The sequence below is a fragment of the Serratia quinivorans genome, assembly GCF_052113645.1.
GTDB lineage: Bacteria > Pseudomonadota > Gammaproteobacteria > Enterobacterales > Enterobacteriaceae > Serratia > Serratia quinivorans_B.
Window position 1 is genome coordinate 1 of sequence record NZ_JBIEIU010000002.1, and the last position, 55296, is coordinate 55296.

Below are 55296 nucleotides of genomic sequence, written 5' to 3' on the forward strand. Positions count from 1 at the left end.
GGGGCCTTTCTCTTTCTATCCTTGACTAAATTAAAGCTCCGGACAGAAAGATCCAGAGCACCCACCAGCAGTCTATCCGATTATCCCCGGGGTTAAATTAGTCGTTCTGGTAACGCTGCGAACTGCTGCGCATTTTTCAGTAGAAATAAAAAAGGGGCGATGATTATCGCCCCTGGGTGCATGTGTTTATTGCGCGTTACGCGGCTTCGGTGTGCTTCTGACGCTTATCCTGCTTTAGCGACTTTTCCGGCTTACTGGCCGCCAGCGCATCCGGCTCGAAATCATCCACGTTGATGGAGCGCAGACGGCTCTCTTCGGCTTTCACCAGGATCTTCGCTTCATCGGCGTTGATTTTGCCTTCTTCCAGCGCCCGCTGCGCCAAACGATCCAGTCGGGTGAATGGCAGGTTCTTACCACTTTCCTTGCACAGACGCAGATGAATCGGCTCGGCGGCGATCACGTCCGCCAGTGCGGCTTCCAGCAGGCCGACCGGGTTATGTTCGCTGGGTGTCAAATACTGGCCACGGCCCAGACGGCTGCGGGTGGCGGACGGCTGTTGAATGATCTTGGCCAACTGGTGATCCAGGCGGTCAGACGGTGCGCTATGCACGCGGCCGAACGGGAAGATCACGAAGCGCATCGCACCGGCGATAAAGCGGTTCGGGAAGTTACGTAACAGATCATCCAGTGCTTGTTCCGCCTGGTGCAGACTGTCCTGCACGCCCCAGTGAACCAGCGGTAAATCTTCTTTCTGCCGGCCTTCATCTTCAAAACGTTTCAGCGTAGCGGAAGCCAGGTACATCTGGCTCAGGATATCCCCCAGACGGGCTGATATACGCTCGCGACGTTTCAGGCTGCCGCCCAACACGCCCATGGAAACGTCTGACAGCAGCGCCAGGTTAGCGCTCAGACGGTTCAACTGCTGATAATAGCGGCGGGTCGCGTCTTTGGTCGGTGTGCCACTGGTGCGGCCGTTAGTCAGGCCGAGCCAGAAACTGCGCACCTTGTTGCTGCCCACGTGGCCCAAATGGCCGAACAGCGATTTATCAAAGGCATTCAGATCGTTATTTTGCGCCGCGGCCATTTCATCCAGCACATAAGGATGGCAACGGATAGCGCCCTGACCGAAGATCATCATGGTGCGGGTCAGGATATTCGCACCTTCCACCGTAATGGCGATGGGCGCGCCCTGATAAGCACGGGCCAGGAAGTTGGATTTGCCCAGCATGATGCCTTTACCGCCAGCGATATCCATTGCATCAATGATTGCCTGCTGGCCACGGTGGGTACAGTGGTATTTCACGATGGCCGACAGCACCGCCGGTTTTTCGCCCAGCATCAGGCCGCTGGTGATCAGTGTTGCCGCCGCATCCATCACATAGGTGTTACCGGCGATACGTGCCAGCGGCTCTTCGATCCCTTCCATCTTGCCGATTGAGATCTTGAACTGGCGGCGGATATGGGCGTAAGCGCCAATGCCCAGCGCCATCGATTTCACGCTGCCGGTGGAGTTGGAAGGCAGAGTGATACCGCGACCTACCGACAGGCATTCAACAAGCATACGCCAGCCCTGACCGGCCATTTTTGGCCCACCGATGATGTAATCGATAGGCACGAACACGTCATTGCCGCGAGTCGGACCATTTTGGAACGGCACGTTCAGTGGGAAATGACGGTTGCCGATTTCAACACCTGGGGTGCTGGTTGGGATCAGCGCGCAGGTGATGCCCGGCGATTCGTTATTGCCCAGCAGGTGGTTCGGGTCATACAGTTTGAACGCCAGGCCCAGCACGGTCGCGACCGGTGCCAGCGTGATGTAGCGTTTGTTCCAGGTCAGGCGCATGCCCAATACCTGTTCGCCTTGCCACTCACCCATGCAAACGGTGCCGACGTCCGGAATGGCCCCGGCATCGGAGCCTGCTTCCGGGCTGGTCAGGGCGAAACAAGGAATTTCGTCGCCGCGCGCCAGGCCCGGCAGGTAATGATTTTTCTGCTCGTCAGTACCGTAATGCTGCAGCAGTTCGCCCGGGCCAAGGGAGTTTGGCACGCCGACGGTGATCGCCAGGATGCCCGAAACGCCAGCCAGTTTTTGCAACACGCGCGCCTGAGCATAAGGAGAGAAGTCCAGGCCGCCGTATTCTTTCTTGATGATCATCGCGAAGAAGCGGTGCTCTTTCAGGTACGCCCACAGCTCCGGCGGCAAATCGGCCAACTCATGGGTGATCTGGAAGTCGTTGGCCATCCGGCAGGCTTCTTCCACCGGGCCGTCGATGAACGCCTGCTCTTCAGCGGTCAGCTGCGGTTTCGGGTAGTTATGCAGCTTGTTCCAGTCCGGCGTCCCGCGGAACAGATCGCCTTCCCACCAGGTGGTACCGGCTTCGATCGCTTCCTTTTCGGTGGTGGACATGGGCGGCATCACCTTGCGGAATGCACGCAGCGCCGGTGCAGACAGCATCGAACGGCGCAGAGAAGTGATGTTCAGCGGCAGCAGGATAATCGCCAGCGGCAGCAGCATCCAGAAGGTCCACAGACCGATGACGCCCATGGCCGCGGTGAATGCCAGAAGGATAAGGCTACTGAGGGTGAGGTTCACTCGGTGATAGAACATCACACCAATGAGTGCCAGTAAAACAACAATACTAAGAACCATCATAAGAAGCTCCAAAGTGGCAAGAGGTCTGACCTGTTGTGTGTATGTAATAGGTTTTAGTACATGCCCATATTTTTATCAATGCATTTACAGTTTAATTACAACTCAAGTCACAATCTGACCGCATCAATCATCAAAAACCTCACCAGCACCTCAACCAAGGCGCTGTTTGACTCAGAGTGCTTCTCGGTTTTTCCCCGATCCGGTACACTGCGGGGCGGAAGATTGACGATAACAAGAGGTTCCTCATGTACCACGACCTTATTCGCAGTGAACTGAACGAAGCGGCCGATACCCTGGCGAAATTTATCAATGACGATGCCAATATCGACGCGATTCAACGCGCGGCAGTGCTGCTGGCCGATTCCTTCAAAGCCGGTGGGAAAGTCATTTCCTGCGGTAACGGCGGCTCCCATTGTGACGCCATGCACTTTGCCGAAGAACTGACCGGCCGCTACCGCGAAAACCGCCCAGGTTATCCGGCGATTGCCATTTCCGACGTCAGCCACCTGTCTTGCGTCAGCAACGACTTCGGTTACGAGTATGTGTTTTCACGCTATGTGGAAGCCGTAGGCCGCGAAGGCGACGTATTGCTGGGTATTTCCACTTCAGGCAACTCCGGCAACATCATCAAAGCTATCGAAGCGGCGCGCGCCAAAGGGATGAAAGTGATCACCCTGACCGGTAAAGACGGCGGCAAAATGGCCGGTTCCGCAGACGTGGAAATCCGCGTACCGCACTTCGGTTACGCCGACCGTATCCAGGAAATTCATATCAAAGCGATCCACATCTTGATTCAATTGATCGAAAAAGAGATGGTTAAGGCTTAATGGCTTTAGGGGGCGTTAAGCCCCCGCTAATATGACATTGGGGCGCAGCAGGTCGCGTCTCGATAGACGGCGTCAGGGTGGTTAAGGAGTGGCAAACGATGTGTGAACTGCTCGGGATGAGCGCAAACGTACCGACCGATATTTGCTTTAGCTTTACCGGGCTGGTTCAGCGCGGTGGCCGTACCGGGCCACATAAAGATGGTTGGGGCATTACCTTCTATGAAGGGAACGGTTGCCGTACGTTTAAAGATCCCCAGCCGAGTTTCGACTCGCCGATCGCCCGCCTGGTTCAGGAATATCCGATCAAATCCTGCGCGGTGGTATCGCATATCCGCCAGGCCAATCGCGGCGAAGTGGCGCTGGAAAATACCCACCCTTTTACCCGCGAACTGTGGGGCCGTAACTGGACCTACGCGCACAATGGCCAGTTAAAAGGCTACCGCCAGTTGGAAACAGGCAACTTTCGCCCGGTCGGCCAGACTGACAGCGAATACGCTTTCTGCTGGTTGCTGCACCAGCTTTCCCTGAAATATCCGCGTACCCCGAGCCGTTGGCCGCCGGTATTCCGCTATATCGCTTTGCTGGCCGACCAACTGCGGCAGAAAGGCGTATTCAATATGCTGCTGTCGGATGGGCGCTTTGTGATGGCCTACTGCTCCACCAATCTGTACTGGATCACGCGTCGCGCGCCATTTGGCAAAGCTACGTTGCTCGATCAGGATGTGGAGATTGATTTTCAGCAGCAGACCACACCCAACGATGTGGTCACGGTGATTGCCACCCAACCGCTGACGGCGAATGAAACCTGGCACAAGATTGCGCCAGGCGAATTCGCCCTATTTCACTTCGGTGAGCGGCTTGGTCTGAGCGAAGGGATTGGTACTGACAGCGGGAGCCGTGGTTGACGCATACTGCGTCATCTGGCTGCTGCTCATCAACGGTTGGCCCAGTACGTACTGGCCGTTGGATACCCCGACCATTGGCGGCTGGTGGTTTTTGACGAAGTAGTCATAGCCCGGCTTCAACTGACGCCAAAAGGTGATGTAGCTGGACGAGCTGTGACGCTTCAGGTTCTGATCGGTCATGCGGAACGGATAGATACTGATATCAATCCGGCTTTGACCATAAGCGAACGCGGCTTCGACATAACGGTAAATCTCATCCATATAGGTATTGGTCATCGCGTAACAACCAATCGATTTACATTCACCGTGGATCATCAGATAAGCGCCGGAATAACCCTGTGATTTATCGTAATCATTAGGGAAGCCGATATTTATTGCCCGATAATACTTACTGTCGGGTTTCAGATGGCGCGAGTCGACGCTATAAAAGCCTTCCGGACTTTTAAAGTCACCTTCACGGCGTTTCGGGCCGAGACCGCCGGAGAAATTGCAGATTGGGAAAGAGTTCACCAGGCGGAATTCGTTGCCCATTTTGGCATACAATTCCAGCGTGCGTTCCTCTTTGAAAATCTGAATATAGACCGGTGAACCCACTAATTGCTGCTTAACTACCGGTACCTCGGGAACCTGCTCGCTGGCGCTGCAGGCCGTGATCATCGGCATAGAAAAAAGCATCGCAAACAACAACGCGATTTTGCTCATTATTATTCCTGCTTATATTTATCTGTTGGCTCAATGCACATGGCCAACATGCCACTGATTATTGTTTTACAGTCTTAAAACACCGTCAGATTACCAGCGTGTTCTTTTTTAGCAATATGCGATGTGTATAAAAAAACTACAAACTTCGATAAAAGTGAATCGACAGGCAGATTTTAACGATTAGTGGTGCAAAACAGCGGAAATTTAATTGCGTTTGCTTGACTCAGGTCACTGCCCAACGCAGAAAAATGGTGTGGAAAATGTTAATATTCCGGCTCGAATTAATGTGCTGTTACGGCCGCAGAATCGAGGTGTCGAGCTTATCACCCTGATTATTGTATGGGCTCTGCGGCAACAAAATATTAACAGCGTTTTTAGCGCGAAAATGGATCCAGGAGTTAATCAACGGAATGTACGTTACCCCATTTTGTCAGTGCGAAAGATTTCATGTTGGGTGCGATACCGTCGCGCTCAACCCAGAGGCTGCTGATGCGGCCTCATCATCCAGGCATCGTCAGCACCAGCCTCTGGGGCCGGTAAGACGTGTGAAACTAACCAACATCGTATAAATCCTATGATTAAAATCAGAAAAGGGTTAGATCTGCCCATTGCCGGAGCTCCGCTTCAGGCAATTCACGACGGCCCAATAATTCAGCATGTCGCCCTGCTTGGGGAAGAATACGTCGGAATGCGCCCGTCTATGCTGGTGCAGGAAGGCGATAGCGTCAAGAAAGGCCAGGCGCTGTTCGAAGATAAAAAGACCCCCGGGGTGTTCTTTACCGCCCCTGCCAGCGGTCGCATTGTGGCCATCAACCGCGGTGAGCGGCGTGTATTGCAGTCGGTGGTGATCGCCCTCGAAAATGGCGGTGATGATCAACTCGAGTTTGCCCATTACCCGGTGGCTGAACTGGCCATGTTGCCGCGTGAGCAGGCCGAAGGCGAACTGATCGCCAGCGGTTTGTGGACCGCGCTGCGTACGCGTCCCTTCAGTAAAACCCCGGTCCCCGGGACCACTCCGCGTGCCATCTTCGTTACCGCGATGGACAGCCAGCCTTTGGCCGCCGATCCGCTGGTGATCATCACCGAGCAGCTGGCGGCATTCAACGCCGGGCTGTCGGTATTGGCGCGCCTCACCGACGGCAAGGTGCATGTCTGTCACGCCGCAGGTGCGAACCTGGGCAAACAGCCCGATGCACAGGTAACCTATAACGAATTCGCCGGTCCGCATCCTGCCGGGCTGGTGGGCACCCATATTCACTTCCTCGAGCCGGTCAGCCTGAAAAAAACCGTCTGGCATATCGGTTATCAGGACGTGATCGCCATCGGCACGCTGTTCACCACCGGTAAGCTGGATACCGATCGGGTGGTGGCGCTGGCTGGGCCGCAGGTGGAACACCCGGTGCTGTTACGCACCCGTCTGGGCGCCAGCCTTGACGAACTGACCGCCGGCCGTCTGAAAAACGGTGAGAACCGGGTGATTTCCGGCTCGGTGCTGAGTGGCACCCATGTCGCCGGTCCAAACGCTTATCTCGGTCGTTTCCATGCGCAGGTTTCCGTACTGGAAGAAGGGCGTGATAAACAGCTGTTCGGCTGGATCGCGCCGTCGCCGGATAAATTCTCCATCACCCGCACTACGCTGGGCCACTTCCTGAAGAACAAGCTGTTCGCCTTCTCGACCACCACCCACGGCGGCGAGCGTGCGATGGTGCCGATCGGTAACTATGAACGGGTCATGCCGCTGGATATTCTGCCGACTCTGCTGCTGCGTGACCTGCTGGCGGGCGACAGCGATAGCGCGCAGGCGCTGGGCTGTCTGGAGCTGGATGAAGAAGATCTGGCGCTGTGCACCTTCGTGTGCCCCGGCAAGTATGAATACGCTCCGGTGCTGCGCGACGTGCTGACCAAGATTGAGCAGGAAGGATAACCGATGGGCCTGAAGAATTTTTTTGACAAGATCGAGCATCATTTCACTGCGGGCGGCAAGCTGGAAAAGTGGTACCCGCTGTTTGAGGCGACGACTACGGTGTTTTACACCCCCGGTCTGGTGACGCGCGGCGCTTCGCACGTGCGCGACGCCATCGATTTGAAACGCATGATGATCCTGGTGTGGCTGGCGGTGTTCCCGGCGATGTTCTGGGGGATGTACAACGTTGGCCAGCAGGCCATACCGGCGCTGCACCACCTTTACAGCGGTGATCAACTGCAACAGGTGCTGGCGGGCGATTGGCACTACCGGCTGGCCCAATGGCTGGGCGCTTCGCTGGCGGCGGATGCCGGCTGGATCAGCAAAATGGTGCTGGGCGCCTGCTACTTCCTGCCGATTTACGCCGTAGTGTTTCTGGTCGGTGGTTTTTGGGAAGTGGTGTTCGCCATCATTCGCAAGCACGAGATTAACGAAGGTTTCTTCGTCACCTCGATTCTGTTTGCGCTGATTGTGCCGCCAACATTGCCGCTGTGGCAGGCTGCGCTGGGGATTACCTTCGGCGTGGTGGTGGCGAAAGAAATTTTCGGCGGCACCGGGCGTAACTTCCTTAACCCGGCATTGGCGGGGCGCGCATTCCTGTTCTTCGCTTACCCGGCGCAGATTTCCGGTGACCTGGTGTGGACCTCCGCCGACGGTTTCTCCGGCGCAACGCCGTTGGCTCAGTGGAGCGCGGGTGGGGCACACAGCCTGAGCAACGTCGCTACCGGTCAGTCAATCAGTTGGATGGACGCGTTCCTCGGCAACATTCCCGGCTCGGTCGGCGAAGTCTCCACGCTGATGATCCTGCTCGGCGGGGCGATAATCCTGTTCGGTCGTGTCGCTTCCTGGCGTATCGTCGCCGGCGTGATGCTCGGCATGATAGCCACCGCCTTCCTGTTTAACACCATCGGTTCTACCACCAACCCATTGTTCGCCATGCCTTGGTACTGGCACCTGGTGTTGGGCGGTTTTGCCTTCGGCATGATCTTTATGGCCACCGATCCGGTTTCCGCCTCGTTCACCAATAAGGGGAAATGGTGGTACGGCATTCTGATTGGCGTGATGTGCGTGCTGATCCGGGTGGTCAACCCGGCCTATCCGGAAGGCATGATGCTGGCGATCCTGTTCGCCAACCTGTTCGCGCCGCTGTTCGATTACCTGGTGGTGCAGGCCAACATCAAGCGGAGAAAAGCCCGTGGCGAATGAATCTAAAAACGACAGCATCGGTAAAACGCTGCTGGTGGTACTGCTGCTGTGTCTGGTGTGTTCTGTGGTGGTGGCGGGGTCCGCCGTCGGCCTGAAATCCAAACAGCAGGAACAGAAGCTGCTCGACAAGCAGCGCAATATCCTCGACGTGGCAGGCCTGCTGCAACCGAAGATGGAGGGCGAGCAGGTCAAAGCGCTGTTTACCCAACGCATCGAACCGCGCCTGTTGGATCTGAACAGTGGTGAGTTTGTTACCGGTAAGGCGACGGCGTTCGATCTGGCTGCGGCACTGCGTGACGACAGCAAAAGTGCGGCGTTGCCGGCGGCTGACGATCCGGCGGGCATCAAACGCCGTAGCAATCAGGCAGAGATTTACCTGGTGCGTGACGACAGCGGCGCGGTGAACAAAATCGTGCTGCCGGTTTACGGTACGGGCCTGTGGTCAATGATGTACGCCTTTGTTGCGTTGGATAACGACGGTAACACCGTGAAAGGGATCACTTACTACCAGCAAGGGGAAACTCCGGGCCTGGGGGGGGAGGTTGAGAATGCCGGCTGGCGCCAGCAGTGGATCGGTAAAAAGCTGTTTGACGATAACGGCCAACCGGCGATCCGCGTGGTGAAAGGCGGGGCGCGTCAGGGGGATGAACATGGGGTGGACGGCTTGTCCGGCGCCACGCTGACCTCTAACGGCGTCCAGCATACTTTTGATTTCTGGTTGGGCGAGCACGGCTTTGGCCCGTTCCTGAAAAAAGTTCATGAAGGAGCGCTGAAAAATGGCTGATTCCAATGAGATTAAACGGGTCCTTTTGGGGCCGCTGTTCGACAACAACCCGATCGCCCTGCAGGTGTTGGGCGTCTGTTCCGCGCTGGCGGTGACCACCAAGCTGGAAACGGCGGTGGTGATGACCATTGCGGTGACACTGGTGACGGCGTTCTCCAGCTTCTTTATTTCGTTGATCCGTCACCATATTCCGAACAGCGTACGCATCATCGTGCAGATGGCGATTATCGCCTCGCTGGTGATCGTGGTCGATCAGCTGCTGCGTGCCTATGCGTTCGAAATTTCCAAGCAGCTGTCGGTGTTTGTCGGCCTGATCATCACTAACTGTATCGTGATGGGGCGTGCCGAAGCTTATGCCATGAAGTCACCGCCGATAGAGAGCTTTATGGACGGCATCGGTAACGGTCTGGGCTATGGGGTGATCCTGGTGCTGGTTGGCTTCCTGCGTGAGCTGTTCGGTTCCGGCAAGCTGTTTGGCATTCCCGTGCTGGAAACGGTACAGAACGGCGGTTGGTATCAGCCGAACGGCCTGTTCCTGCTGGCGCCGAGCGCGTTCTTTATCATCGGCCTGCTGATTTGGGCGCTACGCACCCTGAAACCAGCGCAGATCGAAAAGGAGTAATGGCCGATGGAACATTATATCAGCCTGTTTGTACGTGCAGTGTTCGTTGAGAACATGGCGTTGGCGTTCTTCCTGGGGATGTGTACCTTCCTGGCGGTATCGAAGAAGGTCTCGACCGCCTTTGGGTTGGGCATCGCGGTGACTCTGGTGCTCGGCATCTCCGTACCGGTGAACAACCTGGTCTACAACCTGATCCTGCGTGATGGCGCGTTGGTGGAAGGTGTTGATCTGAGCTTCCTCAACTTCATTACCTTTATCGGCGTGATTGCTGCGCTGGTGCAGATTCTGGAGATGATCCTCGACCGCTTCTTCCCGTCGCTTTACAACGCACTCGGCATTTTCCTGCCGCTGATCACCGTGAACTGCGCCATCTTCGGCGGGGTGTCCTTCATGGTGCAACGTGACTACAACTTCGTCGAATCGGTGGTGTACGGCTTCGGCTCCGGCACTGGCTGGATGTTGGCGATTGTCGCGATGGCGGGGATCCGCGAAAAACTCAAGTATGCCAATGTCCCCGCAGGGTTGCGCGGCCTGGGCATTACCTTTATCACCACCGGGCTGATGGCGTTGGGCTTTATGTCCTTCTCCGGTGTTCAGTTGTAAAGGCGGGAAGAATTTATGGAAATTATTTTAGGCGTCGCGATGTTTACCGGCATCGTAATGGTGCTGGTGCTGTTAATCCTGTTCGCCAAATCGAAGCTGGTGAACACCGGCGACATTGCGGTGGAAGTGAACGGCGATCTGGACAAAAGCTTTACCGCTCCGGCGGGTGACAAACTGCTGAATATGCTCTCCAGCCAGGGGATCTTCGTTTCCTCCGCCTGTGGCGGCGGCGGTTCCTGCGGCCAGTGCCGGGTGGTGATCAAAGAGGGCGGCGGCGATATCCTGCCGACCGAACTGTCACACATCAACAAGCGCGAAGCGAAAGAGGGCTGCCGCCTGGCCTGTCAGGTGAACGTGAAGCAGAACCTGAAAATCGAGCTGCCGGAAGAAATCTTCGGCGTGAAGAAGTGGGAGTGCGAGGTTATCTCCAATGATAACAAAGCCACCTTTATCAAAGAGCTCAAGCTGAAAATTCCTGACGGTGAAGACGTGCCGTTCCGTGCCGGTGGGTTTATCCAGATTGAAGCGCCGGCGCACGACATCAGCTATGCCGATTTTGACGTGCCGGAGGATTACCGCGGTGACTGGGACAAATTCAACCTGTTCCGCTACCGTTCAGTGGTAAATGACACCACGGTGCGCGCCTATTCGATGGCGAACTACCCGGACGAAAAGGGCATAATCATGCTCAACGTGCGTATCGCCACGCCGCCGCCGCGCGACCCGGACGTGCCACCGGGCATCATGTCCTCTTATATCTGGTCGTTGAAGGCCGGTGACAAGGTGACCATTTCCGGGCCGTTCGGCGAGTTCTTCGCCAAGGACACCGATGCCGAAATGATCTTTATCGGCGGTGGTGCCGGTATGGCGCCGATGCGTTCGCACATTTTTGACCAGCTCAATCGCCTGAAGTCGAAGCGTAAAATCACCTTCTGGTACGGCGCGCGTTCATTGCGTGAGATGTTCTACGAGGATGACTTCAACCAGCTGCAGGAAGAGAACGAGAACTTTACCTGGCACGTGGCGCTTTCCGATCCACAGCCTGAGGATAACTGGACGGGTTACACCGGCTTTATCCATAATGTTCTGTTGGAAAACTATCTGCGGAACCACCCGGCACCGGAAGACTGCGAATTCTACATGTGTGGTCCGCCAATGATGAACGCCGCGGTGATCAAGATGCTGAAAGATCTGGGCGTCGAAGACGAAAATATCATGCTGGATGACTTTGGTGGCTAAATGCGCGTAGGGGCAATGAAGGGCTGGATGACGACGGTGGCGCTGAGCGCCACCCTGTTATTGACCGGCTGCGGGCCGGAGCAGGTGGATCTCGAGGGTAAAACCATGGGGACCTCTTATTCGATCCGCTACGTCACCGGGGACGACACGCCGTCCGCCGCCAAAATACAGGCGGAGATCGACAAGCGGCTGGAATTGGTGAATGACCAAATGTCCACCTACCGTCCGGACTCGGAACTGAGCCGCTTCAACGCCAGTCGCGCAGTGGATAAGCCCTTCCCGGTGTCGGCAGCCACGACAGAAGTTGTGCTGGAGGCGCTGCGTATCAACCGCGTTACCGACGGCGCATTGGACGTGACCGTCGGGCCGTTGGTTAACCTGTGGGGCTTTGGCCCGGAAGGGCGTCCGGACAAGGTGCCGAGCGCGGCCGTACTGGAACAGCGCCGCGCCTGGACCGGCATCGACAAGCTCTCGGTGCAGGGCAATGCGTTGGTCAAACACATTCCGGAGCTGTATGTCGATCTCTCCTCGATCGCCAAGGGCTACGGAGTGGATGTGATCGCCCAGTATCTGCAATCGCAGCAGGTTAAAAACTACATGGTGGATATTGGCGGTGAGGTTCGCACCCGCGGCCACAATGGCGAGAAAAAACCGTGGCGCATCGCCATTGAGCGGCCGACTGCCGGTATGGAGCAGAAAGCGCAATTGGTGATCCAACCCGGTGAGATGTCGATCGCCACCTCGGGGGATTACCGCAACTATTTCGAACAGGACGGCGTGCGTTATTCGCATACCATAGATCCGATCACCGGCCGCCCAATCCACCACCATCTGGTGTCGGTCACGGTGCTGAGCCCAACCTGCATGGCGGCAGATGGCCTGTCGACCGGATTAAACGTGCTGGGGCCGGAGCGCGGTATGGCATTGGCGAACCTGATGGGGATCCCGGTGTTCATGATTGTGAAAACCGCTGCCGGTTTTGAAGAGCGCTATTCTGAGGCGTTTAAACCCTATTTGAACAAGAGCTCGTGAGGTCGCTATGTTGACGGTATTTGTCGCCAGCTTCGTGTTGTTTCTGCTGATTGTCGGCGGGATGTCGTTGGGTTACGTGTTCAAACGTAAAAGCCTGCAGGGCAGCTGCGGCGGTATTACGGCGCTGGGAATGGATAAGGTTTGCGATTGTCCGGAACCTTGCGATGCGCGTAAAAAACGTCTGGAAAAAGAGGCGTTGCGCCAGCAACAGCTGGAAAAGCACCGGATTATCTGACTTGGAAAAGCATCGGATTATCTGACTACAAGGGGCGCAGGCAGCGCCCCTTTTTCTATTGGTTATTTTGCCTGACGAAACTTCTTCGCATCGGCCGGTGAATTGACCATTACCCCATCCACACCGAGCGCCAGCGCCTGCTGGTATTCTGCCGGTGAGTTGATGCCGAACAAGATGATGTGCGCCGGGCCCTGCGAACGGAAGCAGTCGATCGATTCTTTATCCCAGGTCAGATACGCCTTGGAGCGCCCTTCGCCCAAGGTAAATTTCTCCACCACCTCCACTTCACGCTTCAGTTCCAGCCCGTACCAACGCGGTTGCTGATTGTCCGGTTTCAGCTCGCACAGGTGCGACAGGCTGATATTCGCCAGCAGGTCACGGGTTTCATCGCGAGTTTCGAAACGTTTGATGGCGGGCGGTAGCGCCTGCAGATATTTGGCATCGGTGGAGTAAACGCGGGTGCGATCCAGACTGTGGGTTTTTTCCAGCGTCGCCAGCAGGGCTTTGCCGAACTGGGTCGGATCGGCGTCCGGTGACTTGATATCCAGGTAGAAATAGACTTGAGGGAAGTCGTTCAGTATTTCATCCAGCCGAGGAATGCCAATGCCTTTCCCCCGGAACGGATGCGTTTCCCCTTTGGAGAATGACCAACCGGCGTCAACTTTCGCCAGTTGCTCGGCGGTGTAAGCGGAGACCAACCCTTGCTGATTAGTCAGCGCCTTCAGATCCGAAGGGCGGTACAGCACGATCGCGCCGTCTTTGGATTCCTGCAGGGTGATCCAAATGGCGTCGGCGCCGTTTTTCAGCGCGGTTTCAATCGCCACGCGGGTGTTTTCCGGTGCGTCGGCAGTGCCACCGCGATGCGCAATAATGGCGGGAGCGGCGGTCGCGGCAAGGGATATCAGGGATAACGCTGAAGCTAATAAATAGACCGATAATGTTTTCATGTAGGGCACCTTCCTGTGCATAGGGTTTATTGTTATCTGTTACGGAGGCGATTAATTTGCCACAGCGTACTATTCAAAAATTACGCTTTTTTAACAAGTCGAAGATAATTGGGTGAAACCCTGCTTTCTCCGAGCTGAACCGAGGCTTGAGCTTTCCACTTGTGCCTGTATACTTATACAGTATTATTGGAGGGGCGATGCGTAAAATCATTCATGTCGATATGGACTGCTTCTTCGCGGCGGTAGAAATGCGCGATGATCCCAGCCTGCGCGATATTCCGTTGGCGATTGGCGGCAGCGCTGACCGACGCGGGGTGATCAGCACCGCCAACTATCCAGCGCGCCGCTATGGTGTACACAGTGCAATGTCGACGGCAATGGCGCTCAAGCTCTGCCCGCACCTTAAGCTGCTGCCTGGTCGTATGGCGGCGTACAAGGAAGCCTCGCTGCATATCCGCGAAATCTTTGCCCGCTACACCCCGTTGATTGAACCGCTGTCACTGGATGAAGCCTATTTGGACGTGACCGACTGCAGCCAGTGTAACGGTTCGGCGACGCTGATTGCCGAAAAAATTCGCCAGACGATAGCCGACGAATTGAACCTCACCGCGTCTGCCGGTATCGCGCCCATCAAGTTCCTCGCCAAGATTGCTTCAGAGTTGAATAAACCGAACGGCCAATATGTCATCACACCGGCGCAGGTTCCGGCATTTTTGCAGCAGCTGCCGCTGAGTAAAATCCCGGGCGTGGGGAAAGTGACCGCCAAACGGCTGGAAGAGGTGGGGCTGATCACCTGTGCCGACGTGCAGCAGTACGACCTGGCGGCGCTGTTAAAGCGCTTTGGCAAGTTTGGCCGCGTACTGTGGGAGCGTTGCCAGGGGATCGATCTGCGCGAGGTCTCGCCAGAGCGGCTGCGTAAGTCGGTCGGGGTGGAGCGCACGCTGGCGGAGGATATTCATCGCTGGGAAGATTGTGAAGCGCTGATTGTCGACAAACTCTATCCCGAACTGGAAATGCGCTTGCGAAAGGTGAAGCCGGATCTGCATATCGCCCGGCAAGGCGTGAAGCTGAAGTTTCAGGATTTCCAGCAAACGACGCAGGAACACGTTTGGCCGGTGCTGAATAAAGAAGATCTGATCAACGTAGCGCGGCAGGCGTGGAGCGAACGACGTGAAGGGCGTGGAGTGCGGTTGGTCGGGTTGCACGTGACGCTGCTGGATCCGCAGCTTGAGCGGCAACTGTTGTTGCCGTGGGAATAACAAGGGCGCAATGCAATATTGCGCCCTTGCTTAAATCGCTCGGTAATTTTGGGGGCTCAGCATGCCGACCCCAGCAGATTACGCGCGCTCTGGGATAGCTTTCAGCAGTGCCGTCAGCAGTTTCCAGTACAGACCCACGCTTTCGATATGCACCTGCTCATCCGGGGAGTGTGGCCCGGTAATGGTTGGCCCAATCGACACCATATCCATATTCGGGTACGGCTTTTTGAACAGGCCGCATTCCAGCCCGGCGTGGATCACCATGATGTTCGGCGTCTTGTCGAACAGATCCTGGTAGATCTCGCGTACCAAATGCATGACCGGTGAGTCAGCGTCTGGCTGCCAGCCCGGGTAGCCGCCTTTTGGCGCCACTTTGGCGTTGGCCAACTGGCCCAGAGCGGTCAGCATGCCGACCACGTAATCTTTACCGCTGTCGATCAACGAACGGATCAGGCAGATGATTTCCGCTTCGCTGTCGCTGGTGGTGACCACACCGACGTTCAATGAGGTTTCTACCACGCCTTTCACCGCGTCGCTCATGCGGATCACACCGTTTGGCGTGCCGTTGAGCAGCGCCAGGAAACGCCCCTGGCTGTCGGCCGTCATCGCCTGAGTCGCGCTGGTGACTGGCTCCAGCAGAACGGTGATGTTCTTCTCTTTCGCGGACAGCTCGTTTTGCAGGGTTGCCAGGAACTCTTGGCTCAGCGCTTTCAGTGCATCGGCTTTATCAGCCGGTACCGCAACCACGGCAGAGGCTTCGCGTGGGATAGCGTTGCGCAGGGTGCCGCCGTTCAGATCCAGCACGCGCAGGTTCAACGCGGTGGCATTATCGAACAGGAAGCGCGCCAGCAATTTGTTGGCGTTGCCCAGACCGACGTGAATATCCGCGCCGGAGTGGCCGCCTTTCAGGCCCTTGATCGTCAGTTTCAGAGTCTGGTAACCGGCAGGCACCGCTTCGCGTTGCAGTGGCAGGGTAGTGATGAAATCAATCCCGCCGGCGCAACCCATGTAGATCTCGCCTTCTTCTTCGGAGTCGGTATTGATCAGGATATCCGCCTGCAGCCAGTTAGCCTGCAGCCCGAACGCGCCATCCATACCGGCTTCTTCGGTCATGGTCAGCAGCACTTCCAGCGGGCCGTGCTCGACGCTGTCGTCAGCCAGCACTGCCAGCGCAGAAGCCATACCGATGCCGTTGTCTGCGCCCAGTGTGGTGCCGCGCGCTTTGATCCACTCGCCGTCGATGTACGGCTGAATCGGATCCTTGGTGAAGTCGTGCACGGTGTCGTTATTCTTCTGCGGCACCATGTCCAGGTGCGCCTGCAGGGCGACCGGCTTGCGGTTTTCCATGCCTTTGGTGGCGGGTTTACGCAGCAGAATATTGCCTGCCTGATCGCGCTCGGCGTGCAGGTTTTTCTCTTTGGCCCATTCGAGGATGTGCTGTGCCAGCGCTTCTTCATGATAAGAAGGGTGTGGAATAGAGCAGATTTTGGCAAAAATATCCCACAGCGGCTGTGGCGAAAGTTGAGACAATTCAGACACAATAAGTCTCCTGTAACAGCATTCTCGGCATAGCGGGAATGCCGCTCGGTTAGGGTTAGGGGCATCTGTGCGGCTTTGGCACGATCTCCAGAGAATATCACTTTATACCAGGCGTTGCCCGTCCCGAATTGTGCTGTTTAAGCGCTTGATCACACGAGTTTGACGCGCCATTGCTCACTTATTCAGCATCAATCACCAGACGAAATACTGATGATTTCCACGGTACAACTGGTATTCGGCGCCTCCAGTCTCTATAATCTCGCGCAACCTTTTTTCCCCTGATTACTGAATAAGCCACACCACTGCTGGCTGGGACACCATTCTATGAGCGAAAAATACGTTGTTACCTGGGACATGCTGCAAATGCAAGCGCGCAAACTGGCTCACCGCCTGCTGCCCGTAGACCAATGGACGGGCATTATTGCCGTAAGCCGTGGCGGCCTGGTGCCGGCAGCCTTACTGGCGCGCGAGCTGGGTATCCGCCACGTGGATACCGTGTGCATTTCCAGCTATGACCATGACAACCAACGCGAAATGAAAGTGCTCAAGCGCGCTGAAGGCGACGGTGAAGGCTTTATCGTCATCGACGATCTGGTGGATACCGGCGGCACCGCGAAAGCGATCCGCGAGATGTACCCGAAAGCGCATTTCGTCACCATCTTCGCCAAGCCGGCAGGTCGCCCGCTGGTGGACGATTATGTGGTTGATATCCCACAAGATACCTGGATCGAGCAGCCATGGGACATGGCGGTGACCTTCGTGCCACCGATCGGCGGTCGTTAAGTTCGCCACGCTGATTCGCTAAGACGCCCGGTTCCGCCGGGCGTTTGCATTTCTGATCCCCGCCCCACAGATACACCTTCAAGTATGACGGGTTTATCGTCCCAGAGTTAGGTACACTACCTCCAGTTGATTAGGCTGTTTGCGGCCTATAGCCAGATTTACGGAGGCTGTTGTTACCATGGCACAAGCCAACCTTTCTGAAATCCTGTTCAAACCCTCATTTAAACACCCTGAGACCTCGACGCTGGTGATGCGCGCGCGCAACAAAGTCAGCGCCGATCTGCATTCCACGCTGGAAGGCAACACGGTCAGCAACTGGTATCGCATGCTCAACCCGCTGTTGTGGGCCTGGCGCGGCGTTGATCCGATCGAAATCAACGAAGTGCTGGCGCGCATTGCGGTCGCCGATGTGGAACACACCAACGACAAATGGCTGGATACCGTGGTCGGTTACCGCAACGGCAACTGGATCTACGAGTGGGTACATCAGGGGATGCGCTGGCAGCAGAGCGCGCTGGAGCAGCAAGATCCTCTGATCGGTGGCCAGCACTGGCTCAACGCCGCCAATTTTTACAGTATTGCCGGTTACCCGCACCTGAAAGGGGACGAACTGGCCGAGCAGGCCGAGGCGCTCTCCTGTCGGGCTTACGAAGAGGCCGCGCTGTTGCTGCCTTATCAGTTGAAAGAGCTGGAGTTCCGCATTGAGGGCGGCAGCAGCATTAACGGCTTCCTGCACCTGCCGGAAAAGGGCGAGGCCCCGTTCCCGACGGTGCTGATGTGCGGCAGCCTGGATACGCTGCAAACTGACTATCACCGTCTGTTCCGCGATTATCTGGCACCGCACGGCATCGCCATGCTGACCATTGATATGCCGTCGATCGGTTCTTCTTACAAGTGGAAGCTGACGCAGGATTCCAGTTTCCTGCATCAGCAGGTATTGATCCAGCTAGCTTCGGTGCCTTGGGTCGACCATCAGCGCGTCACCGCGTTTGGCTTCCGCTTTGGCGCCAACGTGGCGGTGCGTCTGGCCTATCTGGAGCCACAGCGGTTGCGTGGCGTGGCTTGTCTGGGGCCGGTAGTGCATCGCCTGCTGTGCGATAGCAAAACTCAGCAGCACGTGCCGGACATGTATATGGACGTGCTGGCCAGCCGGATGGGCATGGCCAATGCTTCGGATAACGTGTTGAAGATCGAACTGAACAGTTATTCGTTGAAAACCCAGGGGCTGTTGGGCCGACGTTGCCCGACGCCGATGCTGGCCGGTTATTGGGATCAGGATCCGCTCAGCCCGAAAGAAGAGGCCCAGTTAATCGCTTCGTCCTCATTGGACGGCAAACTGATCGCCATACCCCGCGCCCCTGTATACAGCAGTTTCCACAAGGCGTTGCTGCAAATGTCACATTGGATGAAAGATAAAATGCGTTAATTAGTTGCTAATTTTTAACAATTTGTTAAAAAGAGTGGTCTACATTGAGGAGGTTAAAGAATGACGTTACCGAGTGGTCACCCTAAAAGCCGACTAATGAAACGTTTCGCCAGCTTGGGGCCGTACCTGCGTGAAGGGCAGTGTGAGAACGACCGTTTTTTCTTTGATTGCTTAGCCGTGTGCGTCAATGTTAAGCCCGCTCCAGAGAAGCGCGAGTTCTGGGGTTGGTGGATCGAACTGCATGCCGAAGATACGCGTTTCACCTACGCCTATCAGTTTGGCCTGTTTGATAAAGATGGGCACTGGACGCCGGAAAAGATTAAGGATGCTGAAGTGAAAACCAAGTTGGAAACCACCCTGCGTGATTTCCACCGTCGTCTGGGCGAGTTGCTGACCACCATGGAACTGACGCTTGAACCGGCCGAGAATTTCAAAGAAAAACTGATTAAACTTTCCGCCTGACCCCGTTAGACCACAAGTATTCTGCTGATTTCGCGTTGTGCCTGTTGGCATAACGCGTCTCTCCTGTTACAAAGTCCTTTGCATTATTCTTCTCATCTTACACGGCAGAAACACTATGAACGGCAGCCAGACACTGGTTGTGAAATTGGGCACCAGCGTGTTGACCGGCGGATCGCTGCGTCTTAACCGTGCTCATATTGTCGAACTGGTACGCCAGTGCGCACAACAGCATGCAGCGGGTCACCGCATCGTTATCGTCACCTCCGGCGCGATTGCCGCCGGGCGCGAGCATTTGGGCTACCCCGAACTCCCCGCCACCATCGCCTCCAAGCAGCTGCTGGCGGCGGTCGGGCAGAGCCGGCTGATCCAACTGTGGGAGCAACTGTTCTCTATTTACGGCATCCACGTCGGGCAGATGCTGCTGACGCGCGCCGATCTGGAAGACCGTGAACGCTTCCTCAATGCGCGTGACACCATGACGGCGCTGCTGGACAACCGTATCGTGCCGGTAATCAATGAGAACGACGCGGTAGCGACCGCAGAAATCAAGGTGGGCGACAACGACAACCTGTCGGCGCTGGCGGCGATCCTGGCCGGGGCCGATAAATTGCTGTTGCTGACCGATCAGCAGGGTTTGTACACCGCCGACCCGCGTAATAACCCGCAGGCGGAACTGATCCGCGAAGTGCACGGCATCGACGATGCGCTGCGTGCCATTGCCGGCGACAGCGTTTCCGGCCTGGGCACCGGCGGCATGGGCACCAAGCTGCAAGCCGCCGACGTGGCCTGTCGCGCCGGCATCGACGTGATCATTGCCGCCGGCAGCAAGCCGGGCGTGGTGGGTGACGTGATTGAAGGCAAACCGGTAGGTACCCGTTTCCACGCGCTGGAAACCCCGTTAGAAAACCGCAAACGCTGGATCTTTGGCGCACCGCCAGCTGGTGAGATCACCGTCGACGACGGCGCGGTCGATGCGATTATGGCGCGCGGCAGTTCGCTGTTGCCGAAGGGCATCCGCGAAGTGAAAGGCGATTTCTCCCGTGGTGAAGTGATCCGCATCCGCAATCTGGCGGGGCGCGATTTGGCGCACGGTGTGAGCCGCTATAACAGCGACGCGATGCGCATGATCGCAGGCCACCACTCGCAGGAAATCAGCGAAATTCTCGGTTATGAATACGGCCCGGTGGCAGTGCACCGCGACGATATGATTGTCAGTTAAGGAGTGAGCATGCTAGAGCAAATGGGAAAGGCCGCCAAGCAGGCCTCCTGGCAGCTGGCGGTGCTGAGTACGGCGAAAAAGAACCAGGTGTTGTCGGTGATTGCCGACAGGCTGGAAGCCGACAGCGAAGCGATTTTACAGGCTAACGAACAGGACATGGCGCAGGCGCGTGCCAGCGGAATGACCGAAGCGCTGCTCGATCGCCTGCTACTGACCCCGGCTCGGCTGGCGGCGATCGCCAACGACGTGCGCCAGGTGTGCCGTTTGAACGACCCGGTCGGCCATGTTCTGGACGGCAGCCTGCTGGACAGCGGGCTGAAGCTGGAGCGTCGTCGCGTGCCGCTCGGCGTGATTGGAGTAATTTATGAAGCACGGCCAAACGTCACCATCGACGTTGCCAGCCTGTGCCTGAAGACCGGCAACGCGGTGATCCTGCGTGGCGGTAAAGAAACTCACCATACCAATCAGGCGACGGTGAAAGTGATCCAGCAGGCGCTGGAACAGTGTGGCCTGCCGGCAGCGGCGGTGCAGGCGATTGACAGCCCGGATCGCGCGTTGGTGAATGAGCTGCTGCGTCTGGATCGCTACGTCGACATGCTGATCCCACGCGGCGGCGCTGGCCTGCATAAACTGTGTCGCGAACAGTCGACCATTCCGGTGATCACCGGCGGCATCGGCGTTTGCCACACCTATGTGGATGACAGCGTTGACTTCGACAAGGCGCTGACGGTGATCGAAAACGCCAAAATTCAGCGCCCGAGCGCCTGTAACTCGCTGGAGACGCTGCTGGTGAACCGCAACATCGCCGCAGAGTTCCTGCCGGTGCTGAGTGCCAGAATGGCGGCGGTGGGGGTTACCCTGCATGCGGCGGAGAATGCTATGCCGCTGCTGCAAGACGGCCCGGCCACGGTGGTGGCGGTCGCGGCGGAAGATTACGACGACGAATGGCTGTCGCTGGATCTGAACGTGGCGCTGGTGGACGATATCGATCAGGCCATCGATCATATCCGCACCCACGGCACCAGCCACTCGGACGCGATCCTCACCCGCTCATTGAGCAGTGCCGAGCACTTCGTTCGCGCGGTAGATTCAAGCGCGGTGTACGTCAATGCCAGCACCCGCTTCACCGACGGCGGCCAGTTCGGCCTGGGCGCAGAAGTGGCGGTCAGCACCCAGAAACTGCATGCCCGCGGCCCCATGGGCCTGGACGCACTGACCACCTATAAGTGGATCGGTTATGGTGATGATTTGGTTCGCAGTTAACTTTTAGTTCGGCGTTGAGATTTAGTGTAGGGGCGCAGTTCAATTGGACTGCGCCCTTGTTGTATAGTTGAGGTGATTTTTCCAATACACTTTTGATATGATTGAAAACTAATCCAGAGTGCTGCTCCTGATTTCGCACTAATTTTGTTGTTGATCCAATAAAGTTCAATGGACATATTAAATTTTCGACTCCACTGACTTGTTGTGCGAGGATTACCTCGGAGATATCTCCCGCGCGTTCGAGAACAAAGAACTCAAAGAGTTTTGCGATTATTTTGTATGCTAGCGGAGTGGACTCAATTAGAAAAAGGAGAACTACGCTGATGCTGACACATTTGCGTATCAAAAACTTTAAGGCATGGAAAGACACTGGGGCCATTCGTTTAGCTCCGTTGACTGTGATCTTTGGTGCAAACAGCGCAGGTAAAAGCAGCTTGGGACATTTGCTGCTAACGCTCAAACAGACCGCGTTATCAGCTGATCGTAAGCGCCCGCTTCATTTAGGGGATGACAATTCCCTTATCGACTTGGGCACTTTTGCTGAGTGTCTGCACAATCATGACTTACAGAATGCACTGGCTTTTGAACTAGGCTGGAAAATTCCTAACAAAGAGCTAGTTGTACGCGATCCAGTTACACAAAAGAAATTTTCTGGAGATGAATTGCGCTTGGACGTAACAATCTCAGCTGACGCGAAAGAACAACCAAGAGTCGATAAACTGACTTATCAAATGTTGCACGAAAAGGTGAATAAACTTACCGTTAACTATTTCCGTGATATCAAAAATAAGCTAGAAATTTCATCGGAAGAGTATAAATTCGTACGTAATACTGGGCGTATTTGGCCGTTGGATGATCCCGATAAATTTTACCGAATTTCCGATCAAAGTCGCGCACGCTTTCAGAATTCAGAGTTCTTGTTGGACTTTGCTTTGAACGTTGAGGCAGCACTCAATAGTGTGTATTACCTAGGACCCCTTCGTGACCACCCCAAACGCATCTACTCTTGGTCAGGAGAAACCCCTGAGAGTGTGGGCCAGAAGGGAGAATTGGCTATTGCCGCTATTTTGGCAGCCAGTGCAGAAGATCGTAAACTGAATAGGGGGCAGAAACAGCGACTTGTTCGCTTCGATGAGTTTATTGCTCGCTGGTTAAAAGATTTGGGGATCATTGATAGTTTTACTGTTAAACCAGTGGCAGAAGGTCGTAAAGAATATGAGGTTTTAGTCAAGACACATGCAACTGCCAGCGAAGTTAAAATTACTGATGTTGGTTTCGGAGTGTCTCAAGTTTTGCCTGCCTTAGTACAAGCATTCTATTGTCAGCCTAATTCTACTATTTGGATGGAACAGCCTGAAATTCATTTGCATCCGCAAGTACAGGCTGAGTTAGCAGATGTTTTCATCTCGGCCACCCAAGCTCGCGAAAACGGTAAGGATCGAAACATACAATTGATTGTGGAAAGCCACTCTGAGCATTTTCTGAATCGCCTTCAACGTCGTGTGGCCGAAGGTGTGGTCAAGCCTGAAGATGTGGCCGTTTATTTCTGTCATCGCGTAGGCTCAGCAACAGAATTAGAACCATTGAGGTTGAATTTGTTCGGCGAGATAGAGAATTGGCCGGATAATTTTTTCGGCGATGAGATGGCAGATATTGCGGGACGCGCATTGGCAGCTTTAAAGCGTAAGAAGGCATTGGCATCTGAAGGTAAAACAGAATGAACAAAGTGGTAATCGATACTAATGTGTTATTGGTAGCCAACTTCCAACATCCGGACGTATCCGACAAATGCATTAAAGAATGTATTTGTCGATTAAAAGGTATGCAAGCTCGTGGTGTGACAGTGATTGATGACGGTTATCGGATTCTCGGTGAATATCAGCATAAGACACATCTTACTCCTCCTAAAGGAGTGGGTGATGTTTTCCTTAAGTGGTTGTTGCGCAATTTAGGTAACCAGCGACGAGTGGAAGCGGTGAGTTTAAACGAGTTAGAGACGGATTGTTTTGTGGAATTTCCTGATCCACAATTAGAGCCATTGTTTGATGCACCAGATCGCAAATTTGTTGCTGTGGCGAATGCTCATCCTGATAAACCACCTATTTGGCAGGCTGCAGATTGTAAATGGCTCGACTGGTGGCCGAATCTAGAGGTTCATGGTATCCATGTTGATTTTTTGTGCTCGGACGATGTATGCAGTTTCTACAACAGGAAATTTCCTAACAGGCCTTTACCTGAATTACCAGGGTGATTAATGACTGATTTTTTTCGTTTTCCGCATACTCCGCACTTAATGTGGCTAGGTGAGGGCTCTCCACGAAGTGACAAGATGTTGTCTCCGAACAAGGTGACAACATTACTTTCAGGCAATGTCGTGGTGGAAGAAAAGCTGGATGGAGCGAATTTAGGTTTTTCTCTTGCTTCAGGCGGCAGTTTACGTGTGCAAAATCGGGGTCAATACCTGACTGAACCCTATTTGGGACAGTTCACTCGTTTACCTGCATGGTTGGCACAACATGGAGCATCGCTTCAATCTGTCCTCAAACCTGAATTGATCTTGTTTGGCGAGTGGTGCGCAGCTCGTCATTCGCTGGACTATGTCTGGCTACCAGATTGGTTCCTACTGTTCGATGTATATGATCGAGCTGCTGGCCGATTTTGGAGTACGACTCGGCGTAATGCATTGGCTACGATTGCTAAGTTGGCTACGGTACCGGAGGTGATGCATGGAAATATTTCCGTGACTGCGTTGAAGCAGTTAGTGATAACTGTGCCTAGTCGCTACCGCGAAGGCCAGCTAGAGGGGGTGGTGATTCGCCGCGAATCAACCAAGTGGTGCGAGGCTCGAGCAAAACTGGTTCGTCCAGATTTTACTCAAGCAATCGATATGCATTGGCGCAAGCGGACGATTGAGTGGAACTGCATTGATATTTTGCAGAGAACCCAGAATGAACTTCTGTGAGGTGGTTTCGTCATGAGGGTTGGAAAAGTAATAGTATCTAGTGAGTGCTGCTGTTTTACCAGATGCGGTGCCCTTTGATTCGGTATATTACTTAAGGGTAGTACTTAGGTAAGATTTTAACTGATATGCAGTCATTCAATTTCATGGAGGTTTTTTCGATGGAATATCACGGTCCTACTTCTTAATTAGATGCAAAGGTTAGTCAGTAATATCTATTAACTACTGGGGGAATAACTGTCTGTTATTTACAACTATTATATATAAGCTCTTGAATGTATGTTGTTTATCTGTAAGCCTCCCCGATAGGAAATTGGCATCTTCCTATTTTATAATCCTTACTCTTAATAAAGATATTTTTTATTCCAGCCTCGCCCGCCAATCCGCTCAATAACCGCTCCAGCATCAACCCCAAGCAATCGGGCAATCACAGCAAATTCCACCACATCCAGCTTGCGTTCGCCGTTTTCAACCTTGGCGATAAACGACTGCGGGCGGCCCAGCGCTTCGGCCAGTTTGGTCTGAGTGATGCCTTTTTCTATACGAGCATCTCGAAGCGTTTTTATAACTAATTGATACTCGGTTGAATAAACTGAAGTCATGGCATTTTCCGCGAGTGATATCCCAAAATCGAATATCTGCCATTGCTGCGACTATCCCAAAACGGGATAATTAAGTCATCAGATAACCAGGAGGATTAAGCATGATGGATAAAGGTGATTGGCACCCGGCGGATGTGATTGCTGCTTTAAAGAAGAAAGGCACCACGTTAGCGGCGGTATCCAGAGAGGCAGGGTTGGCTTCTTCTACCTTGGGCAATGCGCTGGCGCGGCATTGGCCGAAGGGCGAGCGATTGATTGGTGAGGCTTTGAATCTGCCTCCTGCGGATATATGGCCCTCAAGATACCCAAGTCCAGCGCGAAAGAAGTGAGCGGCGGGGCGATGCATAACAGGGCAGCGAACCTAACGCCGATTCAACCAAGGCAGCATACGCACCAGCGCATTGTCCTTAACGATATAGTGGTGGAACAGCGCTGCGGCGGCATGCAGCCCGATCAGCCAATAACCGAAAGCCGCCAGCGTCTTGTGCCAGCCGATGATGGTCCGCGCCTGCGGTCGGTCGGCAATCTCGGCAAAGGGCATCGGCAAGCCGAATAAAAACCACTCTTTGCCACCCAAATAACGGGAATAGACGCCGAGAACCGGCAACGTCAGCAGCAACAGATAAATCAGGCTGTGCACCAGATGTGCCGCGCCGGTTTGCCATTTTGCCGGTTTCGGGTCGATAGCGGGGCTGGTGTGGCGCCAGCGCAGGAACAGGCGGGCAATCATCAGAACAAATACCGTCACTCCGCAACTGAAGTGGGTCACCACCAGTACGTACCACACCGGGGTGCCCGGTACGGCAAGCCCTCTCAGTTCAATGGTCGTGCAGGTCACGACCAGCAGCATCGCCACCAGCCAGTGCAGGCGATGCTGCATCGGCATATAAGAGTTCTGCACCGGGTTACCTTTTGATGTTAAATCACAGTGCTGACGAGAGTAACCAAATGTTACAGGGGAGGAAAGCGCCGGATGAGATTTTCATCCGGCGTGTTGCTGGTGCGGCGCTTAAAGCGGGGGCCGCAGGTCACTCAGTCGATCTTGGCTTTGGCGAAGTCACTGCCGTTAACGTCAACCACATAGCCGCTGACGTTGCTGCGGGTGGCATAGAACACCTTGCCGTTCGCCAGTGGCAGCAGTGGGGCCTGCTGGGCGAAAATCACCTGCGCCTGCTGATAAAGCTTGGCGCGTTCGGCAGGGACGCTGACCTGAATCGCTTGCTGGATCAGTTTGTCATAGCTGCTGTCGCACCAGCGGGCCGCGTTGGCTCCGGTTTGTACACCGGCGCAGCTGAGCAAGGTGGCGAAGTTGTCCGGGTCGCCGTTATCCGACATCCAGCCGTACAGCGCGCTCTGCTGTTCCCCTTTGCGCAGCCCTGCCAGGTACTGACCCCATTCCCAGGTGACGATTTTGGCTTTCACGCCCACTTTCGCCCAGTCGCTTTGGATCATCTGAGCGATGCGCCGTGAGTTAGGGTTGTAAGGGCGGGCTACCGGCATCGACCAGATGTCGGTCTCAAACCCTTTCTCCAGCCCGGCCTGCTTGAGCAGTTCACGCGCCTTCTCCGGGTTGTAAGCGTATTCCGGCAATTTGTCGTTGTAGCCCAACATGCCTGGCGGCAGTATCGAGTTGGCCGTGGTGCCGCTGTCTTTGAATACCGCTGAAACGATGGCTTTTTTGTCCACCGCATAGCTCAGTGCTTGGCGTACCAGCACGTTATCGAACGGCTTCTTCTGGGTATTGAACGCCAGATAGCCGACGTTCAGGCCGTCGATATTGTGCAGTTGCAGGTTCTTGTCGCCCTTGATGGCGTCAAACTGCTCCGCCAGCGGGGCAGGGATGATCTGGCACTCGTTGGTTTTCAGCTTGGCCAGCCGGGTTTCCGGGTTTGGCGTGATGGAGAAAATCAGGTGCTTGCTGGCCACTTCGCCCTGCCAGTAATGCGGGTTGGCGATGTAGCGGATCAGCGAGTCCTGCTTGTACTGCTGCAACGCAAACGGCCCGGTGCCGATAGGCCAGTTATCGACATACTCCGGGGTGCCTTTTTTCAGCATGGCATCGGCATATTCGGCGGAAAGGATCGAGGCGAAGTCCATGGTCCAGTCAGCCAGGAATGCGGCGTTAGGCTGGCTCAGCGTAAAGCGCACGTGGTCGTTATCCACCGCCTCCACTTTGGTGATCAGTTTGTCCAGCCCGGTGTCGGTAAAGTACTCGTAGTTGCCGCCGGACACCTTGTGATACGGATTATTGGCATCTTTTTGACGCATCACGGTGAACACCACGTCCTCGGCGTTGAAGTCGCGCGTCGGGGTGAAGTATTTGTTGCTGTTGAATTTCACGCCCTTGCGCAGCGTAAAGGTGTAGGTTTTGCCATCCGGGCTGATGGTCCACTCGGTTGCCAGTGAGGGGGCCGGGGTTTTATCGCTTTCACGCAGCGTCAGCAGGCGGTTGTACAGCACCTGCGAGGTGGCGATAAAGGTGGTGCCGGAGCTGGAAAGCTGCGGGTTGAAAGATTCGGGCGAGGCCACGGTGCAGTAGACCAGGGTATCCGTGGCGGCCAGTGCGCTGCCCGCCGTCAACAGGCCGGTACCTGCCAATAACAGACCTGCCGTGCTTTGTTTTAAACGCATAAAATGGGTGGCTCCCTCAGGTTGATTGAGGACACTGCCGCCGCTGTGGCATTCAGGCAGCCCTCAGTTTAAATATAAGTGATTGATCGCGAATATGGGAGCCAGTGAATGACGATTGATCGACGGCTACGGGCTAGCTGGCCTATTTTTTGTCGGTTCTCAGTTTCGGCCCCGGTATTAATGGCGGTTGGCGGGAAGGTTCTCTGGCGCCCGCTTTTCTGGCACTTTTTTGTGTGGTTGCTCAAGCCGCCTTTTGTTGTGGTGCGGTTTGGGCTGCACTTTATTATTATGCGGCTTTTTATTATTTTGATGAATAATTGGGCGCTCAGGCTCTTTATTGATCGGTGGCGCAGCGAAGACCGAGGTGCAATTTAACGCCATGACGGCGGTGATAATAAATATCAGCTTTTTCATTATTATTTCCTGAGTATGGAAAACGGTATTCTTGGTCAGTGCCAGGGATAGGGCTGACGGTTTAACGTGGGCCGTTAAAGTGATAACCCGGCCCACCGTGGCGGCCGCCACCGCCGCCGCCAGGAGGGGGGAATATACAGCCGGAAAGCATTGCGCTAATAGTCAGCGCACTGATGAACATCAGAATACGACGCATAATATAACCTTTAACCTCTACATTGAGGGGGCCAGTATCATCTTGCGCCATAGTTGTTAGCAATATGGAAAGGGTAGGCAAATCGAAAAGGTTCTGTAAGTAAGAATATTCTAATCTGAGAGGCGGGAGTTAATATCCCGCCTTAAGCATTTCAGCGCGTAATAAGTCGACTATCGCCGGTTCAATATCAGGAAATTGCCGCGTAATATCCTCAATCGCCTCTGCGACGGAAGGGGCGGCAAAGGTACCGGAAAACGGCACCAGCGGCAGATTGGCGTCGCTGTCCGGGAATTCACCGCTGATGGTACCGGTGATCATCCCCGCGTTCTTTTGCGCAGTGAAGTCATACTCACCAATATTCTTATTAATCAGTGTCATATTTACCTCGGTACAGCGTCTCCTGGCGCAGTGGTTCACTTATTAAGGCCTTCTTCAAGCATAGCGCCTGAGCAGGAGAATGCCACTCACGGCCGGTGCATCCCCTTGATGTGGCTCAAATCCACATAAACATAAGGTAATAAAAACTGGCCTTGAAACGATAATTTGATTATAAACACCGCCGTTAGGGACAATGTTCTCATCTGAATTGGAGTTGTTATGTTGGCTAAAGTTAATCGGCTGTTCGCCGGGGCGCTACTGGCGCTATTGCTTCCCGCTGTCGCTGCGGCGGCGGATTACCGTGCGGGCGAACAATATTCTCGCCTGGATAAGCCGGTGGCATCGGCCCCTGCGGTGGTAGAGTTTTTCTCCTTTTATTGCGGCCCCTGTTATCAGTTTGCCGAAACCTACCATGTGGGCAGCACCGTCAGCCAGGCCTTGCCTGAGGGCACTAAACTGACCAAATATCACGTTGGCCTGATGGGCAAATTGGGCAATGAGCTGACCGAAGCCTGGTCGGTAGCGATGGTGATGGGCATTGAGGATAAAATCGAAGGTCTGCTGTTCGACGAGCTGCAAAAGAAGCGCGCTATTAACAGTGAAGAGGATATTCAGCGGGTGTTTGCCGCCGCCGGTGTTGATGCCGCGGCCTATGAAAATGCGCGCCACAGCCTGCTGGTGAAGGGCATGACGGCCAAGCAGAATGAAGCGGTGAAAGCGCTGGACGTACGCGCAACGCCATCATTTTATGTTTCCGGCAAGTACAAAATCGACAATACCGGCATGGCGAGTCAAAGCGTCGACGGTTATGCGAAGGAGTATGCCGCCGTGGTCCGTTATCTGCTGGATAGCCAGCCTTAATCCGCAAAACTTACAGGCGCAGGGTGTTTATCCTGCGTTTTCCCTCAGTCTGTTCTGTCAGCCATCAGCAGACGCGTTGCGGTATCTCCCCATTTCTGTGGTCGATATATTGAGACTCCTCGGCAGGCGTTAGTAGACCCCTGCTACAAACACTTAGGAGACCTCTATGCCATTACCTTCATCAAGCACCATTTACTATGTTGCAACGCTGAATGATGTCGCGTTAAACACCACCAGTACCGAAGAGATTGTCGTAACGGACAGCTATACCGGCGGCCGGTTTATCAAGCAAGCCGCTAGTCCGTCAGTCGATCGCTGGGATGTTGATGGTGTAATGCTGATTAAAGACGCCAACAATATTATCTGGGAAAGGGTTTTTGAAGACTGTGTCGATCCGGAGTGGTGGGGAGCCAGACCATTCTATCGCAATAAATCCGGAAGCTTTGTAAATGATGGCTATGACAACGCGCCGGCATTTAGCCGCATGCTGGCCTGGTTGGTTGGCACCGTGATTGTTTCGGGCACACCTCCTGGCGGTACTTATATTAACTGGACCCCAAAACCGGCAGGCGTGCGCTTTAAAGGTAATCGTCAATATGGTTTCACCTCAACCGTCATCTGGAATACGCGTATTAATCTGTATGCCAATGGTGGTGCTATTTTCGCCAATGAAGGTTTTAATCTGGATGCGGGCAATCCGAAGGCGTTGCTACGGTTGTATAACGAAAAGAATCGACCGACCATTGAGTGCACGTTGGAAAAACTGGAAATGTATTCTTGCAGCCCAAACCGTATCGACAGCGGCACCATTAACCAAGGTGTGACGGCAATGCTGTTTGAGGGCGAGGGTGTTGCGGGAGATTTTCGTTTCTGTCGATGCGTTGTACGCGAGGCAAAATTCTACCATTTCCGCACCGCTCCAGCGGTCAGATATGGGGCACGTGCTTATTTGATCCGTTTCTATGATAGTTATTTCTCGCAAAATTCAGGGGGGGACGTTTATTACCCTGCCGGTATTGCCGATGCGGGGGAGAACTTCAGTTATACCAACTGCACCTTTGGCAATGGAGGCGTTCTGAATCTGGAGGGTGGGGCGCATAACTTCGTCAATTGTTCCATTGATTACCAAAAGTTTGGTTTTGTGATTAAAAATGCGCGGGTATGTATGCTCGGTGGCCATATGGAGATCAACAGTGATATCACCGACAGCCGCGTGGTGATCACGGGCACCGGCAGCTTTAGCGCTGTGGGAACCAAATTTTACGGCACCACCAATGTACCCATTACTGCGCCTTCCTATTTTGACGCTCAACAGCCCCACAGTAAGGTGATCCTGCAAGATTGCGAGTTTGAGAATACCTTTGGGCACGGCACGTTATTATCAGGGGAAGGTCAATTAAAAACGCAGGGATGCTTTATGGTTAACCAGAACCAATGCCCGGTGTTACAACCGTTAACTTCGAAAAACAATAGAATGCTGAATCTGCAAACGGCGGAGCAAGTGAGTTCTTATTTGGCGACTCTGTACGGTTATGCATTTACAGCAGCTAATTATCTGGTGCAAACCGTTTATCCTCCGGCCGGGGCTGCTTTCACCGGCAAGGTGATTGAGATCAGGAAAACAGCCAATACTACCGGCAGCCAACGGATTGCTATCCCAATGGCGATGGGGGAGGGCAGAGTGCCTTACTGCCGAGTGCAGGTAATGGGATCTGTGGGGTTCTCTACCGCAGCCGGATATGCGTTTTCCGGTGAAGGGATCCGCAGTTTGACCGGATCTGCAGGCTATTATTTTTCCAACGTTAAGGACACCTGGAATTTCGGTGCAGTTAATGTGACCACCAGCCCGACAACGGCAATCAACATGTTTGGCAACGCCAGCGATTTCAACGTGGGTAGCGGGCAAACGCCGCGCAATATTGCCGATGGTGGTCAGCAATGGCTGTTGTTCTATATCGATCTGACCAATTTGCCGACCGGTGAATCACTGTATATTGGCAATATCAATTTTAACGTTTTGTGATCTCCGCTTGTATGTACAACCCGGCTGCGGCCGGGTTTTGCATGTCTGGAGGCGCAAGGCCCAATCTGTGATCCCTGCGCCAGATCCCGCTGACGGCATTGCTTGTATGTTACTGGATTGTTATGTTGATTTTCTGTTCACACCGCTTGCGGTTCGATCGCGTCCATCGCTGATGTTTGAAGGAGGATCCATGGCAATTTCCGTACCGGTCAGGGAGGTTGGCTTCGAGGAGTGGTTAGCGAAAATCAACTCCGCCTGCGGCCGGTTTTGCGCCAGGACGCTGGGGCCAGGATTTAGCGGCGCGATGCAGGAGTTCCGCGCCCATGCGTTACGCCTGAGCGTGGTTGATGCCGCACAAACCCGTTTGTATCGGACTCAAAAAGAGATTGCCCGCAGCGACGGGGCACACTTTTTCACGGTTTTTCAGCTGCGCGGCAGCTCATTGATGGAGCAGGGCGACCGACAGGCGGTATTGTCCGCCGGTGACGTCACGCTGATCGATGCTTCACGCACCAGCAGCTTTACCTTTCAGCAGGACTCCCGCCAAATTTCATTACTGATGCCGCGAAGCTATTTCGAACAGTCCGCAAGCCTGAACGATCGGTCATTTGCTCGACGGCTCGACGGGCAAAGCAGCATGGCGCGCCTCAGTCGGCAACTGGTTTTGGGGTGTATGCAGGAGGCGCAGATGAGCGCTTCCGAGAGCGAGGCGATATTGAGTGCCGTGGCGACGTTGTTACGCCCGGCGCTGGTCGAACGTGACCTGGGATCTGACGTTCATCCGGAGACGTTCACCCGGACGCTGGCGTTTATCGATACGCATATCCAGTCGGCGGCGTTACGGCCGGAGTGGATTGCCGCTGAGCTGGGTGTTTCGGTACGCAGCCTGTACCGGATGTTTGCCCGTCAGGGGCTGGTGGTGGCGCAATATATCAAGCACCGTCGCCTGGATTTGTGCGCTCAGGCGCTACGCAGCGCGCCGGCGCGGGAAAAGTTGGCCACTGTCGGCTATGACTGGGGCTTTGCCGATCACAGCCATTTTTCCACTGCCTTCAAAAGCCGTTTCGGCGTCTCGCCAAGCGAATACCGCAAGCAGTATCAGTAGCGCCGCGGTCGGCGCTACTGGGGATCAAGACGTTTTTCAGTAACGAATGCATACCGATTTGGATTCGGTATAAGCATCCAGCCAGTCCGGGCCGAAATCACGGCCGCTGCCCGATTGTTTGAAGCCGCCGAAAGGCATGTTGGCGTCGATCAGGGTATGGGTATTGACCCACACCGTGCCGGCCTGAATGCGTGGCGTAAAGGCCATCGCCGCTTGCAGGCTGGTGGTCCACAGGCTGGCGGTCAGGCCGTAATCGGTATCGTTGGCTTTGCTCAACGCTTCTTCGGCGTCCGCCACGCGGATCAGGTTGACCACCGGGCCGAACACTTCTTCGCGCGCCAGATTCAGCTTGTCATCCGGGTTAATCACCAGGGTCGGCGGGATATAGAACCCTTGCGAGTCCGGCCCCGTCGCGCCGCTGATCAACTCAGCGTGCTTGGATCTGGCGTCGTCCAGATAGGCCGCCACTTTATTACGATGATCGCTGGAAACCAGCGGGTTGATCTGCGCACTGGCATCCATACCCGGTCCGACGGACAGGGATTTCACCGCCTGCTCGAATCCGGCCACCAGGGTATCGTAGAGTGGTGCTTCAATATAAATCCGCGAACTGGCGGCGCACACCTGCCCCTGATTAAGGAAACTGCCCGCCATCAGGCCTTCGATGACCTGCTGCGGATCGGCGTCTTTCAGCACGATGGCCGGGTTTTTGCCGCCCAATTCCAGCGTGACGCGTGTCAGGCGATCCGCCGCCGCGCGCGCAATGCCTTTGCCGACCGGCGTGGAGCCGGTAAAGCTGACTTTGGCGATCAGCGGATGTTCGGTCAGCGCTTTGCCGCAGCCGGTGCCTTTGCCCGTCACCACGTTGAATACGCCCGGTGGAATACCGGCCTCGGTCGCCAGTTCGGCCATGCGCAGCAGGGTGAGCGGCGTGGTTTCAGAAGGTTTGATGACGATAGAGCAACCTGCCGCCAGCGCCGGCATCACTTTCCACATGCCGATCATCAGCGGGAAGTTCCACGGCACAATGCCGGCCACCACGCCAATCGGCTCTTTGCGGGTATACACCTGGTATTTGGCGCCCGGCGGCATGGGGATCGACACGTCCAGGGTTTGGCCGGTGATCTTGGTGGTTAGCCCGGCGGTGTAGCGCATCCAGTTTAGCGTGCAGCCGACTTCGAACATGCGGGCGATGTTGATCGACTTGCCCTGTTCCAGCGTTTCCAACTGGGCCAGCTCTTCGGTGTGTTGTTCAACCAAATCGGCATAGCGCAGTAAAATACGCTCGCGCTCGGCAGGTAAACGCTGCGCCCAGACCCCGGAGGTAAAAGCCTGATGGGCCGATTGCACGGCCCGCGCGACGTCCTGTGCGTTGGCGTCGGCGGTGGAGGAAATTTGTTGCCCGTCGGCGGGGTTATACACCGCCAGTCGGCCTTCGGCGGTGGACTCACGCCATTGGCCGTCGATATACAGCCCATGGTGACGATCGAGAAAACGCGAAACGCTGTCCATCACTGCTACGTTATTGTCAGGCATACGCCCTCCTGTCAGACAAAAAAGGTCGCTATCGTTAACCTTAAAAGTCTACAGCAGGCCGAGAAGAGGGGCTTTTGTCTGCCTGACATTCGGTTTGTTGTGCGTGACAGGGCAGGGGGAAACGGCTGAACGGGTCAGCCGTCAATGCAGCGGACTAGGAACTGAGGGTTGCCAGGCGGGTCGCGAAGCCGAGGAACAGCAGGCCAATCAGGCCATTGCCCAGTTTTGCCAGGCCTTTCTTGTGGTTAAAGAAGTGCGCCAGCATCGCACCGGAGAAGATCAGCGTGGTCATGTAGATAAAACTGACCGATTCGAGGATCAGCGCCAGAAGGGTGAACGACAGGCCGGTATGCGCATAGTTGAAGTCGATGAACTGCACGAAGAACGACACATAGAACAGGATCGCCTTCGGGTTGGTCAGGCTGAGCGTCAGCGATTTACGCAGAATACTGTGGCCGCCTTCAATCTGTTGTTGTTGCGCTGTGTTTTTCTGGATGAAGGTGGCGTAGAGAATTTTTGCGCCCAGGAACAGCAGGTAAATTGCACCGAGAAAGCGTACCAGGGTAAACAGGAACGGCGTGGTGCGGATCAGCGAGGCCACGCCGATATAGGCGCAGAAGATCAGGATAGCATCGCCGATAAACACGCCCAGCGCGGCGGTATAGCCGGCCCGTACGCCGCGTGTTACTCCGGTTTTCAGGACGTACAGCGTATTCGGGCCTGGCAGGATGATGATAAATACCACCCCGGCCAGATAGGTCCAAAGATTCAGGACGCCAAAACTTTCTAACACAATAACCTCTCCATGCGCGGAACTGACAGCCAATAACACTGGCTACACCCGTAGCCGGGCGCGATCCTAACGCCGCAGCGGCGGGTTGGCAACGTATTAAACTTCATGTTGTTTGCCGTATTTTGCTGCGGGCTGGCACCGGACAATGAGGTGTCGACCGGTGCCAATCCAGAGGGGATTTATGGCTTGCGTGCCAGCAGCGTGGCGAAGCGCAGTGAAATGCGATTGCCGGCGGCGTCGGTTTTGTGCAGTTGGCCGACATCTTCGTTGTACTTCAGAATTTCCCAGTCGGCGTAATAGTCTTTCAGCTCACCCGGTTTAAAGGTGAACGGGAAAGGCAGACTGCAAGGGTAATCCGGGGTATCCATCGCCGCGACAATCAGGTTGTAACCGCCGTTCAGGGTGCTGTCCTGCATGTTTTTCACCAGCGCCGGGATCCGCTCGCGGCTGAGGAACATAAACACCACGGTGGAAAGAATAAAGTCGTATTCGCCGCTGAAGCTGTGGGCATTGAGATCCTGCACGCTGGCGCGAATGTGCGACAAACCTTCGCTATCGATCAGGCTATTGAGGTTGTCGATCGACGGGCCGTGTTTGTCCCAGGCGGTGACGTCAAAGCCTTTCAGGTTGAGATAGAGCGAGTTGCGCCCGCCGCCGCAGCCCAGATCCAGTGCCTTGCCGGGCTTTATGTGTTGTACGGCTTCGATCACTTCGGAGTGGGTGCGCGTCAGTTGGTGCTTTTTGTGGTAGTAATCTTCCGGCGAACAATAGAAAGCCAGTTGGCAGGTCATATCATCGGAAAATGAAACGATACGGTGCCATTGTTGGGGGGCGATAAACGGCGGCTGGCTCTCGGGGCTGAACTGCCAGGTTTCGGTGGTTTCGCCTTCCTCGGTCATCAACGCAAAGGTCAGGGTGCCGCTCAGCAGCGTGAGTTTGGCCCAGGTACCGCTCTGGGTGTTGTGCTTTTGCTGGAAACTCTCCGGCAGCGTGGCACTGTTCCATACCGGCAGGGTTTTATAACAAAGCCGCTCATTCATGCCTCTCTCCTTAAATTTTGCGTTGCCCTGGTGCGGGCGAATAAAATGATTTTATAAGTTGCATATAAAATACATGTTTATTGGTCCGTTGAAAATGCCCGCGATCAAAAAATGCCGGGTTTAGAGTTTTCGATGCATGATGTTTAACCACGCGGTCATTCCTTTAAGGTTTATTTCCTGGCGTGCGCGGGCTCTTACCGCCGGATCGACACATTTAAACTGGATCACGGCCCCCGGCTGGGCTAACGTCACTGCAGTTTATGCCAAAACGATCAGGGAAAAGATGCTAATTCGCCGATTTATCAACCCGATGACCTTACGTCCGTTGAGCCTGGCCGCACTGCTGGTGCTGGCCGGTTGTACCACGAAAACCACCACGACTTCACCGGTGCATCGTCCGACTGACGTCAAAGCCCAACTGGTGCGCTTGATGCCGGCTAACACCGCCGATCGTCAGGGGTGGGCTACCGATATCACCGCCGCATTTGCTGCACAAGGCATTGAACCCAGTGACCAAAACCTGTGTTCGGTACTGGCGGTCACCGAACAGGAATCGACCTTCCAGGCCAATCCGACGGTGCCGGGGTTGCCTAAAATCGCCTGGAAAGAGATCGACCGCCGCGCTGACCAACTGCATATCCCCAACTTCCTGGTGCATACCGCTTTGCTGATCAAATCATCGAACGGCAAGAGCTACAGTGAGCGGTTGGATAAGGTGCGCACCGAGAAAGACCTCAGCGATATCTTTGACGACATGATCGATTCGGTGCCGATGGGGCAAAAGTTGTTTGGCAGCCTGAACCCGGTGCACACTGCCGGGCCGATGCAGGTGAGCATTGCCTTCGCCGAAGCCCATGCCAAAGGTTATCCGTACCCGATTGACGGCTCGATCCGCCGTGAAGTATTCAGCCGCCGCGGCGGCATGTATTTCGGCATTGCCCATCTGTTGGGATACCCGGCCAACTACAGCCAGCCGATTTACCGCTTCGCCGACTTCAATGCCGGTTGGTACGCCAGCCGCAACGCCGCTTTCCAAAGCGCGGTCAGCCGCACCACGGGCATCCCGTTGGCGCTGGATGGCGATTTGATTAACTACGGCACCAGTAAACCCGGCACCACCGAACTGGCGGTACGCACCCTCGGCAAGCGGCTGAACATGAGCGACTCGTCGATTCGCCGGGCGCTGGAGAAAGGGGATTTGCTCGAGTTTGCCGACACCGATCTGTATGAGCGGGTTTATGCATTGGCGGAGAAAACCACCGGCAAGAAACTGCCGCGGGAAATGCTGCCGGGCATTCAACTGGAAAGCCCGAAAATTACCCGTAAGCTGACCACCGCCTGGTTTGCCAAGCGGGTCGACGAGCGACGTCAACGTTGTATGTCGCGCGCTTCGGCGGGTTAAACCTGCGGGGTGCTGATAAACGCCGGGTGTTGTTCGGCCTGAGCGGCAAATGCCGCCAGTGCAGGATGTCGCTCGGCGCTAATCTGCCCGGGCAGCATCAGTTGGGTGAAGCTCCAGGCCACCGCCACGCTGACTTCTGCACTGCCCATAAATTGCGGCGCGGCGGCCTGTGACAGTTGCTTTTCCAGTTCGGCGTAGGCCGCCAGCAGTTGGCCCTGAACGCGATCCAGCCAGGGCTGATGCTGTTTCTCTTGCGGGCGCAACTGCTGTTCATAAACGATTTGCACCGTTTTTTCGCAGGCGGCCAATGCCAACCCGTTCAACTGCAGGGCGTGCAGTCTCGCTGCCCCCTGACTTGGCAGCAGGGCCTTGTCTGTCGGGGCGATCCCGGCGGCGTATTCCAGAATCAGCGAAGAATCCATCAGGATTTGATCGCCGGGCAGTACCAGCGTTGGCGCTTTTACCAACGGATTAATGGCTTTAAACCGGTCGAAATCGCTGAACACCGAAATGGCGTGATGCTCAAACTCGATCCCCAATAATTTTAAGCAAATAGCGACCCGGCGCACATAGGGTGAATCCAGCATGCCAATCAGTTGCATTATGTTCTCCTGAGCGCATTTGCCCGGTTTAAAGTGAATGAATAAACGCTACCAGCTGTTGTGCTACGACCTCTGGTGCATCTTCCATTAAAAAATGCCCCGCCTGCGGGATCACCTGCAGCCTGGCACCGGGAATGTCACCTTGCAAACGGTAGGCGTAACTGACCGGCTGCCATTCATCGTTCTCGCCCCACAGGATTTGCACCGGTAGACGCAGTTCCGGCAGACGCTGCGCGAAATCATCAGTATAGCGGGCATCATAATGCGCGATCTGCTGCTGATAAAAGGCCGGTTGGCCGAGTACGCCGACGATGGGAGCCAGATAGCTCTGCAACAGTTCTCCCGTCATCCGCGATTTGTTGAACACGGCCATTCCCAACTGACGCGTTAGGGTTTGTTCGTGCTGTAAGGCGTCCATGACGGCGTACTGACGGTAGTTATCGCGGATGCTGCGCCAGGTGGGGGAAGGCCAGGAATCGTAGCTGCAAATATCCGCAATGGTCAGTGAGCGAAAGCGTTTGGCGTGCCTGAAAGCCGCGCGCAGTGATAACGCGCCACCAATATCGTGGCCAAACACGTGGGCGGAGTCCAGTTGCCAGTGATCCAGCAGGGCGATCAGTAAATCCGCCTGCGCAGCAATTGAGGTCTCTGCCGACAAGGGGCGTTCCGACGCGCCGTAGCCCAGCAGATCATAGTAATAAACCCGGAAGCCAGCCGCCGTCAGGCGGGGCAGTAAATTCCGCCAGATGATCGAATGGGCAGGGGTGCCGTGCACCAATACCAGTGGTTTACCTTCTCCCTGTATGCCGGTGGCAATGCGATGCCCCTGAATAATAACCTGCTGATTAACCTGAGAAGTGAAGCCGTTCATGATGATTGCTCCCCATTATCGCGTTGAATATCCAGCCTACCTCTCGCCTTTTCATGACGCCAATGACAAGTTATGGTGATGAAAACCAACTTTTGTCATGAGGCGTTTATGAACCAGCGTTTATCCATTGATGCATTGCGGGCGCTGCAGAGCGTCACCGACACCGGCAGCATGACGCGTGCAGCGCAACAGCTAAACCTCAGTCAGTCGGCAGTGAGTTGGAAAATCAAACGGTTGGAAGAACAATTGGGCCGCACTCTGGTCGATCGTCAGGGAGCTGCGTTGACCGCCACAGTAGACGGTGAGGCGCTGCTGCTGCATGGTCGGCAGATTTTGCAGGCCCACGACCGGGCATTGGCGCATTTTTCCCCCTCTTTACTGCAGGGGACGGTGCGTTTTGGTGCCACAGAGCAGATGTCGCTGCCCCAGTTGGCCGCCTTGCTGGCGTCTTTTACCCATCAACATCCGCAGGTTGACGTGCAGTTGGTCATCGATCAAAGCCAGATATTGCGTCACGCCTTGGCTCAGGGCGAGTTGGATCTGGTGCTGCATCAGCAGTTCTGCGATGCGTTAAGCGCAGAAGATGTGGTGCTGGCAACGGAGCAGATTCACTGGTGCGTGCCGCCCGGCTGGCGCTATCAGTCGGGAGACTGCGTGAGATTGGTCAGCTACGGGCCGGACTGTTTTTACCGCCGGTTGGCTGAAGAGCGTCTGAACGCCGCGGGTATTGCTCATAAGGTCTCGGTGGAATGCCCTTCGGTGTCCGGTATGTTGGCAGCGATTTCCGCCGGTATGGGAATGGGTCTGCTCAATCAGCAATCTGTCGATCGGCGGGTGCAGATCGAGACGGTATTTGAGCGTAGGTTACCCTTGCCGAGAGTGGCGCATGCGTTGCGTTTGGGGGGCAAACGACAACACCCGCTACTGCAAAGGTTGCAGCAACAGGTGGTGCAAGCTCTGGGGCAATCCGCCGAGCTCTGAGCTACGGCGGATCTCGCCAAGGCTAAGCGCGACGCGGATTAGTCAGGCCGAAGTTAAAGTTATTGCAGCGGTTGCAGAACTCCTTCATCACCGGCGGGGTGTCCATCATCGGCACTTTAACTTCGATAAAGGCCAGCCGATCCTGACGCGAGGCGTGCTCCAGCGCCAATTCCAACTGTTGGGTGGTTTCAACCGCCACGCTGAATGGCGTCGCCTGGGTATTGAGCACCGCCGGCAGTTTGGCGTAGTCCCATGGCCCGATATCGTTGTACGACGAGTTTTCCCCCAGAATATAACGTTCGATGGTGTAACCGTCGTTATTGATCAAGAAGATAATCGGCTTCTGATCATAACGCAGCAGGGTAGATACTTCCTGAGCGGTCAGTTGGAAGGAACCGTCGCCGATAAACAGCAGATGCCGGCGATCGGGGGCGGCCATCATGGTGCCCAGCAGCGCCGGCAGGGTATAGCCAATCGAGCCCCAGATTGGCTGATTGACCACCTGAACGCCATCCGGCATGCGCATGCCGCCGATTGCGGCGCCCGAGGTGCCGTTCTCCACCACCACCACATCATCGGCCCGAATAAAGCGCTGTAGGCGTTGCCATAAATAGGCCTGATCGATCGGCGTATCGCCTGGCGTCGCCAGCCGGTGACGTGTTTCAGGCAGAGGGGCCGGGTGGTGATCGGCTACGCCTTCACCCAGTGCCAGCAAAGCCTGCAGCAGATCGGCGGTCGCCACCGCCGGGTAGGAAGTGTTGCCCAGCTTCACCGAGAACGGCTGAACATCAATGTGTGCCTCGGAGGGGATGTTATGCGAGAAATAACCGGTAGTGGAATCGACCAGCCGTACACCGAAGCTCAACACGCAGTCGGCGTGCGCCATATGTTCATAGAGTTCGGGACGCGAAAGGTTGCCACTGTAACCGCCCATCCAACCCGGCGTGGTTTCCGCAATGATGCATTTGGCCGTCGGCATGTTGGTAAGGGGGATCGCGAATTTATGTGCGACCTCGATCACTAATTGCTGCAGTTGAAAGCGATCCACCATTTGGTCGACCAAAATAATCGGTTTCTTCGCCTGTTTAATCCGGGTCAGTAATGCCGTGGCCGCCAGCTGGACATTATATTTGTCGCTGGGTGGTAATTGCGGTGCGGTTGCCGCCTGAGTGATTTCAATTTCCACATCACAAATATCAGAAGGCAGTTGCAAATAAACCGGTTTCTTTTCAGTCCAGGCCCGGGAAATAACGCGGGGAATTTCGACCGCCGCATTTTCCGGCGTGATTAACGCTTGGGCGACGGTGAATTGCTTAAAGCAGTTCATGACGTTATCAAAATTGCCGTCGGCCAGCGAGTGGTGCAGCAACTCATGGTTTTTCATCGCGTGCAGCGGCGGGGTACCGGACAGACAGATCACCGGCGCGGATTCGGCGTAGGCACCGGCAATGCCGGACAAGGCTGCCAGGTCGCCAACGCCGTAGGTAGTGATCAGCGCTCCGGCACCTTTTAATCGCGCATAGCCGTCGGCCGCGTAGGAGGCATTCAGCTCGTTGCAGTTGCCGATAAATTCAATATTGCCGTCGTGTTCGATCAATTCCAGCAGCGCCAGATTATAGTCGCCGGGTACACCATAAATACGATCGATGTTCAGGGTGCGGAGCTGTTGCAGGATGAAGGCCCCGATAGTGATTTTCATATCATTCTCCGGATTTTTTATCTTTCTTGTATCAGGCACAGAGCAGCAAAATAAATTGCCGGTGATGTTGTGTTGCGAACAATGAAATAAACGCTCGTCCCGTGCTGGCAGGGCTGCGCTCGTTAGCATTAACAATTATTTAAACTATCGGCTTGTTCAAGTTAGGGCGGATGTATGGGGAGCTAGCCTGTTGTATTTGCGGGTTTACGTTGGGGTTGGCCGAGATTAACCCCAGCGATGTTACGGGTGGTATTTTTCACCGAATGTAATAGATATGTAAAATCTGGCCGACGTCGGCAGAACATGACGCGCTTGATGAGCACCCGGTACTTTTGCCGGGCGGTAAAAATGACGGCGGGTATTTGCCCGTTCTCGTCGGTGCGGCTCGATATGGCGGCGTTGTAACCGCATATTTACAGCTGCGTGCGGGGGTAGATGCCTGAGCTTAGTGGGATAGTCGATAAAACGGCTTTTCAAGACCGAAAAAAACGTGACAGCGATTACATTTGCTTGTCAGGCGGCAGTAAAGATTTCGCTACGTCAAAGCCGAAAAGAAGTTCTGTCGCCGACTGGCGAATTGCCAATCTTCTTCGCCGGGAAGAATGATTGCGGAGTATTCCGACAGACGGTGCATGAGGGGCGCAGTAGCCTGAGCGCCCCGGTTCGCCCCGCCGGACGCGTTTCTCTCTATCCACGGCTAAACTTAACCAAGTGACAACGAGGTAGGGGAAAACGGTTGGATAAATAAGATACAGCTTGATCTTGATGGGACGATAGGTAAGAATCCCCGGCCTTATTTTTTACAGGAGTTTGATGATGTTTTTTAAACGGACAATTTTGGCTTGCTCAGTGGCGCTGCTATTTCCTGCACTACCTTCTTACGCTGAGGTTGGTGCAGAAAGTGGCAGCGCGGCGCAGGCCGAAAAACCGGGGTTGTGGCAGCGTTTCACCGATAACGTAGCGGAAACCTGGAACAACTCGCCGAATAAAGACATCTATCTGCCGGCCATTACCTGGCACAACCGTTGGACTTACGACGACGAGCATATCGATAAGTACAACGAGCGCCCTTGGGGCGCCGGTTATGGCATCTCGCGCTACGATAGCGACGGTGACTGGCACGGTATTTATCTGATGGCATTCAAGGACTCGTTCAATAAGTGGGAACCGATTGGCGGTTACGCTTATGAGAAGATCTGGCGTCCGTTGGATGACAAGGATTTCCGTCTGGGTCTGGGCTTTACCGCCAGCGTCACTGCGCGAGACAACTGGAATTACATTCCTATTCCGGCCCCGTTGCCGTTGGCTTCCATCGGTTACAAGCGTCTGACTTTCCAGGCCACCTACATTCCCGGCACCTATAATAACGGCAACGTATTCTTTGCCTGGCTGCGTTGGCAGTTCTGATCCCTGGCAGGGCGCCGAGTCTGGCGTCCCGTAGCCGCAAAACTGCTCAATCCTCGACCAAAAAATTACCTGAATTCTGAAAAAACGCAGGATTGTCCCCTAAAAGGAACTTGTCGCGGCTGGTGGCGTCCGAAGAGGTGACCCGGCGCATTGCGCTTATTGCACACGATATGCCCATCCGCTTTGCTCTGCCGCCAAAGGCCAGGGGCAAGCGGAAGGGATGGCGAGATAAACAGGAGTTTTACCCTCATGAACACCAAACATCGTTTACTGCTGGCACTGACATTGACCTCCGCTATGACCTGCGGCGCGGCTCAGGCTGCCGGACTGATGGATTCTCTCAGCAGCGCGGCCGGTGAACTGAGTCAATCGGGTGGCAGCACCGGCGGCACCTCGCTGTCTTCCCTGACCGGTTTGTTGAACGGTGGCGATAAAGCGCTGAGCTCCAGCAGCATGACCAACGCCGCCGGTATTCTGCAGTACTGCGTAAAAAACAACGTACTGTCGGGTAACAGCACCGAAGCGGTGAAGGACCAGCTGCTGAGCAAGCTGGGTATCAGCAGCACTGAGAACGCCAAAAGCCAGGACTACCAGCAAGGGCTGGGTGGTCTGCTGCAAACCGGCGAAGGCAAGAGCCTGGATCTGAACAGCCTGGGCACGTCGCAAATTACCGAAAAAGTGAAGCAAAAAGCCTGTGATTTGGTTCTGAAACAGGGCGCGTCCTTTATTTCCTGATAGCTTAAACGGCGGCATGCTACGGCGGCCGCCGTTTTTAATTTCCCCGTCGCATTACAAGCTGGGCAGCGGCTGCCACTTGAAATGGGAAGGGAGCGATAAGAGAAAAAATGAAAAAAATTCTGATGGTCTCCCTGTTGGCAGGGATGGCGATGCTGCAGGGCTGTACGATGAAATCTAACGACGCACCACCACCGCCGCAGGTGAAATCTATTGGTATGGCGAACCCGGCGGACGTTTATTGCACCGAGATCGGCGGTAAGCTGAATGCCAAACAAAATGCCGATGGCCAGTATTCCACCTGTACCTTGCCTAACGGCCAGGAAATTGAAAGCTGGGAACTGTTCCGCCGCGATCATCCGGTGAAGAAATAAGCCCGGTGATTAAAACTCGCGATCGCTGATCGGTTGGTATTGCACGCCGCCGTCCGTTTGCAGTTTCAGCGACAGTCGCCAGTCCTGATGATTGCTCAGGGTGAAGGGTTTGGAGCGGAAGTTACAGCCGGTCCTGATATTTTTGATTTTCATCACGTATTCCCCGGCCGGATTGGTTTTGATATTAAAACTGCCGGCGGCGGGAATAAACACTTCGGCTAAACGCTGTGGCGCGCCCGGTGTTTCCAGTTTGACCAGCACCGCAAAATCGTTATTTTGATTATCCAGCGTCAGTTGTTGCGGCTGGTCGGCGGCTTTGCGTTCCGGCTGGTGCAGATAGCCTGCCGACAGTGGCCAGGGTTGCCCGGCATTGTCATGCAGCGGGCCGCCGCATTGTTCGCGTGCTTCGCGCATCGGCATTTCACGCTGGATAGCCCGGTTGTAATCGGTGGTGGTGGCCGTGACAAACTCATCGTCATTTTGATGGGCCCGCAGATAGCGTTTGGCGCTGAAGACGCCCACGGCAATCAGCATAAAGAAGATAAAAATCGTCAGGCGACTCCTGAAAATGCCCCCAAACAGCCTGCCCGGCAATTGAAATAGCCACTTCGCAATTTTTGACAGCATCTTTTTCCCTTAGCGTCCAAGCCGTTACGTTCTTCGGTAACCTTGCTTGCCTCAGTATAGCCAAATCGTTTGGGGTGAGGTAATAGCCCCGTAAAATTCCTGCGTGTTACTCTATCCCTTTTTCGATCATTGGCTCACCTGTCGTCCCTTGCCTTCCGTGTTGTGGCATAAATCATTTGTACGATGTTGAACGTTTATGTACATTCGTGATCACTTGTTCGCCATCGAGAAGCCGAATGTCCAAACTGTTGCCCAATCAGCGCCACGACGCGATCCTCGCCACCTTGCAGCAGCAGGGGCGGGTGCTGGCGGTTGAAATGGCGGAACGCCTGAAAACCACCGAGGCCACCATTCGGCGCGATCTGCGCCAGTTGGCGGCACAAAACCTGTGTAAACGCATTTATGGCGGTGCGCTGGCACCCACGCCGGCAACCGGCCCTATCAGTGCACGGTTGCAATTGAGCGGTGACGAGAAGCAGGCGCTGGCGCTGGCTGCACTGGCATTGGTCAAGCAAGGGCAGGTTATTTTCCTCGATGCCGGCAGTACCCACCTTTATTTGGCCGAGCTGTTGCCGCGCGATTTGCGGCTGACGGTGGTGACTAACGCATTGACTATTGCCGGCAAAATGCTGGAACAGCCGGGGATCCGCACGATTTTAATCGGCGGTGAGCTGGATGCCGACATTGGCGGCTGTGTGGATGCCAAAGCGGTGCAGGAAATTGACGGCTTTCATTTCGACCTCGCTTTTATCGGCATCTGCGCTTATGACCCCCGCAGCGGCTTTTCGGCGCTGAATTATCAGGATGCCCAATTCAAGAAACGCCTGCTGGCACGCTCCGGCAACCTGGCGGTGCTGTGCACCGGCGACAAACTTGACACCTATGCCCCCTACAGCTTTTTGCCTGCCAACCGCGTCGATTATTTGGTCACGCCGCCCGACAGCCATCCGCAGCTCGAACAGCAGGTCATTCACAGCGGCGGCAAGGTGTTGTACAGCGATTCACCGATTGGAGATTGAGATGAAAATAGCCCATGTTGCACTCTGGACCCGCGATATCGATGCCCAGGTGACGTTCTGGCAGCGGTATTTTGACGGCGTTGCCGGGGAACAATACGTTAGCCGCAACCGTCCGGGGTTTGTGTCCCGCTTTGTCAGCCTGGCTGCCGGCCCGACGCTGGAGATCATGAGTTTGCCGGAACTGCTGTCGGCGGAGCAGGCCCATGAACGTGTGGGGTGGGCGCATATTGCTTTGTCGGTGGGGGAGGAGAGCCGTGTCGATCAGTTGGCGCAGCGCGCGCAGCAGGAGGGGATCCTGCAGGCGGCGCCACGCTGGACAGGGGACGGTTTTTATGAGGCGATCATCCGTGATCCGGACGGTAACGCCATCGAAATTACCGCCTGATCACTCTTCTTCGATGCTGGCGAACTGCTGCCCCAGATAGTCGAGCAGCAGTCGCACCGCCGGCAGCAAGCCACGGCGTGATGGGTAAACCGCGTGCACCACGCCGCCCTGCGGTTGCCAGCCGGGCAGCAGCTGCACCAACTCGCCGCGCAGCATGTCGTCACGCATCATCATCGATGGCAACTGCACCATCCCGGCACCGGCAATTGCCGCGGTACGCAGCATTAGCATATCGTCAGTCACCAGCCGTGGCCGATGTTCCCACTCCATTTTTTCCCCCGCGGGTCCGGTCAACTGCCACAGGTGCTGCGCACGAGCGGGACCGAGATCGAGGCTGGGGTATTTATACAGTTCCTCTGGCCGTTCCACCGGGCCGAGGGTTCGCACCAGCGCCGGGCTAGCGGCGATGCACCAGGTCCGTTGCGCCAAAATCTTCAGCACCAGATCGCTGTCTTCCAGCGGTGGCGGCCGTACGCGGATGGCCAGATCCAGGCCTTCACCCACGACGTCGACCCGGCGGTTAGTGGCTTCCAGATGTACGGTGACTTTCGGGTAATCGGCCATAAAGGCCGCCACCATGCTGCCGACTCGGGTATGCAGGATGGCCACCGGGCAAGACATGCGTACCGTGCCGCACGGCTCGGCGCGGGTTTGTTCGATAGCCTGCTGCGCCGCATCGGCTTCCACCAGCATTGCCTTGCAGTGCGCATAGTAATTCAGGCCGACATCGGTGACGGAAAAACGCCGTGTCGAGCGCTGGATCAGGCGTACACCCAGGCGTTCTTCCAGCAGTGCCACGCGCCGACTCAGTTTGGACTTGGGAATACCCAGCGCACGGCCTGCGGGGGCGAACCCCTGATGGTCGACTACGCTGGCGAAATAAAACAGATCATTCAAATCGGTGAACATCGCCCGTCCTTAACATCGTTCCATATCTAGAACGCTGAGTGTACATCTTGCCTACTACTGCAGCAAAGGATGCAGGATTAAACTTCTGGCATCAACTTAAGGTCGTGAGACCTGAAACAGGAGTTCAAGATGAAAAAGATCCTCGGTATTTACAACAGCCCTGAAGCCCATTGGGTCGGTAACGGTTTCCTGGTGAATTCGCTGTTCTCCTATAACGATTTGGGAGCGGAAATGAGCCCGTTCCTGCTGTTGGATCATGCCGCGCCAACCAAGTTCCGCTCGGCTTCCGGCACCCGGGGCGTGGGCCAGCACCCGCATCGTGGGTTCGAAACAGTGACTATCGTGTACCAGGGGGAAGTGGAGCACCGCGATTCCACCGGTAGCGGTGGGGTGATTGGCCCCGGTGACGTGCAATGGATGACCGCCGCCTCGGGTATTTTGCACGAAGAGTTCCATTCACGGGATTTCTCGCGCAACGGCGGCACCATGGAAATGGTCCAGCTGTGGGTGAACCTGCCGGCCAAAGACAAAATGGCTGAGCCGGGTTACCAGACGCTGCTGAATGCGGATATCCCGGTGGTTACGCTGGCGGATGGCGCAGGCCAGGTTCGGGTGATTGCCGGTAACTTCGGCGGTCACGCCGGTCCGGCACGCACCTTCAGCCCGCTCAATGTCTGGGACATGAAGCTGAATGCCGGCCACACCACTACATTGACGGTGGAAGAAGGCCATACGCTGGCGCTGGTCATGTTGCATGGCGCCATTCAGGTTAACGGTGAGGAAGTGGTGCGCGAAACTCAAATGGTCAGGTTTGACCGTGCGGGGGATTCGATCACTATCGAAGCCAATAACGATGTCAGCTTGCTGGTACTGAGCGGCGAGCCTATCGATGAGCCTATCGTCGGTTATGGCCCGTTCGTGATGAACAGCGACGCGGAAATCCAGCAGGCTTTCCGTGACTTCAACGGCGGCAAGTTCGGCAGCATGGCGGCAGAGCACGACGCCGTTTAAGTCCTCGACACACCTCAGAACCGATCCGGAAAACACCTCCGGATCCGGTTCTACACTTAGGTAACCTCTGCGCTTTGGCCGATCGGCCAAAGGCAATCTTTAGTAGCAACAATCAACCCCAAAGGAGTAAACCATGACTGCAAATTACAAACGCCTCGATAAGGATCAGGCCGCCGTTTTGCTGGTGGATCATCAGGCAGGGCTGCTTTCACTGGTACGTGATATCGATCCCGATCGTTTTAAAAACAACGTACTGGCGCTGGGTGATTTAGCGAAGTATTTTAATTTGCCGACCATTCTGACCACCAGTTTCGAAGACGGCCCCAACGGCCCACTGGTGCCTGAGCTGAAAGCGCAGTTCCCCGATGCCCCCTTTATTCCACGCCCTGGACAGATTAATGCCTGGGACAACGACGACTTCGTCAAAGCCGTAAAAGCCACCGGTCGCAAGCAGCTGATCATCGCCGGGGTCGTTACCGAGGTGTGTGTGGCCTTCCCGGCCTTGTCGGCTCTCAGCGAAGGTTTTGAGGTGTTTGTGGTTACCGACGCCTCCGGCACCTTCAACGAACTGACGCGCCAATCGGCCTGGAGCCGTATGGAAGCCGAAGGCGCGCAACTGATGACCTGGTTCGGCGTAGCCTGTGAACTGCACCGCGACTGGCGCAACGATGTCGAAGGCTTGGGCGCGCTGTTCTCCAACCACATTCCCGATTACCGCAACCTGATGACCAGCTACAGTACGCTGACCAAAGGCAAGTAATTCCTCCGGAGCGCAGTCTGCCGCTGCGCTCCGTTTAAATCAGATTGTGTGATGTTGCGGATTTGAAGTTTTTTAGTAGATAAATCCATTCGTTAGCCCTCCCTCCTGCAGTTCGCCAACCCCAGCAGCCGATCAGGTTTGAAAAAGAAGCAGCGCAAACAGTAAAATTTAATTGTGATTGAATATCATTTCATTTCTATAAGTTTTTTTAGAGTTAAAAACGCCTGACTGATTATTTTTGAACTGTGTATTAATATTGTTTTAATCCCTTTGATTAAATCTGGTTTTTTCTGCTATATATTTAATGTTTAAAGTTATTTAATTCAATAAATAAAACAGTCAGCAGCCTATAAGGCCGTGCTGTGGAAAAGAGTAAATTTTTCTGTAGATATGATTTTAAGAAATGACGAATTTCTAACACAGCAAGAGGGATGGTTGATGAATGCATTCAGAGATAAGCTTAAAGCGCATGTGCATCATGTGTCTGCGGTTGGCCAGCATTGCAACACGGAAGAAACGACAAAGCAGGCATTAATTTTACCATTATTGGAGATCCTTGGTTTCCATCCTTACGATCCTACCAAGGTAAAAGCAGAGTATGGGGCTGATTTTCCAGGGGTTAAAGTTGGCGAGCGGGTTGATTACTCCCTTTTTTGTCATGCCGTGCCTGTCATGTTTATTGAGGCGAAATCCTTCAATCAAAACTTAACAAATCACAGCCCGCAGTTATCGCGTTACTTTAATGCTACACCCGAAGTCACGGTTTCTGCGATCACCAACGGAAAAGAATGGCGTTTCTTTACCGACTTGAAAGATAAAAATATCATGGATGACACGCCCTTTCTAAAAATAGATTTTAATGATTTAAACGACTCCGATATTGAGCAACTTTATAGGTTCAGACATGACCAATTTCAGCCGGAAGCTCTGAGAACACTGGCTGAAGAGAGCATTTACCTGACATCATTCACTAAAACGATCAGTGCCAGCCTGAGAGACGTAGACATGGATTTTGTCAGGTATGTGGCAAATCGCTCCAATGTTCAACGTCAACTTAATCAACGTTTTCTAGAAACTATCACTCCTTTGGTTCGTTTGGCCGTTGAGAAGGCAGTCAGTGCAATGGTCGTTTCCGGGTTGTCTGTAACGTCTGAAAATAAAGCGGTATCCGAAGAGTACAGTGAAGGGGCGGAAAACAACAAGGCTGACCCGTTAGCGCCGATCATTGATCCGGAAAACAGTAAGATAGTGACCACTTATGCCGAAAGAGCTTTATTCGATAATGTGGCGATGATTCTGGGTGAGAGCGCGGATTTAACAGCAAAGGACACTGAAAGCTATTACAGCATTCTGGTGCAGGGAAAAACTACCCGCTGGGTCCTCCGCTATTTTGACAATAAGCAAAGACCTACCGTACTGCTTCCGTTAGAAATTAATGAGGAGAGGCACGCCGAAATTGTCCGTGCGGGCTTGGAGCTTGCTGCGGGAGGGCATATCATTATCGATCGCCCTGAGAACATCTTGCGACTCACGGGGTTGATCATCGATTCCTACCATTATTGTATTGATGATGAAAACTTCAGGCAGAAGAAAAAAACGCAGTCGTAAAAATAGGCTGGGGCAAGTTTTTTTCATAAAGCACTGCCCCGGATTATTAATAAAGATTTTCCCTAAGCTCTTTACACAATCCTTAAACTTTCATCACGTTAGCGGTGGGATGTAAGCAAAGATCATCGGGGTGCAAAGGTCGTGAAAAGCGACTTTCTCATCGGCCGGGGGCGGGGTAGGTTAGGCTCAATCCCGGCAAATGAGAACGATGATATGAAAAATGCAATCAAACTCCTGACACTGCCAGTTCTGGCTGCCGTGACGCTGTTCAGCGTCAATGCGCTTTCCGCTCCGGCTCCGGCAGATAAACATGCGCCGCCTGCAGAGCAAGGCTTCCGCTTACCGCCATTCCCTGGCGGGCATATGCCCAAACCGGGCTTCTGCCACGGTGGCGAACTGTTCTGCGCGACTTCCGCCAGTGATAATCCAACCGAAACCATCAATAAGCTGACTTCAGTGATCCCCGCCGGCAACGCCAAGCATTATGAGGTGCGTCTCTCGGTAGTGGCATTGCCGGATACACCGCCCGCACCACCGGTTCCTTAACCCGGCTCACTGGCCCTGAGGGGGAATGCGCGTTAGTCTGGAGTGAATCACCCCAGGAGGCAGGATGAATCCGTCAACGCTCCCCCCTTATCTCCAGCCCGGCGACCGGGTGCTGTTATTCGATGGCGAATGTAATTTGTGTCACGGGCTGGTGAGATTTTTGATCCGTGCCGATCGGCAGGGCAAGATCCTGCTGGCCACGGTGCAATCCGTGGAGGGGCAGGCGATCCTGAATTGGCTGGCGTTGCCCACCGACCGTTTTGACTCCATCGTTTACCTTGAATCGGGGCGACATTGGCTGCGTTCGGCAGCATTTTTTCAGGCGCTGCGTCAGCTTGGTTGGCCGTTTCGCCTGTTGGCGCTGGCGCGTTTTCTGCCGCAGCGGTTGGCGGATGCGTTTTACAATGCGGTGGCGCGCAACCGTTACAAGCTGTTTGGCCGCAATGCAGGTACTGCGTTGCCTGGGGAGGATTTACCGGGGCGTTACCTGCATCATCATCGTGGGCAGTCTGGCTGAGCTTTACGCTTCTTTACCCTTTAATCGATTGAAATATCATCATTCTGGCCCCATATAATGGAACGTTCAGCTAAAAAGGAGCGCGTATGGGGATTAGCGAAGAAGAGTACATCCGCCGTTTGAGTCAGGAAAAGAATGCGGTGGGAAATACGGCAAAATGGGTCGCGATTGTTTCTGCCATTTACTTCGCCATGATGGTGTTTTACGGCCATCCGATTGGCGTGTTGACCATGTCCGGTCTTATTTTTATCGTCTCAACCACCACCTGGCTGAAGAAGCGCCAAAAGGTAAAATCCTACCGTCGGGCGCTGGCGAGGATCAACGATGAACCGCCGGTTCAGCAGCCCTGATACTCGCTGTGCATGATGCTGTAAACCAGGCTTGGCGTATCGTCGGGCACGTCATCCAGGGTATCTACCACACGTAAACCCGCTTTTTCCAGCACGCGGCATGAGGCCAGATTTTTTTCGCGCACAAGGGCGGAAATCTCTGCCAACTGCAGGTGTGTGAAACCATATTCCAGCGAGGCCAGCGCCAGCTCCGTGGCCAATCCACTGCCCCAAACCTGCGTATCAAAGCGATAGCCCAGATTCACCGTGCGTTGTGCCCCCAGCGGCCGCCAGGACAGCCCGCCAAAGCCGATGATCCACTCCGGCCGTTCACGTAGCGCAATCGCCCAGGAACCATAGCCGTGTTGCCCCCAACTTTCGATCCGCTCCGTCAGCGCCAGCCGTGCCCGTTGTTTCGTGGCGATGGGTCCGGCGGGATTAAAGCGTTGCGTGTCAGGATCGCCAAAAATGGCGTAAAAACGAGTCAGATCGTCAGCCACCGGCGGACGCATCAGCAGGCGAGCGCTGACATAGGGATCGGTAGGATTCATCTTCGGCATGGCTTTGCGTAACCTGCTGTGATTGGACAGGGTTAACTGTAGACCAGCGGTGGGGGAGAAGAAACAGAAAACCCCTCTCCGGGCAGAGAGGGGGGCAGGATCAGATAAACGAATCGTCGTCGCTGTAGTCGTCATCGGAGAAATCGGCATTATCGTCGTTTTGATAATCCGCGTTCTGGAAGCCGTTATCCTGGTTGAGGAAGCGGTTATCGCCCCCGTTGTTAAAGGTGTCGAGATTATTGGAGGCGTCGAAATTATTCATCGCGCTGTCATCCACCGGCGTTGCCGGTGTCTCATCGATAATATTCACAATTTCCTGCGGTTGCGAATGACGGAACATGCCGGTCAGCATATCGGCCAGGACGACACCGCCCGCCACACCGGCGGCAGTCTGCAATGCCCCACCGAGGAATCCACCGGCACGTGAAGGTGCTGCCTGCTGCTGTGGATTGTAGGCCGGTTGTTGCTGCTGTTGGGCATAGCCCGGCTGCGGCTGATTGTTCCATGCGGCGTTATTTTGCTGTTGCGCCTGATACTGCTCACGCGGGCTTGGCGCGTTACGGTTACCGCCGCCGAACAGGCCGGCCAGGAAGCCACCGCTGCTTTGCTGATTGGCGTTGTTTTGCTGTTGCTGGGCAATCTGGCTCTCCAGATCTTTCACCCGCTGGTCCAGCTGCTTTAACGCTGCTTCCTGAATGATCATCGCCTGCGCCATGTAATACGGCGCGGAAGGCTGTTCGCGGATGTGCTGGTTGATTTGCTGTTCTGCCTGGAGATCCCTCTGGCCCGTCTTGGTCTCGGCTTCTTTCAAGCGGCCAAACAGACCATCGATAAGACGTTGTTCTTCGGATTGCATAGGATTACCTCTAGGAGATGAATAACGCTACTGGATGATAGATATCATCGGTAGCTATCACCCTAGCGTGTTTAGTTGAACCAATAAATAAATGGCAGGTAAACCTGTTTATGAATTTGTTACCAATTACGGCAAAGGGAGCAGCATCACCAGTTTCAGCCCGCTATTTTCTGCCGGGTTAAACGTCAGTTGCCGATAGCGCAATGCCCCCAGTTGCCCATGAGTGAAGGCCCGTTCGCCTCCTTCACGCGCCAGTACGTCATGCTGTTGCCACCAGTGGTGGAAGGCTTCGCTGTTGTGCGTCATGTTGCGCACAAAAGCGCGCATCTCTTCGGTATTTTGGTGGTGACTGGTTTCGGCCCGAAACTCGGCGACGACACGCCGTGCTCGCTCCTCCCAGTTACAGACCAGCGTTTTGGCTAACGGGTGGAAAAACATAAAGTGCAGCAGATTGGGCGTGGCGGCTTGACCCAACCAGCCACAGAACAGGCTTTCCGCCGCCGGGTTCCAGGCGACGACATTCCAGGTGATATCCAGCAGGTAGCAGGGCACTGTCACCTGGTTCACGCTTTGCAACACCGCACTGTTGTCGGCCTCCTGATGCTGTTCCTGTTCAGGATCGGCGACGCGTGCCAGGGTAAACAGGTAGTGGCGTTCGGCATGCCCCAACCGCAGTGCTTTGGCGATGCGTGCCAGCGTATGCGGCGAGATGGATACCTCGCGACCTTGTTCGATCCAGGTATACCAGGTGGCGCTGATGCCACTGATTTGCGCCAGCTCTTCGCGGCGCAGGCCACTGGTGCGACGACGCGGTGCGGTGGGTAACCCGAGCATGTCCGGCGTAATACGTTCGCGGTGCGCGCGCAGAAAGGCGCCAAGGGCTTTGGGGCCGGATAAGGCTTCAGATTGCATAGGCTGGTACCTGCTGATACTAGGATAACTGCTCATATTGTACCCGTATATTAAGCTGATTATAGTAATAAAAAAGCCATCCGGCACCGGCGCAAGCCAGACAAAAATGGGAGCACCTATGAGCAACAACAACAGCCATAAAAATGCAGTCGACCGTCAGTTTGGTGAGCAGGCCAGCGCCTATCTGACCAGCGCAGTTCATGCTCAGGGGAAGGATCTGCAGCGATTGGCGCAACTGCTGGCGCCGCATCCTGATGCCAGGCTGTTGGATTTGGGGTGTGGGGCCGGGCATGCCAGCTTTACCGCCGCAGCGAAAGTGGCGCAGGTGGTGGCTTATGATTTGTCGGCGCAAATGCTGGCGGTCGTGAGCCAGGCGGCGGTGGACAAAGGTTTCAGCAATATTCAGGTGCAGCAGGGCATGGCGGAGTCGCTGCCGTTTGAAGCCGCCAGCTTTGATCTGGTGATTAGCCGTTACTCGGCGCATCACTGGCATGACGTCGGCCAGGCGCTGCGTGAAGTGCGTCGCGTGCTGAAACCGGGTGGCAGAGCGATCTTTATGGATGTGGTTTCACCGGGGCATCCGCTGTTGGACATCTATCTGCAAACCGTCGAGGTTCTGCGCGACACTTCGCATGTGCGCAATTATGCACCGGGTGAATGGCTGGGGTTGCTGACCGAGTCAGGGCTGCTGGTAAAGGAAGTGACGTCGGATCGGTTATACTTGGAATTCAGCAGTTGGGTGGCGCGTATGCGTACGCCGGAGCATTTCGTTACCGCTATTCGCGCATTTCAACAGGGGGTTTCTGAAGAGGTGCTGCAACATTTTGCCATTCAGCCGGAGGGGTCATTCACCAGCGACATCATGATGTTTGAGGTAGTCAGAGGATAAATAACTTCAGGGCAGCTAATATACCCTTCTTCATTGCGATTACCGCGTGATGAGCTGTAATCGGAAATCCATGGGATATAGCGGCTGCCC

58 protein-coding genes are annotated in these 55296 nt (G+C 54.9%); 37 read left to right on the forward strand and 21 right to left on the reverse strand.

Features of this window, described 5'->3' with window-relative positions; genetic code table 11:
* Positions 1-196 precede the first annotated feature (196 nt).
* Positions 197-2653, reverse strand: a complete 2457-nt coding sequence (gene fadE, locus ACGS9J_RS05230) for an acyl-CoA dehydrogenase FadE (RefSeq protein WP_442229980.1) — start codon at positions 2651-2653, stop codon at positions 197-199.
* A gap of 245 nt (positions 2654-2898) precedes the next feature.
* Here fadE and lpcA point away from each other — a divergent pair, with 245 nt between their 5' ends.
* Positions 2899-3480 (forward strand): D-sedoheptulose 7-phosphate isomerase, encoded by a 582-nt coding sequence (gene lpcA / locus ACGS9J_RS05235; protein ID WP_004949058.1) that lies wholly within the window; start codon positions 2899-2901, stop codon positions 3478-3480.
* Between the two features lie 98 nt (positions 3481-3578).
* Positions 3579-4385 carry a class II glutamine amidotransferase gene (locus ACGS9J_RS05240; RefSeq protein ID WP_442229981.1) on the forward strand — a complete coding sequence of 269 codons (807 nt, stop codon included), beginning with the start codon at positions 3579-3581 and terminating at the stop codon, positions 4383-4385.
* On the opposite strand, the gene dpaA is transcribed toward ACGS9J_RS05240, so the two are convergent.
* Complete coding sequence (dpaA, locus tag ACGS9J_RS05245) at positions 4317-5087, reverse strand: peptidoglycan meso-diaminopimelic acid protein amidase (protein ID WP_442229982.1); 771 nt, start codon at positions 5085-5087, stop codon at positions 4317-4319. The two genes, ACGS9J_RS05240 and dpaA, sit on opposite strands and share 69 nt — an antisense overlap.
* Positions 5088-5661: 574 nt before the next feature.
* On the opposite strand from dpaA, the gene ACGS9J_RS05250 reads away from it, so the two are divergent.
* The 8 genes from ACGS9J_RS05250 to nqrM are packed head-to-tail and all read left to right on the forward strand — an operon-like array spanning position 5662 to position 12771.
* Entirely contained in the window at positions 5662-7011 is a 1350-nt protein-coding gene (locus ACGS9J_RS05250; protein ID WP_442229983.1) for a Na(+)-translocating NADH-quinone reductase subunit A, read from the forward strand.
* A gap of 3 nt (positions 7012-7014) precedes the next feature.
* Positions 7015-8256 (forward strand): NADH:ubiquinone reductase (Na(+)-transporting) subunit B, encoded by a 1242-nt coding sequence (locus ACGS9J_RS05255; RefSeq protein WP_442229984.1) that lies wholly within the window; start codon positions 7015-7017, stop codon positions 8254-8256.
* Positions 8246-9040, forward strand: coding sequence for a Na(+)-translocating NADH-quinone reductase subunit C (locus tag ACGS9J_RS05260; protein ID WP_442229985.1), 795 nt, complete (start codon positions 8246-8248; stop codon positions 9038-9040). The genes ACGS9J_RS05255 and ACGS9J_RS05260 overlap by 11 nt, the downstream gene beginning before the upstream one ends.
* Positions 9033-9662: an NADH:ubiquinone reductase (Na(+)-transporting) subunit D gene (locus tag ACGS9J_RS05265; RefSeq protein WP_442229986.1), complete on the forward strand. Its 630-nt coding sequence runs from the start codon at positions 9033-9035 to the stop codon at positions 9660-9662. The genes ACGS9J_RS05260 and ACGS9J_RS05265 overlap by 8 nt, the downstream gene beginning before the upstream one ends.
* Positions 9663-9668: 6 nt before the next feature.
* Positions 9669-10265, forward strand: a complete 597-nt coding sequence (gene nqrE / locus ACGS9J_RS05270; protein ID WP_085115343.1) for an NADH:ubiquinone reductase (Na(+)-transporting) subunit E — start codon at positions 9669-9671, stop codon at positions 10263-10265.
* A 15-nt stretch (positions 10266-10280) separates the two neighbouring features.
* Positions 10281-11504: an NADH:ubiquinone reductase (Na(+)-transporting) subunit F gene (nqrF, locus tag ACGS9J_RS05275; RefSeq protein WP_442229987.1), complete on the forward strand. Its 1224-nt coding sequence runs from the start codon at positions 10281-10283 to the stop codon at positions 11502-11504.
* Positions 11505-12536, forward strand: a complete 1032-nt coding sequence (locus tag ACGS9J_RS05280) for an FAD:protein FMN transferase (protein WP_442229988.1) — start codon at positions 11505-11507, stop codon at positions 12534-12536.
* Positions 12537-12543: 7 nt separating this feature from the next.
* Positions 12544-12771 (forward strand): (Na+)-NQR maturation NqrM, encoded by a 228-nt coding sequence (gene nqrM, locus ACGS9J_RS05285; protein ID WP_012005403.1) that lies wholly within the window; start codon positions 12544-12546, stop codon positions 12769-12771.
* Positions 12772-12833: 62 nt separating this feature from the next.
* On the opposite strand, the gene ACGS9J_RS05290 is transcribed toward nqrM, so the two are convergent.
* Complete coding sequence (locus tag ACGS9J_RS05290) at positions 12834-13718, reverse strand: glycerophosphodiester phosphodiesterase family protein (RefSeq protein ID WP_442229989.1); 885 nt, start codon at positions 13716-13718, stop codon at positions 12834-12836.
* A 197-nt stretch (positions 13719-13915) separates the two neighbouring features.
* On the opposite strand from ACGS9J_RS05290, the gene dinB reads away from it, so the two are divergent.
* Positions 13916-14977 carry a DNA polymerase IV gene (dinB, locus tag ACGS9J_RS05295; RefSeq protein WP_442229990.1) on the forward strand — a complete coding sequence of 354 codons (1062 nt, stop codon included), beginning with the start codon at positions 13916-13918 and terminating at the stop codon, positions 14975-14977.
* Between the two features lie 78 nt (positions 14978-15055).
* Here dinB and pepD read toward each other — a convergent pair whose 3' ends face one another.
* Complete coding sequence (gene pepD / locus ACGS9J_RS05300) at positions 15056-16516, reverse strand: beta-Ala-His dipeptidase (protein ID WP_442229991.1); 1461 nt, start codon at positions 16514-16516, stop codon at positions 15056-15058.
* A 324-nt stretch (positions 16517-16840) separates the two neighbouring features.
* Here pepD and gpt point away from each other — a divergent pair, with 324 nt between their 5' ends.
* The 8 genes from gpt to ACGS9J_RS05340 all read left to right on the forward strand — a co-directional run bounded on the left by gpt (position 16841) and on the right by ACGS9J_RS05340 (position 24631).
* The gene (gpt, locus tag ACGS9J_RS05305) at positions 16841-17299 is read left to right on the forward strand and encodes a xanthine phosphoribosyltransferase (RefSeq protein ID WP_044548512.1); all 459 of its coding nucleotides are present in this window, start codon (positions 16841-16843) and stop codon (positions 17297-17299) included.
* A gap of 178 nt (positions 17300-17477) precedes the next feature.
* Positions 17478-18725 (forward strand): esterase FrsA, encoded by a 1248-nt coding sequence (frsA, locus tag ACGS9J_RS05310; RefSeq protein WP_442229992.1) that lies wholly within the window; start codon positions 17478-17480, stop codon positions 18723-18725.
* 60 nt (positions 18726-18785) lie between these two features.
* Complete coding sequence (crl, locus tag ACGS9J_RS05315) at positions 18786-19187, forward strand: sigma factor-binding protein Crl (RefSeq protein WP_041414255.1); 402 nt, start codon at positions 18786-18788, stop codon at positions 19185-19187.
* 115 nt (positions 19188-19302) lie between these two features.
* A complete protein-coding gene (proB, locus tag ACGS9J_RS05320; RefSeq protein WP_182824943.1) occupies positions 19303-20406 on the forward strand; it encodes a glutamate 5-kinase in 1104 nt (367 codons plus the stop codon).
* Positions 20407-20415: 9 nt separating this feature from the next.
* Positions 20416-21669 carry a glutamate-5-semialdehyde dehydrogenase gene (proA, locus tag ACGS9J_RS05325; RefSeq protein WP_442229993.1) on the forward strand — a complete coding sequence of 418 codons (1254 nt, stop codon included), beginning with the start codon at positions 20416-20418 and terminating at the stop codon, positions 21667-21669.
* 323 nt (positions 21670-21992) lie between these two features.
* Positions 21993-23390 carry a DUF3696 domain-containing protein gene (locus tag ACGS9J_RS05330; protein ID WP_442229994.1) on the forward strand — a complete coding sequence of 466 codons (1398 nt, stop codon included), beginning with the start codon at positions 21993-21995 and terminating at the stop codon, positions 23388-23390.
* The gene (locus ACGS9J_RS05335) at positions 23387-23920 is read left to right on the forward strand and encodes a hypothetical protein (protein ID WP_442229995.1); all 534 of its coding nucleotides are present in this window, start codon (positions 23387-23389) and stop codon (positions 23918-23920) included. The genes ACGS9J_RS05330 and ACGS9J_RS05335 overlap by 4 nt, the downstream gene beginning before the upstream one ends.
* Before the next feature lie 3 nt (positions 23921-23923).
* A complete protein-coding gene (locus tag ACGS9J_RS05340; protein ID WP_442229996.1) occupies positions 23924-24631 on the forward strand; it encodes an RNA ligase family protein in 708 nt (235 codons plus the stop codon).
* Between the two features lie 341 nt (positions 24632-24972).
* Here ACGS9J_RS05340 and ACGS9J_RS05345 read toward each other — a convergent pair whose 3' ends face one another.
* Positions 24973-25230, reverse strand: coding sequence for a helix-turn-helix domain-containing protein (locus ACGS9J_RS05345; RefSeq protein ID WP_442229997.1), 258 nt, complete (start codon positions 25228-25230; stop codon positions 24973-24975).
* 104 nt (positions 25231-25334) lie between these two features.
* Here ACGS9J_RS05345 and ACGS9J_RS05350 point away from each other — a divergent pair, with 104 nt between their 5' ends.
* Positions 25335-25559 carry a helix-turn-helix domain-containing protein gene (locus ACGS9J_RS05350; protein WP_442230306.1) on the forward strand — a complete coding sequence of 75 codons (225 nt, stop codon included), beginning with the start codon at positions 25335-25337 and terminating at the stop codon, positions 25557-25559.
* Positions 25560-25591: 32 nt separating this feature from the next.
* On the opposite strand, the gene cybB is transcribed toward ACGS9J_RS05350, so the two are convergent.
* The 5 genes from cybB to ACGS9J_RS05375 all read right to left on the reverse strand — a co-directional run bounded on the left by cybB (position 25592) and on the right by ACGS9J_RS05375 (position 28849).
* Positions 25592-26116, reverse strand: a complete 525-nt coding sequence (gene cybB / locus ACGS9J_RS05355; RefSeq protein ID WP_442230307.1) for a cytochrome b561 — start codon at positions 26114-26116, stop codon at positions 25592-25594.
* Positions 26117-26262: 146 nt separating this feature from the next.
* Positions 26263-27861: an ABC transporter substrate-binding protein gene (locus ACGS9J_RS05360; protein ID WP_442229998.1), complete on the reverse strand. Its 1599-nt coding sequence runs from the start codon at positions 27859-27861 to the stop codon at positions 26263-26265.
* A gap of 177 nt (positions 27862-28038) precedes the next feature.
* Positions 28039-28275, reverse strand: coding sequence for a hypothetical protein (locus ACGS9J_RS05365; protein WP_442229999.1), 237 nt, complete (start codon positions 28273-28275; stop codon positions 28039-28041).
* A 61-nt stretch (positions 28276-28336) separates the two neighbouring features.
* On the reverse strand, positions 28337-28471 hold the full coding sequence (locus tag ACGS9J_RS05370; RefSeq protein ID WP_442230000.1) for a hypothetical protein: 135 nt from the start codon (positions 28469-28471) through the stop codon (positions 28337-28339).
* A 129-nt stretch (positions 28472-28600) separates the two neighbouring features.
* On the reverse strand, positions 28601-28849 hold the full coding sequence (locus tag ACGS9J_RS05375; protein ID WP_442230001.1) for a hypothetical protein: 249 nt from the start codon (positions 28847-28849) through the stop codon (positions 28601-28603).
* Between the two features lie 219 nt (positions 28850-29068).
* On the opposite strand from ACGS9J_RS05375, the gene ACGS9J_RS05380 reads away from it, so the two are divergent.
* The 3 genes from ACGS9J_RS05380 to feaR all read left to right on the forward strand — a co-directional run bounded on the left by ACGS9J_RS05380 (position 29069) and on the right by feaR (position 32838).
* Complete coding sequence (locus tag ACGS9J_RS05380; protein WP_442230002.1) at positions 29069-29710, forward strand: DsbA family protein; 642 nt, start codon at positions 29069-29071, stop codon at positions 29708-29710.
* 166 nt (positions 29711-29876) lie between these two features.
* Positions 29877-31733: a hypothetical protein gene (locus ACGS9J_RS05385; RefSeq protein ID WP_442230003.1), complete on the forward strand. Its 1857-nt coding sequence runs from the start codon at positions 29877-29879 to the stop codon at positions 31731-31733.
* Positions 31734-31923: 190 nt separating this feature from the next.
* Positions 31924-32838, forward strand: coding sequence for a transcriptional regulator FeaR (gene feaR, locus ACGS9J_RS05390; protein ID WP_442230004.1), 915 nt, complete (start codon positions 31924-31926; stop codon positions 32836-32838).
* Positions 32839-32874: 36 nt separating this feature from the next.
* Here the strand turns inward: feaR and ACGS9J_RS05395 are convergent, their stop codons facing one another.
* The 3 genes from ACGS9J_RS05395 to tehB all read right to left on the reverse strand — a co-directional run bounded on the left by ACGS9J_RS05395 (position 32875) and on the right by tehB (position 36207).
* Positions 32875-34374: an aldehyde dehydrogenase family protein gene (locus ACGS9J_RS05395; protein WP_442230005.1), complete on the reverse strand. Its 1500-nt coding sequence runs from the start codon at positions 34372-34374 to the stop codon at positions 32875-32877.
* Positions 34375-34528: 154 nt separating this feature from the next.
* The gene (gene leuE, locus ACGS9J_RS05400) at positions 34529-35167 is read right to left on the reverse strand and encodes a leucine efflux protein LeuE (RefSeq protein WP_442230006.1); all 639 of its coding nucleotides are present in this window, start codon (positions 35165-35167) and stop codon (positions 34529-34531) included.
* A 179-nt stretch (positions 35168-35346) separates the two neighbouring features.
* The gene (tehB, locus tag ACGS9J_RS05405) at positions 35347-36207 is read right to left on the reverse strand and encodes an SAM-dependent methyltransferase TehB (protein ID WP_442230007.1); all 861 of its coding nucleotides are present in this window, start codon (positions 36205-36207) and stop codon (positions 35347-35349) included.
* Between the two features lie 283 nt (positions 36208-36490).
* Between tehB and ACGS9J_RS05410 the strand changes: the two genes are divergently transcribed.
* Positions 36491-37609 carry a DUF1615 domain-containing protein gene (locus ACGS9J_RS05410; RefSeq protein WP_442230008.1) on the forward strand — a complete coding sequence of 373 codons (1119 nt, stop codon included), beginning with the start codon at positions 36491-36493 and terminating at the stop codon, positions 37607-37609.
* Here ACGS9J_RS05410 and ACGS9J_RS05415 read toward each other — a convergent pair.
* Together ACGS9J_RS05415 and ACGS9J_RS05420 are read right to left on the reverse strand one after the other, a co-directional pair.
* Positions 37606-38211, reverse strand: coding sequence for a glutathione S-transferase (locus tag ACGS9J_RS05415; RefSeq protein ID WP_442230009.1), 606 nt, complete (start codon positions 38209-38211; stop codon positions 37606-37608). The genes ACGS9J_RS05410 and ACGS9J_RS05415 overlap by 4 nt on opposite strands.
* Positions 38212-38239: 28 nt before the next feature.
* A complete protein-coding gene (locus tag ACGS9J_RS05420) occupies positions 38240-39082 on the reverse strand; it encodes an alpha/beta fold hydrolase (RefSeq protein WP_442230010.1) in 843 nt (280 codons plus the stop codon).
* 72 nt (positions 39083-39154) lie between these two features.
* Here ACGS9J_RS05420 and ACGS9J_RS05425 point away from each other — a divergent pair, with 72 nt between their 5' ends.
* Positions 39155-40063, forward strand: a complete 909-nt coding sequence (locus tag ACGS9J_RS05425; RefSeq protein ID WP_442230011.1) for a LysR family transcriptional regulator — start codon at positions 39155-39157, stop codon at positions 40061-40063.
* Positions 40064-40085: 22 nt separating this feature from the next.
* Here the strand turns inward: ACGS9J_RS05425 and ACGS9J_RS05430 are convergent, their stop codons facing one another.
* Positions 40086-41762, reverse strand: coding sequence for an alpha-keto acid decarboxylase family protein (locus ACGS9J_RS05430; protein WP_442230012.1), 1677 nt, complete (start codon positions 41760-41762; stop codon positions 40086-40088).
* Between the two features lie 813 nt (positions 41763-42575).
* Here ACGS9J_RS05430 and pagP point away from each other — a divergent pair.
* From pagP to ACGS9J_RS05445, 3 genes are all read left to right on the forward strand, one after another.
* On the forward strand, positions 42576-43169 hold the full coding sequence (pagP, locus tag ACGS9J_RS05435; protein WP_442230013.1) for a lipid IV(A) palmitoyltransferase PagP: 594 nt from the start codon (positions 42576-42578) through the stop codon (positions 43167-43169).
* A 249-nt stretch (positions 43170-43418) separates the two neighbouring features.
* On the forward strand, positions 43419-43904 hold the full coding sequence (locus ACGS9J_RS05440) for a DUF2501 domain-containing protein (RefSeq protein ID WP_442230014.1): 486 nt from the start codon (positions 43419-43421) through the stop codon (positions 43902-43904).
* Positions 43905-44014: 110 nt separating this feature from the next.
* Positions 44015-44278 carry a putative hemolysin gene (locus ACGS9J_RS05445; protein WP_442230015.1) on the forward strand — a complete coding sequence of 88 codons (264 nt, stop codon included), beginning with the start codon at positions 44015-44017 and terminating at the stop codon, positions 44276-44278.
* 9 nt (positions 44279-44287) lie between these two features.
* Here the strand turns inward: ACGS9J_RS05445 and ACGS9J_RS05450 are convergent, their stop codons facing one another.
* Entirely contained in the window at positions 44288-44905 is a 618-nt protein-coding gene (locus ACGS9J_RS05450; protein WP_442230016.1) for a hypothetical protein, read from the reverse strand.
* A gap of 236 nt (positions 44906-45141) precedes the next feature.
* On the opposite strand from ACGS9J_RS05450, the gene ACGS9J_RS05455 reads away from it, so the two are divergent.
* A complete protein-coding gene (locus ACGS9J_RS05455; RefSeq protein ID WP_442230017.1) occupies positions 45142-45924 on the forward strand; it encodes a DeoR/GlpR family DNA-binding transcription regulator in 783 nt (260 codons plus the stop codon).
* A 1-nt stretch (position 45925) separates the two neighbouring features.
* Entirely contained in the window at positions 45926-46309 is a 384-nt protein-coding gene (locus ACGS9J_RS05460) for a VOC family protein (RefSeq protein ID WP_442230018.1), read from the forward strand.
* Here ACGS9J_RS05460 and ACGS9J_RS05465 read toward each other — a convergent pair whose 3' ends face one another.
* Positions 46310-47218, reverse strand: coding sequence for a LysR family transcriptional regulator (locus ACGS9J_RS05465; protein WP_442230019.1), 909 nt, complete (start codon positions 47216-47218; stop codon positions 46310-46312).
* A 129-nt stretch (positions 47219-47347) separates the two neighbouring features.
* On the opposite strand from ACGS9J_RS05465, the gene ACGS9J_RS05470 reads away from it, so the two are divergent.
* The 6 genes from ACGS9J_RS05470 (at position 47348) to ACGS9J_RS05495 (ending at position 52010) form a co-directional block, all read left to right on the forward strand.
* Positions 47348-48229 carry a pirin family protein gene (locus tag ACGS9J_RS05470; RefSeq protein WP_442230020.1) on the forward strand — a complete coding sequence of 294 codons (882 nt, stop codon included), beginning with the start codon at positions 47348-47350 and terminating at the stop codon, positions 48227-48229.
* Between the two features lie 133 nt (positions 48230-48362).
* Positions 48363-48989: an isochorismate family cysteine hydrolase YcaC gene (gene ycaC, locus ACGS9J_RS05475; protein WP_020825407.1), complete on the forward strand. Its 627-nt coding sequence runs from the start codon at positions 48363-48365 to the stop codon at positions 48987-48989.
* 438 nt (positions 48990-49427) lie between these two features.
* Positions 49428-50597: a type I restriction endonuclease gene (locus ACGS9J_RS05480; protein ID WP_442230021.1), complete on the forward strand. Its 1170-nt coding sequence runs from the start codon at positions 49428-49430 to the stop codon at positions 50595-50597.
* A gap of 213 nt (positions 50598-50810) precedes the next feature.
* The gene (locus ACGS9J_RS05485; protein WP_442230022.1) at positions 50811-51143 is read left to right on the forward strand and encodes a hypothetical protein; all 333 of its coding nucleotides are present in this window, start codon (positions 50811-50813) and stop codon (positions 51141-51143) included.
* Between the two features lie 64 nt (positions 51144-51207).
* Positions 51208-51660, forward strand: a complete 453-nt coding sequence (locus ACGS9J_RS05490; RefSeq protein WP_442230023.1) for a thiol-disulfide oxidoreductase DCC family protein — start codon at positions 51208-51210, stop codon at positions 51658-51660.
* A gap of 86 nt (positions 51661-51746) precedes the next feature.
* Positions 51747-52010, forward strand: a complete 264-nt coding sequence (locus ACGS9J_RS05495) for an ABC transporter ATP-binding protein (protein ID WP_442230024.1) — start codon at positions 51747-51749, stop codon at positions 52008-52010.
* Here ACGS9J_RS05495 and ACGS9J_RS05500 read toward each other — a convergent pair.
* The 3 genes from ACGS9J_RS05500 to ACGS9J_RS05510 form a co-directional block, all read right to left on the reverse strand.
* A complete protein-coding gene (locus ACGS9J_RS05500) occupies positions 51998-52549 on the reverse strand; it encodes a GNAT family N-acetyltransferase (protein WP_442230025.1) in 552 nt (183 codons plus the stop codon). The genes ACGS9J_RS05495 and ACGS9J_RS05500 overlap by 13 nt on opposite strands.
* Before the next feature lie 100 nt (positions 52550-52649).
* On the reverse strand, positions 52650-53405 hold the full coding sequence (locus ACGS9J_RS05505) for a DUF2076 domain-containing protein (RefSeq protein ID WP_442230026.1): 756 nt from the start codon (positions 53403-53405) through the stop codon (positions 52650-52652).
* A gap of 126 nt (positions 53406-53531) precedes the next feature.
* Positions 53532-54317, reverse strand: a complete 786-nt coding sequence (locus ACGS9J_RS05510; RefSeq protein WP_442230027.1) for a helix-turn-helix transcriptional regulator — start codon at positions 54315-54317, stop codon at positions 53532-53534.
* A 118-nt stretch (positions 54318-54435) separates the two neighbouring features.
* On the opposite strand from ACGS9J_RS05510, the gene ACGS9J_RS05515 reads away from it, so the two are divergent.
* The gene (locus ACGS9J_RS05515) at positions 54436-55206 is read left to right on the forward strand and encodes a class I SAM-dependent methyltransferase (protein WP_442230028.1); all 771 of its coding nucleotides are present in this window, start codon (positions 54436-54438) and stop codon (positions 55204-55206) included.
* The last annotated feature ends 90 nt before the right edge of the window (positions 55207-55296 follow it).

Bases quoted from the DNA above. Each gene is read 5' to 3' on its own strand.
- fadE (WP_442229980.1), bottom strand. From the start codon at position 2,653: ATGATGGTTCTTAGTATTGTTGTTTTACTGGCACTCATTGGTGTGATG.
- lpcA (WP_004949058.1), top strand. From the start codon at position 2,899: ATGTACCACGACCTTATTCGCAGTGAACTGAACGAAGCGGCCGATACC.
- ACGS9J_RS05240 (WP_442229981.1), top strand. From the start codon at position 3,579: ATGTGTGAACTGCTCGGGATGAGCGCAAACGTACCGACCGATATTTGC.
- dpaA (WP_442229982.1), bottom strand. From the start codon at position 5,087: ATGAGCAAAATCGCGTTGTTGTTTGCGATGCTTTTTTCTATGCCGATG.
- ACGS9J_RS05250 (WP_442229983.1), top strand. From the start codon at position 5,662: ATGATTAAAATCAGAAAAGGGTTAGATCTGCCCATTGCCGGAGCTCCG.
- ACGS9J_RS05255 (WP_442229984.1), top strand. From the start codon at position 7,015: ATGGGCCTGAAGAATTTTTTTGACAAGATCGAGCATCATTTCACTGCG.
- ACGS9J_RS05265 (WP_442229986.1), top strand. From the start codon at position 9,033: ATGGCTGATTCCAATGAGATTAAACGGGTCCTTTTGGGGCCGCTGTTC.
- nqrE (WP_085115343.1), top strand. From the start codon at position 9,669: ATGGAACATTATATCAGCCTGTTTGTACGTGCAGTGTTCGTTGAGAAC.
- nqrF (WP_442229987.1), top strand. From the start codon at position 10,281: ATGGAAATTATTTTAGGCGTCGCGATGTTTACCGGCATCGTAATGGTG.
- ACGS9J_RS05280 (WP_442229988.1), top strand. From the start codon at position 11,505: ATGCGCGTAGGGGCAATGAAGGGCTGGATGACGACGGTGGCGCTGAGC.
- nqrM (WP_012005403.1), top strand. From the start codon at position 12,544: ATGTTGACGGTATTTGTCGCCAGCTTCGTGTTGTTTCTGCTGATTGTC.
- ACGS9J_RS05290 (WP_442229989.1), bottom strand. From the start codon at position 13,718: ATGAAAACATTATCGGTCTATTTATTAGCTTCAGCGTTATCCCTGATA.
- dinB (WP_442229990.1), top strand. From the start codon at position 13,916: ATGCGTAAAATCATTCATGTCGATATGGACTGCTTCTTCGCGGCGGTA.
- gpt (WP_044548512.1), top strand. From the start codon at position 16,841: ATGAGCGAAAAATACGTTGTTACCTGGGACATGCTGCAAATGCAAGCG.
- frsA (WP_442229992.1), top strand. From the start codon at position 17,478: ATGGCACAAGCCAACCTTTCTGAAATCCTGTTCAAACCCTCATTTAAA.
- crl (WP_041414255.1), top strand. From the start codon at position 18,786: ATGACGTTACCGAGTGGTCACCCTAAAAGCCGACTAATGAAACGTTTC.
- proB (WP_182824943.1), top strand. From the start codon at position 19,303: ATGAACGGCAGCCAGACACTGGTTGTGAAATTGGGCACCAGCGTGTTG.
- proA (WP_442229993.1), top strand. From the start codon at position 20,416: ATGCTAGAGCAAATGGGAAAGGCCGCCAAGCAGGCCTCCTGGCAGCTG.
- ACGS9J_RS05330 (WP_442229994.1), top strand. From the start codon at position 21,993: ATGCTGACACATTTGCGTATCAAAAACTTTAAGGCATGGAAAGACACT.
- ACGS9J_RS05335 (WP_442229995.1), top strand. From the start codon at position 23,387: ATGAACAAAGTGGTAATCGATACTAATGTGTTATTGGTAGCCAACTTC.
- ACGS9J_RS05340 (WP_442229996.1), top strand. From the start codon at position 23,924: ATGACTGATTTTTTTCGTTTTCCGCATACTCCGCACTTAATGTGGCTA.
- ACGS9J_RS05345 (WP_442229997.1), bottom strand. From the start codon at position 25,230: ATGACTTCAGTTTATTCAACCGAGTATCAATTAGTTATAAAAACGCTT.
- ACGS9J_RS05350 (WP_442230306.1), top strand. From the start codon at position 25,335: ATGGATAAAGGTGATTGGCACCCGGCGGATGTGATTGCTGCTTTAAAG.
- cybB (WP_442230307.1), bottom strand. From the start codon at position 26,116: ATGCCGATGCAGCATCGCCTGCACTGGCTGGTGGCGATGCTGCTGGTC.
- ACGS9J_RS05360 (WP_442229998.1), bottom strand. From the start codon at position 27,861: ATGCGTTTAAAACAAAGCACGGCAGGTCTGTTATTGGCAGGTACCGGC.
- ACGS9J_RS05365 (WP_442229999.1), bottom strand. From the start codon at position 28,275: ATGAAAAAGCTGATATTTATTATCACCGCCGTCATGGCGTTAAATTGC.
- ACGS9J_RS05370 (WP_442230000.1), bottom strand. From the start codon at position 28,471: ATGCGTCGTATTCTGATGTTCATCAGTGCGCTGACTATTAGCGCAATG.
- ACGS9J_RS05375 (WP_442230001.1), bottom strand. From the start codon at position 28,849: ATGACACTGATTAATAAGAATATTGGTGAGTATGACTTCACTGCGCAA.
- ACGS9J_RS05380 (WP_442230002.1), top strand. From the start codon at position 29,069: ATGTTGGCTAAAGTTAATCGGCTGTTCGCCGGGGCGCTACTGGCGCTA.
- ACGS9J_RS05385 (WP_442230003.1), top strand. From the start codon at position 29,877: ATGCCATTACCTTCATCAAGCACCATTTACTATGTTGCAACGCTGAAT.
- feaR (WP_442230004.1), top strand. From the start codon at position 31,924: ATGGCAATTTCCGTACCGGTCAGGGAGGTTGGCTTCGAGGAGTGGTTA.
- ACGS9J_RS05395 (WP_442230005.1), bottom strand. From the start codon at position 34,374: ATGCCTGACAATAACGTAGCAGTGATGGACAGCGTTTCGCGTTTTCTC.
- tehB (WP_442230007.1), bottom strand. From the start codon at position 36,207: ATGAATGAGCGGCTTTGTTATAAAACCCTGCCGGTATGGAACAGTGCC.
- ACGS9J_RS05410 (WP_442230008.1), top strand. From the start codon at position 36,491: ATGCTAATTCGCCGATTTATCAACCCGATGACCTTACGTCCGTTGAGC.
- ACGS9J_RS05415 (WP_442230009.1), bottom strand. From the start codon at position 38,211: ATGCAACTGATTGGCATGCTGGATTCACCCTATGTGCGCCGGGTCGCT.
- ACGS9J_RS05420 (WP_442230010.1), bottom strand. From the start codon at position 39,082: ATGAACGGCTTCACTTCTCAGGTTAATCAGCAGGTTATTATTCAGGGG.
- ACGS9J_RS05425 (WP_442230011.1), top strand. From the start codon at position 39,155: ATGGTGATGAAAACCAACTTTTGTCATGAGGCGTTTATGAACCAGCGT.
- ACGS9J_RS05430 (WP_442230012.1), bottom strand. From the start codon at position 41,762: ATGAAAATCACTATCGGGGCCTTCATCCTGCAACAGCTCCGCACCCTG.
- pagP (WP_442230013.1), top strand. From the start codon at position 42,576: ATGATGTTTTTTAAACGGACAATTTTGGCTTGCTCAGTGGCGCTGCTA.
- ACGS9J_RS05440 (WP_442230014.1), top strand. From the start codon at position 43,419: ATGAACACCAAACATCGTTTACTGCTGGCACTGACATTGACCTCCGCT.
- ACGS9J_RS05445 (WP_442230015.1), top strand. From the start codon at position 44,015: ATGAAAAAAATTCTGATGGTCTCCCTGTTGGCAGGGATGGCGATGCTG.
- ACGS9J_RS05450 (WP_442230016.1), bottom strand. From the start codon at position 44,905: ATGCTGTCAAAAATTGCGAAGTGGCTATTTCAATTGCCGGGCAGGCTG.
- ACGS9J_RS05455 (WP_442230017.1), top strand. From the start codon at position 45,142: ATGTCCAAACTGTTGCCCAATCAGCGCCACGACGCGATCCTCGCCACC.
- ACGS9J_RS05460 (WP_442230018.1), top strand. From the start codon at position 45,926: ATGAAAATAGCCCATGTTGCACTCTGGACCCGCGATATCGATGCCCAG.
- ACGS9J_RS05465 (WP_442230019.1), bottom strand. From the start codon at position 47,218: ATGTTCACCGATTTGAATGATCTGTTTTATTTCGCCAGCGTAGTCGAC.
- ACGS9J_RS05470 (WP_442230020.1), top strand. From the start codon at position 47,348: ATGAAAAAGATCCTCGGTATTTACAACAGCCCTGAAGCCCATTGGGTC.
- ycaC (WP_020825407.1), top strand. From the start codon at position 48,363: ATGACTGCAAATTACAAACGCCTCGATAAGGATCAGGCCGCCGTTTTG.
- ACGS9J_RS05480 (WP_442230021.1), top strand. From the start codon at position 49,428: ATGAATGCATTCAGAGATAAGCTTAAAGCGCATGTGCATCATGTGTCT.
- ACGS9J_RS05485 (WP_442230022.1), top strand. From the start codon at position 50,811: ATGAAAAATGCAATCAAACTCCTGACACTGCCAGTTCTGGCTGCCGTG.
- ACGS9J_RS05490 (WP_442230023.1), top strand. From the start codon at position 51,208: ATGAATCCGTCAACGCTCCCCCCTTATCTCCAGCCCGGCGACCGGGTG.
- ACGS9J_RS05495 (WP_442230024.1), top strand. From the start codon at position 51,747: ATGGGGATTAGCGAAGAAGAGTACATCCGCCGTTTGAGTCAGGAAAAG.
- ACGS9J_RS05500 (WP_442230025.1), bottom strand. From the start codon at position 52,549: ATGCCGAAGATGAATCCTACCGATCCCTATGTCAGCGCTCGCCTGCTG.
- ACGS9J_RS05505 (WP_442230026.1), bottom strand. From the start codon at position 53,405: ATGCAATCCGAAGAACAACGTCTTATCGATGGTCTGTTTGGCCGCTTG.
- ACGS9J_RS05510 (WP_442230027.1), bottom strand. From the start codon at position 54,317: ATGCAATCTGAAGCCTTATCCGGCCCCAAAGCCCTTGGCGCCTTTCTG.
- ACGS9J_RS05515 (WP_442230028.1), top strand. From the start codon at position 54,436: ATGAGCAACAACAACAGCCATAAAAATGCAGTCGACCGTCAGTTTGGT.